49 protein-coding genes and 1 pseudogene (1 of these 50 running past the window's edge) are annotated in these 57,671 nt (G+C 38.9%); 10 read left to right on the top strand and 40 right to left on the bottom strand.

All coding sequences use genetic code 11. The features are described 5' to 3' along the window. Nucleotides 1-166: 166 nt before the first annotated feature. From CBF35_RS08045 to CBF35_RS08085, 9 genes and pseudogenes are all read right to left on the bottom strand, one after another. A pseudogene (locus tag CBF35_RS08045) lies at nt 167-3,058 on the bottom strand (DEAD/DEAH box helicase). Between the two features lie 11 nt (nt 3,059-3,069). After that, complete coding sequence (locus CBF35_RS08050; RefSeq protein WP_126779918.1) at nt 3,070-3,459, bottom strand: (deoxy)nucleoside triphosphate pyrophosphohydrolase; 390 nt, start codon at nt 3,457-3,459, stop codon at nt 3,070-3,072. Between the two features lie 179 nt (nt 3,460-3,638). Beyond that, complete coding sequence (locus CBF35_RS08055; RefSeq protein ID WP_126779920.1) at nt 3,639-4,517, bottom strand: class II fructose-bisphosphate aldolase; 879 nt, start codon at nt 4,515-4,517, stop codon at nt 3,639-3,641. Nucleotides 4,518-4,611: 94 nt separating this feature from the next. Next, nucleotides 4,612-4,950 carry a Lin0368 family putative glycerol transporter subunit gene (locus tag CBF35_RS08060; RefSeq protein ID WP_126779922.1) on the bottom strand — a complete coding sequence of 113 codons (339 nt, stop codon included), beginning with the start codon at nt 4,948-4,950 and terminating at the stop codon, nt 4,612-4,614. Beyond that, nucleotides 4,940-5,308, bottom strand: a complete 369-nt coding sequence (locus CBF35_RS08065; RefSeq protein WP_126779924.1) for a Lin0368 family putative glycerol transporter subunit — start codon at nt 5,306-5,308, stop codon at nt 4,940-4,942. The genes CBF35_RS08060 and CBF35_RS08065 overlap by 11 nt, the downstream gene beginning before the upstream one ends. 69 nt (nt 5,309-5,377) lie before the next feature. Further along, on the bottom strand, nt 5,378-6,388 hold the full coding sequence (locus CBF35_RS08070) for a 2-hydroxyacid dehydrogenase (protein WP_126779926.1): 1,011 nt from the start codon (nt 6,386-6,388) through the stop codon (nt 5,378-5,380). Between the two features lie 14 nt (nt 6,389-6,402). After that, nucleotides 6,403-7,950 (bottom strand): FGGY-family carbohydrate kinase, encoded by a 1,548-nt coding sequence (locus CBF35_RS08075; protein WP_126779928.1) that lies wholly within the window; start codon nt 7,948-7,950, stop codon nt 6,403-6,405. A gap of 7 nt (nt 7,951-7,957) precedes the next feature. Further along, a complete protein-coding gene (locus CBF35_RS08080; RefSeq protein ID WP_126779930.1) occupies nt 7,958-8,740 on the bottom strand; it encodes a triose-phosphate isomerase family protein in 783 nt (260 codons plus the stop codon). Nucleotides 8,741-8,760: 20 nt separating this feature from the next. Next, nucleotides 8,761-9,213 carry an RpiB/LacA/LacB family sugar-phosphate isomerase gene (locus CBF35_RS08085; protein WP_126779932.1) on the bottom strand — a complete coding sequence of 151 codons (453 nt, stop codon included), beginning with the start codon at nt 9,211-9,213 and terminating at the stop codon, nt 8,761-8,763. 889 nt (nt 9,214-10,102) lie between these two features. On the opposite strand from CBF35_RS08085, the gene CBF35_RS08090 reads away from it, so the two are divergent. After that, entirely contained in the window at nt 10,103-10,630 is a 528-nt protein-coding gene (locus tag CBF35_RS08090) for a type 1 glutamine amidotransferase domain-containing protein (protein WP_126779934.1), read from the top strand. A gap of 92 nt (nt 10,631-10,722) precedes the next feature. On the opposite strand, the gene CBF35_RS08095 is transcribed toward CBF35_RS08090, so the two are convergent. From CBF35_RS08095 to CBF35_RS08105, 3 genes are read right to left on the bottom strand one after another with little or no spacing between them, the layout of a single operon-like run. Beyond that, on the bottom strand, nt 10,723-11,376 hold the full coding sequence (locus tag CBF35_RS08095) for an HAD family hydrolase (RefSeq protein WP_126779936.1): 654 nt from the start codon (nt 11,374-11,376) through the stop codon (nt 10,723-10,725). Between the two features lie 26 nt (nt 11,377-11,402). Continuing rightward, a complete protein-coding gene (locus CBF35_RS08100) occupies nt 11,403-11,942 on the bottom strand; it encodes a DUF924 family protein (protein WP_126779938.1) in 540 nt (179 codons plus the stop codon). Between the two features lie 47 nt (nt 11,943-11,989). After that, nucleotides 11,990-13,204 (bottom strand): AraC family transcriptional regulator, encoded by a 1,215-nt coding sequence (locus CBF35_RS08105; protein ID WP_126779940.1) that lies wholly within the window; start codon nt 13,202-13,204, stop codon nt 11,990-11,992. 135 nt (nt 13,205-13,339) lie between these two features. Between CBF35_RS08105 and CBF35_RS08110 the strand changes: the two genes are divergently transcribed. Next, nucleotides 13,340-14,308 (top strand): NAD-dependent epimerase/dehydratase family protein, encoded by a 969-nt coding sequence (locus CBF35_RS08110; RefSeq protein WP_126779942.1) that lies wholly within the window; start codon nt 13,340-13,342, stop codon nt 14,306-14,308. Nucleotides 14,309-14,352: 44 nt separating this feature from the next. Here CBF35_RS08110 and CBF35_RS08115 read toward each other — a convergent pair whose 3' ends face one another. The 18 genes from CBF35_RS08115 to CBF35_RS08200 all read right to left on the bottom strand — a co-directional run bounded on the left by CBF35_RS08115 (nt 14,353) and on the right by CBF35_RS08200 (nt 34,759). Next, a complete protein-coding gene (locus CBF35_RS08115) occupies nt 14,353-14,745 on the bottom strand; it encodes an OsmC family protein (protein ID WP_126779944.1) in 393 nt (130 codons plus the stop codon). A 1-nt stretch (nt 14,746) separates the two neighbouring features. Beyond that, nucleotides 14,747-15,652, bottom strand: a complete 906-nt coding sequence (locus CBF35_RS08120) for an ABC transporter ATP-binding protein (RefSeq protein WP_126779946.1) — start codon at nt 15,650-15,652, stop codon at nt 14,747-14,749. Then, nucleotides 15,649-16,548, bottom strand: a complete 900-nt coding sequence (locus tag CBF35_RS08125) for an ABC transporter ATP-binding protein (RefSeq protein ID WP_126779948.1) — start codon at nt 16,546-16,548, stop codon at nt 15,649-15,651. Before CBF35_RS08125 ends, CBF35_RS08120 begins: the two co-directional genes overlap by 4 nt. Before the next feature lie 3 nt (nt 16,549-16,551). Further along, complete coding sequence (locus CBF35_RS08130; RefSeq protein WP_126779950.1) at nt 16,552-17,382, bottom strand: ABC transporter permease; 831 nt, start codon at nt 17,380-17,382, stop codon at nt 16,552-16,554. Next, entirely contained in the window at nt 17,379-18,338 is a 960-nt protein-coding gene (locus CBF35_RS08135) for an ABC transporter permease (RefSeq protein WP_126779952.1), read from the bottom strand. The genes CBF35_RS08130 and CBF35_RS08135 overlap by 4 nt, the downstream gene beginning before the upstream one ends. A gap of 100 nt (nt 18,339-18,438) precedes the next feature. Beyond that, nucleotides 18,439-19,998: an ABC transporter substrate-binding protein gene (locus CBF35_RS08140; RefSeq protein WP_407290309.1), complete on the bottom strand. Its 1,560-nt coding sequence runs from the start codon at nt 19,996-19,998 to the stop codon at nt 18,439-18,441. A gap of 252 nt (nt 19,999-20,250) precedes the next feature. Then, nucleotides 20,251-21,084 (bottom strand): DUF975 family protein, encoded by an 834-nt coding sequence (locus CBF35_RS08145; protein ID WP_126779956.1) that lies wholly within the window; start codon nt 21,082-21,084, stop codon nt 20,251-20,253. Between the two features lie 470 nt (nt 21,085-21,554). Next, complete coding sequence (locus CBF35_RS08150; protein ID WP_126779960.1) at nt 21,555-22,856, bottom strand: hemolysin family protein; 1,302 nt, start codon at nt 22,854-22,856, stop codon at nt 21,555-21,557. Between the two features lie 149 nt (nt 22,857-23,005). Then, nucleotides 23,006-24,208, bottom strand: a complete 1,203-nt coding sequence (locus CBF35_RS08155; protein WP_126779962.1) for a dihydrolipoamide acetyltransferase family protein — start codon at nt 24,206-24,208, stop codon at nt 23,006-23,008. An 18-nt stretch (nt 24,209-24,226) separates the two neighbouring features. Further along, the gene (locus CBF35_RS08160) at nt 24,227-25,249 is read right to left on the bottom strand and encodes an alpha-ketoacid dehydrogenase subunit beta (protein ID WP_126779964.1); all 1,023 of its coding nucleotides are present in this window, start codon (nt 25,247-25,249) and stop codon (nt 24,227-24,229) included. A 14-nt stretch (nt 25,250-25,263) separates the two neighbouring features. After that, nucleotides 25,264-26,229 carry a thiamine pyrophosphate-dependent dehydrogenase E1 component subunit alpha gene (locus tag CBF35_RS08165; RefSeq protein WP_126779966.1) on the bottom strand — a complete coding sequence of 322 codons (966 nt, stop codon included), beginning with the start codon at nt 26,227-26,229 and terminating at the stop codon, nt 25,264-25,266. A gap of 95 nt (nt 26,230-26,324) precedes the next feature. Further along, the gene (gene lpdA / locus CBF35_RS08170) at nt 26,325-27,671 is read right to left on the bottom strand and encodes a dihydrolipoyl dehydrogenase (protein WP_126779968.1); all 1,347 of its coding nucleotides are present in this window, start codon (nt 27,669-27,671) and stop codon (nt 26,325-26,327) included. Between the two features lie 196 nt (nt 27,672-27,867). Further along, on the bottom strand, nt 27,868-29,661 hold the full coding sequence (locus CBF35_RS08175) for a sigma-54-dependent Fis family transcriptional regulator (protein ID WP_170174753.1): 1,794 nt from the start codon (nt 29,659-29,661) through the stop codon (nt 27,868-27,870). Nucleotides 29,662-29,823: 162 nt separating this feature from the next. After that, nucleotides 29,824-30,606, bottom strand: a complete 783-nt coding sequence (locus tag CBF35_RS08180; protein WP_126779972.1) for an ABC transporter ATP-binding protein — start codon at nt 30,604-30,606, stop codon at nt 29,824-29,826. Nucleotides 30,607-30,621: 15 nt separating this feature from the next. After that, complete coding sequence (locus tag CBF35_RS08185) at nt 30,622-31,635, bottom strand: FecCD family ABC transporter permease (protein WP_126779974.1); 1,014 nt, start codon at nt 31,633-31,635, stop codon at nt 30,622-30,624. Then, nucleotides 31,632-32,654, bottom strand: coding sequence for a FecCD family ABC transporter permease (locus tag CBF35_RS08190; RefSeq protein WP_126779976.1), 1,023 nt, complete (start codon nt 32,652-32,654; stop codon nt 31,632-31,634). The genes CBF35_RS08185 and CBF35_RS08190 overlap by 4 nt, the downstream gene beginning before the upstream one ends. A 112-nt stretch (nt 32,655-32,766) precedes the next feature. After that, on the bottom strand, nt 32,767-33,690 hold the full coding sequence (locus CBF35_RS08195) for an ABC transporter substrate-binding protein (protein ID WP_126779978.1): 924 nt from the start codon (nt 33,688-33,690) through the stop codon (nt 32,767-32,769). 13 nt (nt 33,691-33,703) lie between these two features. Further along, the gene (locus tag CBF35_RS08200; RefSeq protein ID WP_126779980.1) at nt 33,704-34,759 is read right to left on the bottom strand and encodes an NAD(P)/FAD-dependent oxidoreductase; all 1,056 of its coding nucleotides are present in this window, start codon (nt 34,757-34,759) and stop codon (nt 33,704-33,706) included. A 241-nt stretch (nt 34,760-35,000) separates the two neighbouring features. On the opposite strand from CBF35_RS08200, the gene CBF35_RS08205 reads away from it, so the two are divergent. From CBF35_RS08205 to CBF35_RS08215, 3 genes are all read left to right on the top strand, one after another. Next, a complete protein-coding gene (locus CBF35_RS08205; RefSeq protein ID WP_126779982.1) occupies nt 35,001-36,422 on the top strand; it encodes a glycoside hydrolase family 1 protein in 1,422 nt (473 codons plus the stop codon). 1 nt (nt 36,423) lies between these two features. Beyond that, nucleotides 36,424-37,725, top strand: a complete 1,302-nt coding sequence (locus tag CBF35_RS08210; protein WP_126779984.1) for a PTS sugar transporter subunit IIC — start codon at nt 36,424-36,426, stop codon at nt 37,723-37,725. A 63-nt stretch (nt 37,726-37,788) separates the two neighbouring features. Further along, nucleotides 37,789-38,487, top strand: a complete 699-nt coding sequence (locus CBF35_RS08215) for a GntR family transcriptional regulator (RefSeq protein WP_126779986.1) — start codon at nt 37,789-37,791, stop codon at nt 38,485-38,487. 282 nt (nt 38,488-38,769) lie between these two features. Here the strand turns inward: CBF35_RS08215 and CBF35_RS15120 are convergent, their stop codons facing one another. Beyond that, nucleotides 38,770-38,853 carry a putative holin-like toxin gene (locus CBF35_RS15120; RefSeq protein ID WP_228026043.1) on the bottom strand — a complete coding sequence of 28 codons (84 nt, stop codon included), beginning with the start codon at nt 38,851-38,853 and terminating at the stop codon, nt 38,770-38,772. Nucleotides 38,854-39,158: 305 nt separating this feature from the next. Between CBF35_RS15120 and CBF35_RS08220 the strand changes: the two genes are divergently transcribed. Both CBF35_RS08220 and CBF35_RS08225 read left to right on the top strand, forming a co-directional pair. Continuing rightward, the gene (locus CBF35_RS08220; RefSeq protein WP_126779988.1) at nt 39,159-40,061 is read left to right on the top strand and encodes an ABC transporter ATP-binding protein; all 903 of its coding nucleotides are present in this window, start codon (nt 39,159-39,161) and stop codon (nt 40,059-40,061) included. A 29-nt stretch (nt 40,062-40,090) separates the two neighbouring features. Next, on the top strand, nt 40,091-40,846 hold the full coding sequence (locus CBF35_RS08225) for an ABC transporter permease subunit (protein WP_483409791.1): 756 nt from the start codon (nt 40,091-40,093) through the stop codon (nt 40,844-40,846). Between the two features lie 40 nt (nt 40,847-40,886). On the opposite strand, the gene CBF35_RS08230 is transcribed toward CBF35_RS08225, so the two are convergent. The 8 genes from CBF35_RS08230 to CBF35_RS08265 all read right to left on the bottom strand — a co-directional run bounded on the left by CBF35_RS08230 (nt 40,887) and on the right by CBF35_RS08265 (nt 51,583). Then, nucleotides 40,887-42,350: a response regulator transcription factor gene (locus CBF35_RS08230; RefSeq protein WP_126779992.1), complete on the bottom strand. Its 1,464-nt coding sequence runs from the start codon at nt 42,348-42,350 to the stop codon at nt 40,887-40,889. Further along, nucleotides 42,340-44,052, bottom strand: coding sequence for a sensor histidine kinase (locus CBF35_RS08235; RefSeq protein ID WP_126779995.1), 1,713 nt, complete (start codon nt 44,050-44,052; stop codon nt 42,340-42,342). Before CBF35_RS08235 ends, CBF35_RS08230 begins: the two co-directional genes overlap by 11 nt. Continuing rightward, nucleotides 44,027-44,674 (bottom strand): YesL family protein, encoded by a 648-nt coding sequence (locus tag CBF35_RS08240; protein ID WP_170174754.1) that lies wholly within the window; start codon nt 44,672-44,674, stop codon nt 44,027-44,029. The genes CBF35_RS08235 and CBF35_RS08240 overlap by 26 nt, the downstream gene beginning before the upstream one ends. A gap of 101 nt (nt 44,675-44,775) precedes the next feature. Further along, entirely contained in the window at nt 44,776-46,221 is a 1,446-nt protein-coding gene (locus tag CBF35_RS08245; protein ID WP_126779999.1) for an ABC transporter substrate-binding protein, read from the bottom strand. 31 nt (nt 46,222-46,252) lie between these two features. Continuing rightward, complete coding sequence (locus CBF35_RS08250; RefSeq protein ID WP_126780002.1) at nt 46,253-47,173, bottom strand: carbohydrate ABC transporter permease; 921 nt, start codon at nt 47,171-47,173, stop codon at nt 46,253-46,255. Nucleotides 47,174-47,187: 14 nt separating this feature from the next. After that, entirely contained in the window at nt 47,188-48,069 is an 882-nt protein-coding gene (locus CBF35_RS08255) for an ABC transporter permease (RefSeq protein ID WP_126780113.1), read from the bottom strand. A 228-nt stretch (nt 48,070-48,297) separates the two neighbouring features. Then, the gene (locus CBF35_RS08260; protein ID WP_126780004.1) at nt 48,298-50,499 is read right to left on the bottom strand and encodes a GH92 family glycosyl hydrolase; all 2,202 of its coding nucleotides are present in this window, start codon (nt 50,497-50,499) and stop codon (nt 48,298-48,300) included. A gap of 31 nt (nt 50,500-50,530) precedes the next feature. Continuing rightward, entirely contained in the window at nt 50,531-51,583 is a 1,053-nt protein-coding gene (locus tag CBF35_RS08265; RefSeq protein WP_170174755.1) for a GntR family transcriptional regulator, read from the bottom strand. Nucleotides 51,584-51,761: 178 nt separating this feature from the next. Here CBF35_RS08265 and CBF35_RS08270 point away from each other — a divergent pair, with 178 nt between their 5' ends. The 3 genes from CBF35_RS08270 to CBF35_RS08280 are packed head-to-tail and all read left to right on the top strand — an operon-like array spanning nt 51,762 to nt 56,659. Continuing rightward, nucleotides 51,762-53,051, top strand: coding sequence for a glycoside hydrolase family 125 protein (locus tag CBF35_RS08270; protein ID WP_126780008.1), 1,290 nt, complete (start codon nt 51,762-51,764; stop codon nt 53,049-53,051). 32 nt (nt 53,052-53,083) lie between these two features. After that, nucleotides 53,084-55,777: an alpha-mannosidase gene (locus CBF35_RS08275; RefSeq protein ID WP_126780010.1), complete on the top strand. Its 2,694-nt coding sequence runs from the start codon at nt 53,084-53,086 to the stop codon at nt 55,775-55,777. Nucleotides 55,778-55,798: 21 nt separating this feature from the next. Then, the gene (locus CBF35_RS08280) at nt 55,799-56,659 is read left to right on the top strand and encodes an ROK family protein (protein WP_126780012.1); all 861 of its coding nucleotides are present in this window, start codon (nt 55,799-55,801) and stop codon (nt 56,657-56,659) included. A gap of 48 nt (nt 56,660-56,707) precedes the next feature. Here the strand turns inward: CBF35_RS08280 and CBF35_RS08285 are convergent, their stop codons facing one another. Beyond that, nucleotides 56,708-57,671 carry the 3' end of a bifunctional metallophosphatase/5'-nucleotidase gene (locus CBF35_RS08285; RefSeq protein WP_126780014.1) on the bottom strand. 968 nt of this gene lie beyond the right edge of the window, so the window shows 964 of its 1,932 coding nt (coding positions 969-1,932); its start codon lies beyond the right edge, outside the window — the gene reads right to left on this strand; its stop codon occupies nt 56,708-56,710.

Below are 57,671 nucleotides of genomic sequence, written 5' to 3' on the forward strand. Positions count from 1 at the left end.
TTTAAACACCGCATTCTAATCAGTTTTAAAGTGACACAAAAAAGCAACTTCACCATTTCTGATGAAGCTGCCTAAGTAACTATTTATTCGACTAAATTTTAGCCATCCACACAATTTGACGTAGAGCCTTGATTAGTAGGGGCTAAAACAATATTATATATATTAATTACGAATTTAAATATTTATATAAATTTAAGTCAATTTCCTGTTTTAAATTCAAGTCAACTTCGACTACTTTCTTAGTCCCGCCATCTTGCACTTTTTTTTCTAATTCTTTAATTGATGATTCTATCGGAGTTACTTCACCTAAATAATAAAAATCAGTTCCTTCATCGTCTGATTTTTTTACAAATAAATGAATGTTCCACTCTTCTGCTGATTTCAATATTTTCACTTCTGGTGAGTTCAAAGTTCGTGGCGCTTTCGTAAACCAAGTCATGGTTCTTGTATCTAAGAATTCATCTTCATATGCCATCTGCGCACCTTTAAAATCTTCACCTTTGTCTAAAGTCACAAAAATAACGAAATGAGCATCTTTATAAGTATATCCACCAATATTTTGATCAACCATTTGTTCCTGCCAGTTTAATAGTCGTAAAGCATCTTTACGTTTATATTTTTTATATAACGTCAATGCTGTGTCTTTTTTAAATTCTTGATTTTTTTTAAGACCAGTCTCGATGATATCAATAAATAATCTTTCAAAAAAATCATTTGCTAGCGCTTTTCTTAAGCCATCTGATAGTTCTATTATGCCTTCAGTTCTTTCTTCAATAAATGTATTGCTCGCATAAGATTTAGCTATTTGACCACTATAGAAAGATAAATTTAATGTATTTAAAGCTGACTTCAACGTTTTTTCCGTACTTATTATTCCCTCTTTTTCAAATAAACCTATAATGTCTTTCTCGGTTATCCCCTTTTGATTACTAATCAAAGCTTTTAGAATAATTAGTTCATGTCGTCTAAATCCAGATAATAATTCTCGGGAAGCAATCATTAAAAATTGATTTTCCTCATCATTAATGATTCCTTCAGCCTTTTTCATTTTTTGTAAAAATTCATAATAGTTAGCACGCTTATTCGCTATGATTAAAGGTTCTAATGCCTTCTGCTCATAAAAATCCACCAAATAAGGGACACGTCCTAATCGATTTTCCAACTGCTCAAAAACTCTTTTTAACTCTTTCATTGAGTTCATTGAAACTTTATCGATTGATTGATAAATTTTTTCTTTAGCAATCTTCTCAAAATTAACTGCTGAAACGCCAGATATATAAGAAACATCAAAAGTATCACGTCTCAAATTGTCTTTATTTCTCGATAAATCGCCAGACAAAGCCATTGGAATCATATAGTTATTTGAATAATTACCAATAAAATCGATAATTGTAACAAACTTTTTAGATGAATGCTTTCGTAATCCTCTACCTAATTGTTGAACAAAAATAATGCTAGATTTCGTATTCCTTAACATAATAACTTGATTTAGCATTGGAATATCAATACCTTCGTTAAAAATATCAACTGTAAAAATATAATTTATCTCGCCATTTTCTAAACGGTTAATTTCATATTCTCTTTCGCTAGCTAGATGATCACCTGTCAAATAAGTACTAGGAATTCCTTTTTCATTAAATAGCCTTGATAATAAGGCTACTTCTTCTTTTCTACTACAAAAAACGAGGCCTCTTGGTTTAGTTCCCGAACAGCCATAGTAATTAATTTTTCCGAGTAAATATTTTACTCTTTCTTCCGCTACTAAAAATTGTAATTCTGATGCCTCGTCGATAGTCTCACCATTGCGTTCATAATCCGTTACTCCAAAATAATGAAACGGTGCCAACATATCTTCTTCTAAAGCTTCTTGTAATCTAATCTCATAAGCAACGTTATAATCAAATAACTCAAAGATATCAAAACTATCTGTTCGCTCTGGTGTTGCAGTCATTCCTAATAAAAATTCTGGCTCAAAATAATCAATAATTTTTTGATAGGTTTGACCACCCGCTTTATGAACTTCATCAATTAAGATGTAGTCAAAATAATCTTTTGGAAAATTTTCTAAATATTTATCTTTAGAAACCGTTTGAATTGTAGCGAATACATATTTTGCTTCGATCTCTTTTTTATTACCCGATAGAATACCATAGTCAGAGTCATTTCCTCCGATAATTTTTTGGAAATCAGCTTTGGCTTTATTTAATATTTATTCTCGATGAACTACAAAAAGCATTTTTTTAGGCCTGAACTGATTGACATCAAAAGCAGACAAGTAAGTTTTCCCAGTCCCAGTAGCTGAAATTATCAAGCCTTTATTAGCACCTGTCAATCTAAGTTCCCGTAAATTTTTCAATGCTATTGTTTGCATTTTATTAGGAATGATAAAGTTTCCATAATCTTCATCAATAGTTTCCGAATTTTTTCCAACTATTTCTTCTTCAATAAGCACTTCGAGTTTCGCTGAATAGATTTCTCGATAATCAGCAACCCACTCTTTCGTAAGCTCTCTTGATTTATCCCATTCGTTTTCCATAAAGCTCTTTGTCTCTTCAACAATTTGACCATTTTCCAAAGAAGTCAAACGAATGTTCCACTCATAATTAACTTTTAAAGCATTCATTGTTAAATTTGAACTACCTACAATTAATGAATAATAATTTTCTTGCTCAAATAAATAACCTTTTGAATGAAAACCTGCTTTACTTGAAATCCTGACGTCTAAATTATCAATTTTTAATAAATCCTCATAAACGTCTGGCGAATTGAAGGTTAAGTAATTTGAAGTTAACAAGCGCCCTCTAATTCCTTTATCGGATAAGTCAGCTAGTTGAACCTTGATAGCATTTAAACCACTCTGCGTTACAAATGCTACTGAAAAGAAAAATGTTTTACAGATTTCTAATTCATCTGTTAAATCGTTAACGACGTATTGCTTAGTTTCTTTGTCATTAATTACTAGTTTAGGGTCAAAAACAGATCCCTGCTCTTTTTTATTAATAAATGCTTTTCGTAAAGATCCTTGGAAAGCCTCTGAATGCTTAGTTGATCCGATCATCTTTTCCTACCTCACTTGTCTCTGATTTTTTCCACAGCAGGTATATCTGCTGGTGCCCATTTTAATTGCTCTAATTTTTCTGGTTCTAGCCATTTTATAGCTTGGTGTTCCATCAATACAGGTTCACCTTCAATTAATTCACAATAAAAAGTAGTTAATAAGATAATTGCAAAATCGTATTCATACACCGTAGTCATTAGTTTATCATTTATTTGGATGTCGCATTTTAGCTCTTCTTGTATTTCACGCTCCAGAGCTTCACGTTCAGTTTCGCCAGGTTCAATTTTACCTCCCGGAAATTCCCAATAGTTCGCTAACGCTTTGTCTTTTGGCCGTTTGGCACAAAGTATTTTATTATCCTTGTAGATAACAGCTCCTACAACTTGAATTGTTTTCTTCATAGTTAACCTACTTTCAACCATTATTACTCTAATTGTACTATATCCAACCCTAGCTTCAAAGTAATTCTCGACTTAATTATAAACACAAACACCCCTCCAACTACCATCACCTAGTAGTTGGAGGGGTTCACTTATTTGATTCTACTTAAATATCTCTCACATATAAAAAAGTCAAACTCTTACTTCCCATCATTCCTAAATATCTTCAGCGCCTTCATCAAATCAGCTTTAATAGCCGTCCTTCCCTCCATTACAATGTCTTCAAAAAATTGTTCGGCTTCTGGTTGTTGTCTTAAATAATCAGCAACAGCTCGGCCACCGGCTCTGTTAGCGTAGGTATAATAATTTATTTTACAGATACCATTGTTAATTGCTGTGCGATAATCTGTTTCCGAAACACCTGAGCCACCATGCATGACTAAAGGAATCTCAGTGGCATCACGAATGGCTTTAACTCGTGGCAAATCTAGCTGAGGTTCTTTGAGATAGACGCCATGCACGGTGCCAAAAGCTATAGCTAGGCAATCTACGACTGTTTCTTGGACAAATTCACGGGCAAGTTTTGGCTCTGTATAAAGAGTCTCTACGCTAGCGTAATTCTTTTCTTTAATTTCTCGACCTTCACCACCCCCAATATCCGAAGTGATAATCTGACCTAGTTCCGCTTCGACTGAGACCCCAATGCTGTGAGCTATCCGTACAATTTCTTTCGTCTCCTTAACGTTGGCTTCGTAAGGTTTACTAGAAGCATCGTACATAATCGACGTAAACCCCAATCGAATGGCTTCCATACAGACTGCAAATGATTCCCCATGGTCCAAATGAACGGCGACTGGAACAGTGGCTCCTTTGGCGTAATCTAACATGATCGGTCCGATTTCAGCTAAGGGAATCAGATTATTATGAGCCTCAGCGTGTTGCAAAATCACAGGTGAATTTAATTCTTCGGCGGCGGCGATCGTCGCTCTTATCATTTCTAAGTTAGGGACATTAAAGGATCCAATAGCGCTATTATTCATTTGGGCTTCTTGTAATAGTCCGTTCATTGTAACCAACATCTATTTTTATCCCTCTTTCATTTTTGTGCTGTCTATGGTTTGTACACGTTAAAGCACTGCCGTGACTTCCACGCCAGTGCTCTTACGATGACTACTAGAGAAACAAACTCAAGACCCAACCGGCAATAATACCACCTATGATAGCTGAAGCGACCACTGGGAGAGAGGCTTTGACTTTATCACCCGAAAGAAGGCCGGCGAACCAAAGACCAATTCCAGCAGCAACTCCTTGATCAACCCACGCCCCTGTTTGCGTAATCATCGGTGTGCTAATACCGTGATTTAGTAGCCAAATAGTTCCGACAATAAAAGCTGCTGCCATCCAACCGCCAAATGCATCCCATTCCTCGACCATCTTCCCCCACCCCATATGAATAACTAAGGGAAAAATAGCACTGCCGATAACTGTTGCAATTGCTAAATTAAAGGTCATTAGCTTTTGCCTCCCTTTTTTGATGCTTAGCAAACAAGGCAGCTAGACTGCCACCAATTAATGCGCCGATCACAACAAGCAGAAAAGTCGGCCAAGCCGCAAATAAATTTTGCTGGTCAGTTAAAAAGGCATCGCGAGCTAAGCCAGAAACACCTATGGCTAACCCCATATCGACAAATGAGACGCCTTCATGATTACCTGATGTATTTAAATAATGATTGAGAAACCACATTGGACCGATAATAACCAACGCCGCGACATAACCACCATAAACTCCAACACTCCCTAATTCACCCCAAACTGACATCACCAATAGCCCTGCTAAGGCGTAGCCAAACACTCGTTTAATATGTTGCATGTTATTGCTTCAACTCCTTCTGTAAGTCTTTATAAACTTGATTATTGAGCCTTACTCTTTTCTCAATGACTACACCTCTCCTTTTGACAACCACCCTTGGATTTTTGGTAACATTAATCGTGGACTACCGCCAAAGGCATCGAGGGTCGTGCCAGCAAGATGGGCCGTTAGAGTGACATTATCTAAGGCCAATAACGGGTGCGACTCTGGCAACGGTTCTTGCTCAAAAACATCTAAGGCGGCTCCCATGAGATGACCACTTTTTAGAACCTGAATCAAGGCTTGTTCGTCTACCAAATGAGCCCGAGCTGAGTTAATGAAATAGGCTCCTTGTTTCATCATTTCAAATTCTGATTGACCGATCAGATGATAGGTTTCTGGTGTCGCCCGGGCATGGATTGAGACAATATCACTTTGGCTCAATAATTCATCCAATGACACTAACTTAGCATTTGGCGCCTTAATGGTCGTTAAATATGGGTCATAAATCAGAAACTGACAGCCAAATGGGGTGAGCAATTCTGTTATCAGCTGGCCAATTTTACCAAAACCGACTAACCCAATCTGACGATGATTAAATTCAATGACTTGACCTTCGCTAACAAAGTCTTTACGCCAGTCGCCTGCCTTTAATGATTGGTGGCTGCGAGCGATGTTTTTCGTCTCGGCAAGCATTAAGCCAACGGTGAATTCAGCGACGGCACGCGCATTACGTCCGGTTAAATTGAAGACCTCAATCCCTTTTTCGGCCGCTGTGACTAAGTCGACATTCTCAAGACCTGCTCGTAAGACAAAAATCGCTTTTAGCTTAGAAGCACGGATTAACAGCTCGCGATCGATTGGTGTAAAATGGACAACGAGAACTGTCGCCTCAGCCATCTTCTTTTGGAGTTCTGGTGACAATCTGACTTGAGCTGGGCCTCCTTGTTCGACACGGATATTATCCGCTTGTAAATCAGCCACTGTTTCATGTTCCCAATGAGTAACCTCAACGTCTGATAACTTTTTAAGTGGGAAAAGACTTTCGGCCATTGCATTTTGGGGAATTAACTCATCTGATACCGCGATTATTTTTTCCATAATAATTCCTTTCTTTATAAGACAACGCTTTCACTTTCGTCTGTTTTTTGCGCAATACTGACAGTGTCAAAGGCTTTCCAGATGGGTTGTAATTTGCCAATAAGGTTGCGATAAAGGTGGTATTTAGTATCATAAATGCGTTTTTTGTTAATATCCGGTTGATAGATTTCGACGACATTAACCATTTGATCTGTTGCTTCTTGGATCGAAGAAAAGAGCTCGACACTAACTCCTGCCACAATCGCCGCGCCCATTGCACCAAGTTCTTTGGTTTTGGTTACTTCGATTGGGACTTGCAAAATATCTGCAAATAGTTGAATCCAAATCGGTGAGTTAACTACGCCACCTGCAATTCGTGCCCGTTTGAAGCCAGCGCCTTGACTCAACAATTTGTCAATATGATGACGGTGACTAAAGACAACGCCCTCGTATATCGCTCGTAGTAAGTGTTTGCGTGTGTGCCAAGCACTGATACCCACAAAGGCACTTTTAGCATTCGCATCAACATTGGTGCCAAATAAGAAGGGTAAGAAAATTAAGTTAGAGGCGTCATAAGGGGCTGATTCGACTAATTGGTTAGCCAAATCATAGAGATTTTGACCCTTGGTATCAATATCTTTAAGGACTTCACTTAGAAACCATTCCAAATTACTGGCAGATGTTGGGCTTCCTTCGGCTATTAAGTAATTATTTTCTGGGGCAATCGCGCACATGAAGAGATCATCAGACACAACTGGTTTAGTATCAAAGAACTCGTTAATCGACCAGGTACCGGCTGTGATACAGAGTTGATCTTTTTGAACGCTACCAGTGGCAATTGCCGAGGCATGCATATCCATCGTGCCACCAGCAACTGGCGTGCCTATTTTTAAGCCAGTTAACTTTGCGACCTTGGCAGTAATATAGCCATTCACAGTTAACGGATCAGTTAGCGGTGGTAATTTGTCATAAATGGCTTCAATGCCGAATTCCGCTAACAACTCACGGTCAATCCGTTTTTCAGCAATATTTAACATCCCACCCCCTGAAAAGTCACTGATTTCAGTACAAGGGGAACCGGTTAAACGATATTTGATGTAATCTTTGCACATAAAGACATAGTCTGTCTTGGCAATAACTTCTGGCTCATTGTTGACTAGCCACCTTAAGATTGGCGCCGGTTGACCGGCCCAAATTGAGTTATAGGTCTTAGGCAAGGTCCGCTTAAACGTGCCATCTTGAAGCCACTGCGCCACATAGTCTTTGCCCCGAGTATCAGTTGAAATAACCCCGTTATACGTTGGCTTACCGGTTTTATCGGCTAAGTAAACCCCATTGCCATGACCCGTAATCGAGAGGGCTGCGATATCTTCACCGGAAACCCCAGTTTGGCTTAATAACTCACGAATAACCGTTAAATTGGCTTGCCACAGTTCCTCACTGTCACGCTCCGTATGTCCTGGAAAAGGCGTTAGCATCGGTAGTTTTTGACTGACAACAGCCACTTCACTGCCGTCTAGTTGGTACAGCGCTCCTTTTGTGACTGTTCCGCCATTATCTATTCCTAATAAATATGTCTTCATACTTAACTCACTTTCTCAAGGTTTTATCCTTGTTAGCTACTGTCGTAACGATCGCTTGCAAGCGCTCAATCTGTTGACCAAAACGGCCGACAAAGACACCATCAACATCGGGATGAGCGGTAATAAATTCAGCGTTTTCTTGGCTAACAGAACCACCATAAATAATTCTGACAACTTGGCTGACGGGGAACCCAAAATGCTTAGCAAGTAATTGCCGGATCAGTTGGTGACTCTCGTGAACATAGGGAGCGGCCGCCGCAACTGATTGGCCAATTGCCCAAACTGGTTCGTAAGCAATAATCACCTGACTTATCTGCTCTGATTTCAAGCCTTGGAGTGCCAGAAAAAGTTGTCGTTCTAAGACTTCCCTACGCGCCAGAGGGTCCACTAGTTTTTGTTCCTCCCCCAGACAAAGCAGCGGAATCAGACCTTCTGCTAGGGTTAAACGGACTTTTTGCCGAATCATCTCGTCATCTTCTTTAAACCGACGGCGACGTTCAGAGTGACCGATTTCCACGTATTTGCCACCGGCTTCTTTCAAGGACAAAATCGAGTACTCACCAGTAAAAGCACCACTGGCAACTGGGGCGATATTTTGTGAGCCTAGACCAATTGGCGTTCCGCTGAGAGCTTCAGCAACTTGAGAAATCGCCCCGACGTGAGGGAAGTAAATCAACTCGACTGGGCTATTGGAAAGGGCCTTAGCTAGCTCTTGGCCACGTTGGATGTTAGCTTCCATTTGATAGTGATACAGTTTTAAGCTTAAGCCGACAACTGGTTGACGTTTCATCTGATCGCTTCCTTTCTGTATTAGCTTTGGTGAAATTCTGCTTCTTTTTCAGTTATTTGAGCGATTTTACGGGAGGATGGACTAGGGACAAAGTGATGGCTTACGTATTCTTTGACGATCTTTTTGGCAACTTCTAGGCCGATGGTTTTACTGCCTAAGGTGATAATCTGGGCATTGTTACTGAGTTGCGCTCGCTCTGCTGAATAGGGGTCTGGCACTTGAGCGGCACGGATACCAGGAACTTTATTGGCGGCTATTGCCATGCCAATCCCCGTTCCACAAATTAAAATACCACGCTCAATTTCTTTAGCAATAATCGCTTGCCCGACTGTAAAAGCAACTTCTGGATAATCAATTTCAGTAACTGACGTAGGCCCATACTCAACAACCTCGTGTCCTAGCCCAACCAACTCTTGACGAATGTCCTCTTTCAATACAAAACCGTGGTGATCAACGCCTAAACCGAGCTTCATCTTCTTACCTCGACTTTCTTTTTTGACTAAAATCAGTGGCTGAAAAACAACAAAGAACGCAAGCACAGGTTCGGCCCATAAAAAGCAAAAAAACAGTAGTAAATACGTCAACACGTATCCAATACTGTTTTTACAATAGAATCATACACTCAAAAAAGTCCCTTCCGACAGATTGCACCCTTATCACACCTAAAACAAATCAAATAAACTGGTATTTTAGAGGGAAATTAGGTACAATAAACCTGTCAGTACACTTGTGTACTTGTACTATTGGTAACTTGTTTTGGTCACTTTGATGACTCAAGCAAGGCTTCTCAGTGGTGGTTGCAGCCACCCTTTGAAGTACCAATAACTATATATTCAATTAGACAGAACCTATTACTTACAGGCCCATTGTAAAATAATCTCAAGGAACAGTCAACTATTTTGTTGCGAAAAACTGACGTTAATTAAAAAATAACAAACACCAAGGCCTTCCCTTATATACTATAAGGAGAGGCCTTTAAAATAACAACGAATCGGCTGAAGAAACTAACCATCAGCAAGACGTCGGGCATTACAATGTGCACCCTCGATATGCCGTAATGATAGCTCGCTTATTCATATGCCTAACAAATCGTCAAAATTAAAGATTGCTTTAACAATTCGAGCGACCATTCCTAGTTCGGCGCCAGTTAATAATACCTCGGGATAGTTTAATGCTGGCTTTATTGGTTCGATACTTCGCGAAAGACTTTTAGCGTAACCTATCAACAAGGAGAATAAAATTGAGGTTCAATTGCTTTCTTATGAAAACAGTAAACCAACTTTTCACTAAGCATTTCCGTAGTCAACTAGTTACTGCTCTGTTACACTAAGGCTATTATTTAGAATAAATGGAGGGATTAATTTGCGCTTAGAAAATAAAAAAATTATTGCACTTGTTGACAATGATTTTGAAGATTTAGAATTATGGTATCCTGTTTATCGTTTACGTGAGGAAGGTGCCCAAGTTGATTTAGTCGGACAAAAGGCTCATCAGACTTATATAGGAAAATACGGTGTACCTGCAGAATCGGATTATGCCTTTTCAGATGTTAATCCTGCCGATTATGATGGAATCTTAGTTCCAGGAGGCTGGGCGCCAGATAAACTACGTCGTTTCCCAGAAGTCATCGAAATGGTGCAATCCCTAGATAAACAAGAAAAAATAATTGGACAAATTTGCCATGCTGGCTGGGTATTAATTTCTGCAAACATCTTGGAAGGTCGGACTGTTACAAGTACTCCGGGAATTAAAGATGATATGACAAATGCTGGTGCAACATGGGTCGACATACCAGCAATTTCAGATGGCCATATTGTTTCAAGCCGCCGTCCGCCAGACTTACCAGATTATATGCGTGAATTCATTAAAGTAATGAGCGAAAAAGCTTAAGCATCATCGAATAGATAAGCCGGAGCGCTTTTAAAATAAAAAAAGATAATGATTCCAGATTTTTTTCTGTAATCATTATCTTTTTCAGTTTTCTACTTAAAATACTCCCGACACTCACTAACTGTCAACTCACCTAAATCAGTGACTATCCCATCAGCTAAGCTTAAATCCTGCTTCGTAAAGGCGGGGTTTTCAAAGCCTAGGCAGATCATACCTGCGGTTTTAGCCGCTTTGACACCGTTCGTGGCATCTTCAATCACTAAACAGTTTTTCGGATTAACACCTAATTTTTCAGCTGCTTTTAAAAAGACATCTGGAAAAGGTTTCGAGTGTTCGCAGTCTTCCCCAGAAACTAAGACTGTAAAGTATTCGCGAATTTTTAATCCGTCAACGGCTTTAGCAATCCCTTCATTCGATGAAGAGGAGGCAATCGCTAAAGGGATTCCTGCTTGATGGAGATTTTTTATTAACTCAATCGTGCCAGGAATACTTTTAACTGTTTCCTTTGCTAGCATCTCATTACGAATTTCTTCTCCGCGGGTAATACATTCGGCTACTGTTAAAGGTAAATTAAATTCTTTTTGCATGTGAGTCCACATAAACTCGAGAGTCGTTCCAAATAACTGATGATGGTAAGTATCAGGAACTTCCACTCCTTGTTCTCTTAACATTTGTTGTTTTGACGCAATCCAAATGGGTTCTGAATCAACAATTACGCCATCCATATCAAAGATTAAAGCTTCCAAATTTTGGCACATCCTTTTTTCTTATTTTAAAAACTCGAATTTTCTTCTTGTAAAAAGGCAATTTCTGCTGCAGTTGAAGGTCGTCCTAAGATTTTATTGCGATGCGGGTAACGACCGAAGCGCTCGATAATTACTAGGTGTTGCTTTTCAAAGTCGTAATTGGTTTCTAACCCTGGTTGATTAAATAACTCTAAGGCTTTTTGATGAATGACTAAAGACTCCGAATGCATAAAAGGCATGTAGAGAAAAGCTTTTTCTGACATCGTTAATTCGTCTAAATCTGGCGCCTTTAACGCTTCTTGAGCTAAAATCAAACTCATTCCATCATAAGCGAAGGCTTCTGCCTCATCTCTAAATAAGTTGCGGGAAAACTGATCTAAGACAATAATTTCTGCCAAACGGCCTTTGATTGTTTCACGCCAACTAGCGGTTTCCCCTAGGCTACTTTGACGGTGAATCTCACCGAAGCGTTTAGCTAACATTAAATCAAAGGCCTCATCTTTTTTAAACCAGGCACTAGAATCAATCTCTTCAAACCAAAAATTTAATATTTCTTCGTATCTCATCTGAACTTCCTCCTTCTATTTTCAACATAGCTGTTTGAATTTGCCCCTCAGCTTTTTTGCCGATTTCTTCGGTACGCCATAGGGGGACAGCCATAGGTTTCTTTAAACTCTTTGCGAAAGACTTTCACGTCTTGATAACCTAAAAACTCGGAAATCTGAGCAATGCCAAGGTCTTGATAGTCAAGTAGGCCTTTGCCATTTAACATTCGTAACCCTTTGACTAACTCACCTAAACTCATCTGAAAATCATCTGCTAAAAGGGAACGAATTTTTTTGGTGGCAATATTCAAGGCTTGACTAACTTTTAATAAACTCAAGTCCTTTCGATAATTCTCATACAAATAAATAAAGATTGCCGTTGTTTCATCACAGTAGCCCTCTTCCACAGTTAGCCCCTGCCCTTGTTGATAACTTTTAGGGGAGCAGTTTTTAGCCTGTTTAAATTCTTTGTAAAAGTGAGCATCATTTTTATAACCAACAATCCGGCCAATTTGGTTAATCGATAAGCCATCAAAGGCTAATAAGGCGCTAGCATTAATAATCCGAACGCGATTTAAATTTTGGGCAAAAGTTAAGCCAGTTAGTGCCATCAGCTTGTCACGAATTTCTGCCTGACTTAACTGAAATTCACTTTCTAACTCCTTAAGTGTTAAGTCTTTTTGATGGTGAAAATGAATGTATTGCAATAACTGCCAGTTTTGATTAACTGGTCGTTTTTTTATTAGTTCTTCTCGTCGTTTAATGCCTTTTAAAAATAAGTAAATCAAACCAGTCGTACTATGGAGAACTAAAATATCTTGGCCCCATGTCTCGGCACTCACAAACTCTTGCCTTAATTTCTCTAACAGACTTAAACATTCTTTTTGTTCAGTCACAGTTAGGCTGACAATTGGCAGACCTTTATCTAGTTCTTGCAAACTATTCAAGTAAGCTGATTTACTCGTTTTAGCTAAAAGCAGTAAGCCAATTGAAAACTGACAATCGTAATAAGAACAATCTTGATCAGGGATTTTCTCAAAAGCGTAGACATGGTATGACATCAACATCATTAACTGCCCTGCTTTAACAACGGTCTTTTCACCATTAATTCTGAGTTCAGCCTCGCCTTCGACAATGTAAATCACAGTCACGTTATCTTTTAATTGCCTTGGTTGCTTTTTGAGGACTTTTCTTAAACTAATTCGGAGATCATTTGTCCGTAAGTTCCCATCGTAGTAATCAACACTTGTGTAAGGGATTAACTCTTTTTGATAATCGGTCACCTGTTCCCCTCCTCTGTCTGTTTATTATAAGCCATTCTCAAGAAATAAGTTAGTGATTAGGCTTTTATTCGCCTTATGCTTTCTTTGGAAATTCGTTATCATGTGATTACAATCACAATTAAGGAGTGAAGAAAAATGAAAAAAATCTTTATTTTAGGTGGCACAGGCTTCTTAGGTTACTATACGATGAAAGAATGTTTAGCGAAAGGTTATGAGGTTAAAACAATGTCTTTACCTCCCATGCCTGAAGCAGGCTTAATTCCTGAAGAAGTTGACTGTTCCATTGGTAACTTTTTTGAGATGTCCGATGAGGAAATTATTGCTTATCTAGCTGATTGCCAAGGCTTTATTTATGCCGCTGGCGCTGACGAACGGGTTGTTCCTAAGAAACCGGCTTTCAAGTTTTTCTACGAAGCGAATGTTTTACCGACCCAACGGATTGCCCGTTTAGCGAAAGCGGCTGGGGTTAAAAAGTTTGTCGTTTTCGGTTCTTATTTTGCAGAATTTGCGGAACGTCTGCCTGAGTATCATTTACGAAATCAAGCCTACCCGAGCACCCGATTACTGCAAGAACAAGTTGCTTTTTGCGAAGGTGAAGGAGCAATGACGGTGACTAGTCTCCGCTTACCTTATATCTTTGGGACGATGCCTGGCAAAACCCCTCTTTGGAAAATGTTTACTGACCAAATTAAAGGCCAAGAAACTTTCCCTGCTTTAAAAGGTGGGACAGCCATGGTCACGGCGACCCAAGTGGCTCAAGCTGCTTTAGGTGCTTTAGAAAATGGGCAACATCGTGGCACTTACGCGATTGGTGGCATTAATATGAGCTATGCTGATTTTTATCAAATGATGGTTGAGGCTCTTGGTCAAACTGAAACAACAACGATTCCCGTTGTTCCTTATGAAAGTCTGGCTGCAGTCTATGCCGGTATTGATGCTGCTGCCGAAGCAGAAGGCTTAGAACACGGCATGCATATGACTGTCAGCTCAAAACTTCAAACAGAAGACCTCCATATTGATCCCCAAGAAACGATGGCAATTTTAGGCTACCAAGCTGACGACGTCCTAGGATCAATTGTCGAAACATTAAAAGAATGTGTTTAAAAAAATACCGAATGACTGAGTTTTCACTTAGTCATTCGGTATTTTTATTGAAAAACAACGTGCTCTACAACTTCGATTTCTGGATTTAAAGATTGAATCACTGGACAGTTTTTGCTAACTAATTTTAATGCCCGTTCTGCCCGTTCTTGTAATTCCGGTGCCACTGAAACATAAAAAGTCAGGCTGATACTTTTAACTGGTTCGGTAGCTTTTTCGGCATCACGGCTATAATCCGCTGTTGCTCGTTCAAAAGTAAAAGGAATTCGTGACTTTTCTAAAACTGATTGATAGACATAAGCCCCACATGCGCCCACAGCGGCCACTAAACTTTGCACAGGAGAATAGCCTTCTTCTCTCAACATCACCCAGTTACCGGCTGCTAGCGGCAATTCAATGCCTGTTTGACCTTGGACTAATTCAATACGATCTTGACTCATATTAGTTTCGCTCCTTTGCGACAAAATGATCTGGTTCGATTTCGACCCAGTCAGTTAAACTATCTGCTTCTATTTTAACTTGCTCTTCTTGAGTTGTCTCATCATAAGCCGCTCGTGCTAGCTTAGGATCAGCAATGGGAATCGCTGATAAAAGTTTTTTCGTATACGGGTGTTGGGGATTATCAAAAATTCGTTGCGTCGGTCCCACTTCGACTAGCTTCCCTAAATACATGACGGCAATTCGATCAGAAATATACCGAACCATGGATAAATCATGGGAAATAAACAAGTAAGTTAATTTTAATTGTTTTTGTAAATCAACTAAGAGATTAATAATTTGGGCTTGAATCGAGACATCTAAAGCCGAAATCGGCTCATCACATAAGATAAATTCCGGTTCCACGGCGACTGCCCGGGCAATGCCAATCCGTTGACGTTGACCGCCACTAAACTCTCTTGGGTATTTATAAATGTCTTGCCCAGTTAAGCCGACTTTTTCTAACATGTCAATGGCTTTTGCCTGAGCCTCACTTTTTGAAAAAAGTAAGCTTAAAGGTTCCATCACTTGCTCTAAAGCCGTAAGCTGCGGATTTAAAGAAGAATAGGGGTCTTGAAAAATAATTTGCATCCGTTTATGGAAGGCACGGCGGTCTTTTTTTGACAGACTCCGTAACTCCTGACCAGCGAAAAAGATTTCCCCTTCATTTAATTCTTCTAATTGTAAAATACTGCGACCTAGCGTTGTTTTACCACTACCAGATTCGCCGACTAAGCCTAGCGTTTCCCCTTTACGAATCGTTAAAGAAACATCATCCACAGCCTTAACGACGGTTTTAACTTGGCCAAAACTATTTTTTACTGGAAAATACTTTTTAGCCCCAGTAACTTTAATTAATTCTTCAGTCATTTGCCTGCAGCCTCCTCTTTTAAGACTCGATGTGTCGGGCTTAAATTAACTAGTTTGCCTTGATTGCCTTTAACTGATTCCGAAGAATGATTGCCAACAGAATAAAGACGCTGACCTTTTTCTCCAGAAGGAATGGCTTTCAGTAATTCTTGCGTGTAAGGATGAGCCGCTTCGTAAAAGATTTCATCGGTACTGCCTTCTTCAACAATCTGACCTTGGTACATGACTTTAATGCTTTGACACATGCCAGCCACAATCCCAAAGTCATGGGTCACTAAAATCACAGATAAGTCTTCTTCACGTTGTAAACGGCGAATTAAATTTAAAATTTGCGCCTGAATCGTCACATCTAAGGCCGTCGTTGGTTCGTCAGCGATTAGTAATTTCGGTTTTGCTAGTAGAGCCATGGCAATCATAATTCGCTGACGCATGCCGCCTGACAGTTCATGAGGGTATTGGTTCATTCGTTTTTCTGGTAAACCGATGCCGACTTTTTCTAGTTCTTTAATCGCTAAAGCTGTCGCATTTTTTTTACTTGTTTTACTAAAACGTTGTATGACTTCGATGAGATGATAACCGATTGTCCGTAAAGGATTTAAGGCGGTCATCGGATCTTGGAAGATCATCGCCGCTGGAATCGCTTCACGATTCCGTTGGTTACTTTGGATTTGTTGACCATCAAACTCAAAGCTATCATAAGCTAACTGGCTATTTTCAGGTAAAATATTCATGATGCCTTTCATAGAAATACTTTTCCCACTACCAGATTCGCCGACGATGCCGACGATTTGGCCTCTCGGAATATCCAAATCAATGCCATGAATGATTTTTTGGATATTTTCGCCTTTTTTTTGAAAGGCAATTTCTAAATTTTTAATTTCAATAATATTTGTCATCTGTTAGCCCTCCATCCGAACAACGTCTCGTAATAAATTACCTAAGCTATTAAAGGAATAGACTGTTAAAATCACGAATAAACCTGGTAAAACCGCCATGTACGGCGCATTTTGTAAACTACTTTGGGCATTTTGTAAGAGACTACCCCAAGAAGCCATCGGTGGTTGAATCCCAACTCCGAGGAAACTTAAAGCCGATTCCGTCATAATCGCTCCGGAAATACTGCCAGTTGCAGCGACAATCAAGGTTGGCACCACTGCTGGTAAGACGTGGCGACGAATGACTTGGCTGTGCTTTTCGCCAATAAAATTAGCGTAAGTCACATAGTCTCGTTCCTTAACTGATAAGGTTTCTGCTCGGACGAGACGGGCAATGTTCATCCATGAAAAACAACCGATGACAAAGATAATCGTCACTAAGCCTGGTTTCAACAAGACACTTAAAACGATGACTAAGACCATCCAAGGAATTGACGATAAAATATCGACAAAACGCATTAAGACACTATCAATCCAACCTCCAAAGTAGCCTGAAATCAAGCCAACTAAGGTCCCAATTAAAGTCGAAGCTAACATCGCTAAAATCCCCACGAGTAAGGAAACGCGGCCACCGTAGACGACGCGGATAAAGTAATCTCGACCAATTTCATCCGTTCCAAAAATATGTTGAAAACTTGGACTAGCAGACATATTACCAACATCCGTTGCATTTGGGTCAATCGGGATTAATGGCGCGAACAAAGCTAAGAGGATTAAGAAACTTAAAAAGATAATCGGAATCCAATAACTTGGGGTTTGGCGTAAGACCCGCCGCCAGTGATTTTTCTTAATCATTTCGTCCCCTCCTGTCCGATACGTGGATCAACAATTGTGTATAAAACATCTGATAATAAATTCCCAAGAATAACTAAGGTGGCTGATAATAACATCACTGCCATAATGACGGGATAGTCTAGTCCTTTAGTTGCTGTCATTAAGAAAGGGCCAATTCCCGGCCAACCAAAAATACTTTCAGTAATAATCGCCCCAGTTACTAACATCGGTAAAGCTAAACCAATTTGGGTAACAATTGGCAATAAGACATTTTTACTAATATGATTAGCAAAAATTTCCCGTTTCGTTGCCCCAAAAGAGCGTTGGACCATGACGTAGTCTTCTGACAACTGTAACATGGTCGAAGAGCGGACGTAACGAGTTAAGTCTGGGAAAAAGGCAACGACTAAAACAAGATAAGGCATGATGAAATGTTGCAAGAAGTCTGAGAATGAGTCTTCCATGCCAACTGTGTGCATGCCAATAATCGGTAACAGATCGAAGCGGTACCCTAGAAAATAAATCATAATCATCGCAAACCAAAATGTTGGCATTGAAATACCAACTGAACAAATACCGTCAATTAATCGGTCAACAAAGCGACCTTTATAGGCACCAGCTACTAATCCTAAGATAATTGCTAAGAGTAAGGCAGTAATATAGGCTGGTAAAATTAATTTAATCGTATTCGGTATCCGGATTGCTAATTCACTACTAATACTTTGTTGACTGACTAGAGAGTAGCCTAAGTCACCAGTTAAAATATTTTTTAACCACAAGACGTATTGCACTAAAAAGGGTTGATCTAAGCCGTAACGGGCCCGTAATAAATCAATCGCTTCTTGGGACATATTCGGTGTGGTAATGGCATCAATGGCGTCATAAGGCGCTAATTGGATTAATGAAAACACAATAAATGAAACCACAAGTAACATCGGAATCACTTGTAAGATTCGCTTGGCTATGTATTTAGCCATACTAACACATCCTTCTTAAAAGATAGAAAAGCTTCACAAATTGCACAAAGGCAGACTTGTGAAGCTTCGTTTGTTTGTCTTTACCAGTTCATTTGTCGACTTATTTGATTGTAATTTTTGCTAAATCTTCAAAAGTATAGATTGGTACTAACCCAGCATCAGTTATGTTTTGAACTTGGTTATTCACTGCTAAGACTTTACGACTATCAACAATCGGATAAAAAGCGGCATCTTCAGCAATTTGTGCTTGTAAATCGGCATAAATGTCTTTACGTTTGGCTTCGTCTAGTTCAACAGCTCCATCAGCAAAGAGTTTATCCGTTGCCTCGCTCTTATATTGGAAGTAATTAGCTGAACCTTCTGATTGGAATAAGGCTGAATATAAATCTGGATCGTTCCCCATAATATAGCCACCCATAAATAAATCGTATTTCGTTGAACCTGGTTTACGTAACTCAGTAAACATGGCAGAGCCGTCACCACCAGCTAACTCAACTGTAATTCCAGCAGCTTGTAATTGTTGTTGAATCAAGGTTGCTTGGACTGTTTGAGCCGGATCGTCGGAACTAAACCCTAAATTAATTTTCAAGTCTGTTACCCCAGCTTCACTTAGCAACGCTTTTGATTTCTCAACATCAGTCGTATATTTTTCTACCTTGTCAGAATAAAAAGGATTCGCTGGCGGTAAAATTGAGTAAGCATTGTCGTAATACTTATCTGATAAGTAAGCTGCTTTGTTTAGATCTTCTTTGTTTAAAGCAAAAAGAATTGCTTGTCGAACTTTGACATCTTTTAATTTATCAGAAGCACTGTTTAAACCTAAGTAACCTACCCGGTTTTCACTGTACTCGTAAGTATCAATTTTAGTCTCGTCTAAGTCTTTAATATTATTTGGTAAAACAAATGAGGCATCAATTTCACCTTTTTGTAAGGCGACTTTTGTTGTATCGGCACTCGTAATAATTCTTAAAGTAACTTTAGGAACACTAGGTTTGCCACCATAATACGTCTCATTTGCTGAGAATTGTAAATATTCTCCTCGTTTGTAATTATCTAATTTGTAAGGGCCAGTTCCAACTGGATCAGCTTTTAATTCACTGCCTGAAAAATCAGCTTCGTCTTTATAAATATGCTCAGGTAAAATATACGTTTCTGTGGCAATGTTGTTAATTGCTGCGGCACTGACTGAAGGTAACACAAATTTCACCGTTTGGTCATCGACTTTTTCAGCTTTAATCGGTTGGTCATTGACCCACAGACTATCTGCCCCACCATTTTCTTTTTTCGCTTTTTGTTCATAAGTGAAAACAACGTCGTCCGCAGTAAAGGCTTCCCCATCGGACCAAGTAATATTATCTTTTAAATTAACTGTTAATGATAAGCCATCTGCAGCAGGTTCTAAACTTTCGGCTAACTCAAACTTCTGGTTACCGTCGCCTTCGATTCTAATTAATGGTGAGTAGATCATATTGGCAACTGTTAAGCCCCAACGATCTCCAACATTTAGCGGATTAAGGGACGTTGGATCCCCACTAATACCATAGGTAAAGGTGTCCTTGTCAGTTTTTTCTGAGGGTGTCGCCTCTTTTTCTGCGCCACAAGCAGCTAACACTAGCCCCGACAACGCAATTAAACTAATAAACCATTTCTTCTCCATCAAATCTTCCTTCTTTCTTAGATGATTAATTGATTTAAAGGATCTTTCAATCATTTTTTTAATAGGCTTAAGTATAGCGAAATCAACGGTTATCCGTCAATCAAATGGTCCTAGATTTACTAACAAAATACTAGTAAATTTTTATATGCTTAAAAAACCTAGATATAATAGACGTTTCACCTCCCATGTAAGCCTTTTTTATATTCATAAATAAAAAAACTAACTGATTAAATAAATCAGTTAGTTTACTAAAGGTTAAGGGTTATTAGTTATGTAGTTGTCGTAACATTTATCTAAAAACATGATTGTTGTCATGCCTTGATAAGGCATTGTATACAAACCGAACATTCCTAAGGAATAAACCGTCAATAAATTCCAAATAGTAAATGAATAAAGTAGAATTAAATACTCTAATTTATAACCTTTCATCATTTTTTGACTAAGTTCAATGGCTTCACCAATCATTAAGTCCTCATTTTTTGCTAATAAGTAGTTCGTCATGGCATAACCGGCACCTTTGACTACCCCTGGAATGACTAATAACAGGGACCAAAAGAAGGTATATAAAGCAATTAAGACGTTAGCTCTAATGACTCGGCCTTTTTTCTGATTGATTAAACGATTAAGTAACTTAAGACCACTTAGTTTACGGCCCTCTAAACTTAAAATCGCTGTCCATTGAATCAAACTTTGGCTAACACAGACCCCTAATAATAAAACTAAATAAAGAATAATGGCAAAAAACACCCAACCACCTACTGAATCAGCACTATAACCTAAGCTATTATAAAAATTAATTTCGCCAACTTTTAAGGTGACACGCCAAAATATCACGAAGGGGATAATAATCATTGCGCCACAGACTAACATGGTCTGTAACCAATTGCCGTAAGTTCCTGACAATTGTCTTTGGGCGGCTTCTTTGAGTTCCCTACGGCTCATATTTACCCCAGTAACAACTTCTCTAGTCACCACTTCTTCAACTTCTTTAAAACTGTGATCCGACTGACTGCCGACTTTTAACCCACAAGTCTCACATCGTTCCATTTCTTTGTTAACTTCTGATCCACAACTCTGACACTTACTCATTTTTTCTCTCCAATACTATTTTGTATTTAAATGTTTTTAAACCATCTTTATTTGAACTTCACAGAACAAAAAAAGACCCTTTTATAGTTTAAGTTAAATTCAATCTTTTTACAACAGCAACTAATAAATAATCATTATAAACTAATTTAAGTGTCAGTTTTTACATTAACCCCTTAGCTTTGTATAAAAAATAGACTAGCACGCCCCAAAATAAGAGCCTAGTGCTAGTCTAACTATTTTTTCTTAGCTACAGCAATGATAAAATAATCGACAATAAATTATAAAAAATGTTTCTTTTCTGGTTTTTCTTAGCAAACCTCTGTAATTTCTTTTCCATATTGAACACTCCTAACTGTTAAACGGAGCGAACTAGTTAAGTGGTTAAGGAGCTCAAGTGCTCAAGTACTGCTAGTCCTTACAGGATAAACTAGCTCTTGGGTGTTAGTCAAGTTAATTGGTTAAAAATCCTATTACTCAATAGGCTCCGCAACTACTTTCTTAATTTTCAAACGATTAATCATGACTTTATTCATTGAAATAACCTCAATTTTAAGGTCTTGATACTGACACGTAAAGCCAGCAGCGACTTCTTGTTGGTACAAGTCAGTCAAAAAGCCACCAATCGTAATATTTTCATTATCCTCTGGGAAATCCACGTCAAACAAGTCTTCGATGTCAGATAAATCCGTTGTTCCTGAAACTAAATACTCATCAGGTCCAATTTCTTCCACACTAGCAACTTCCCGATCTCGTTCGTCTTGAATGTCACCAACAATTTCTTCTAAAATATCTTCAATCGTCACAAGTCCACTAGTGCCACCGTATTCATCAACTAAAATCGCAAAATGTTTGTGTTCTTTTTGCATCTCTGTCAATAAATGTTTGACTGGAATGGTTTCTAAAAAGCTAATCGGTTCTTTAATTAGATGATTTAAACTAGCTTTTGGTTTGCTCATGTAAGTTTTAATTAAATCTTGCATCGTCACGTAACCAATGACATCATCTTTCGTTTTTTGAATAACTGGAAAACGGCTATGACCAGTTGAAATCGCAAAGTTTAGCGCTTCTTCAACGGTACTTGTGGCTGGAATGACTTCCATATCGACTCGGGTCACCATAATTTCTTTACCAATTAATTCATCAAAGTCAAAAACATTGTTTAAAAATTCAAATTCGTCTTGGTTAATTTCTCCATGGCGCAAGCTTTCATTAGCGATTAATAATAATTCTTCTTGGGAATGGGTTTCTTCCCCTTCACCGAGATAATTCAACCCAAATAATTTACTAATACCATTAGCAGATGAGTTTAACAACCAAATAAAGGGATAAGTAATTTTATAAAAATAATGTAAGGGAGTGACTACCCCTAAAACAACTTTTTCTGTCATGTTAATACTAAAAGACTTCGGAATTAGTTCGCCAATCACGACATGAACAAAGGTAATTAATGAAAAGGCGAGAATTAACGAGATAATACCGACAGATTTTTGTGGTAAGGGAAGTGAATCCATTACTGGGGTAATTAACTGTCTAACCGTGCCTTCCCCTAACCAACCGATTGCTAGTGAGGTTAAAGTGATACCTAGTTGGCAGGCGCTCAAGTATTCGTCTAGTTGACTAACAATTTCTAAGGCTAACGTGGCTTTTTTATTGCCATTTTGGGATAAGTTTTCTAATTGACTTCGTCTGATTTTAACTAAACCAAACTCGGCTGCCACAAAAAAGGCCGTCAGCAAAATCATTAAAGTTAAAATCAAGAGATTTATAATCATGGTGTTGCTCCTTCTATTTTCTAATTTCTTCCTATATTATCCCATAAATTCAGCAACTCACAAGCTTTTTTTGTTTTAGAAGCTTTTTCCAAGACAAAAGAAGCTTTTCCTCAGTGGTTAGTCTGAGGAAAAGCTAAAGTAGATTTTAGTTAGACAACTAATAAATAAGGATTTTCTAAGTAGAAACAAATTTGCTGCAAGAACTCCCCAGCTGGTGCCCCATCAATCACTTGATGATCAAAGGTTAAGCTTAATGGCAGTTCTAAACGCTCTTCAATTTCTTTGTCACTGTTGAAGGCTAAACGAGATTGACCGGTACCAACACCTAAAATACCAACTTCTGGCGTGTTTAAGATTGGCGTAAAGTATTCTATCCCACTTTGGCCTAAATTAGAAATAGTAAAGGTTGAGCCACTTAATAAGTCACTAGCTAAAGTCCCATTTTTAGCTCCACTAGTGATTTCACTAAAGCCTTGGGCTAAGCTAGTTAAACTTTGTTGATTCGTATTTTTTAAGACTGGTACCATTAACCCCTCAGGGACTGCTACGGCAACTCCCATATTAACTTCTGACAATTGTTGGTGTTCGCCCTCACCATACCAAGCATTTAACTCTGGGTAATCAACTAAGGCTAAAGTCACAGCTTTAATCACTAACGTATTCAAGCTAATAGCCCCTTTATCCAGATGTTGACCAGCATTCTTTTTCAAGTCTTTTCTAAAAGTCATTAAAGCAGTAATATCAGCTTTTTTATGTAAGGTTAGTTGAGCTGCTTGTTGCAGACTGTTGTGCATCCGTTGGGCAATGACCTTCCGCATACCTGTCAGACCGGCACCAGCTTGACTTGTCTTAGCCACAGTTTCGACAACTTGTGGGACATGATTGTCAACGTCTCGGCGAGTAATTCGCTGATTGCCACCAGTCCCTTTGATTTCAGACAGTTCATAACCTTTTTCATGAGCGATTTTCCGCGCTAAAGGAGTTGCAAAAAGTCGTCCCCCAGCCTTTCTAGTCACTGGTCTGACTGCCTCTATTGCTATAGTTGGCTCTTGAACTAGTTCTTCTACTTCTGGTTTTTCCGCCACTGTGCCAGTAGTTTCTGGGACTTCTTCCCCAGCTTCACCAATCACGCCAATCGCTGCCTGACATAAAGCTGTCCCACCAGCCTCGGTAATAATTGCTAATAACGTCCCACTAATTGGCGCCTCCACATCATTTGTTAATTTTTCTGAACTAATTGAGCAAACAGCTTCCCCTTTTTCAATTGAGTCGCCAATGTTTTTATACCATTGATCAACAGTTCCTTCGGTCATCGTTAAGCCTAAAGTCGGCATAATTAAATTTTCTGCCATGAGTTGTCACCGCCTTTCCTATTTTAAGTCCTCAATCAATTCTGCTGCTTTGGCTAATACTTTTTCTTTATTTGGTAAGTATAAAGCTTCTAAGTTTGTCGCAAAGGGAACTGGCGTATTTGGCGAACAAACACATTTGATTGGTCCATCTAAGTAGTCAAAGGCCAGATCTGCCATAACTGAAGAAATATCAGTGGCAGTATTATTATGAGGATTGGCTTCATCAATAATGATTAAGCGACCAGTTTTTTTAACTGATGCTAAAATTGTTTCCTGATCCCAAGGGGCAACAGTTATTAAATCAATCACTTCAACTGACACATTAGCTTTACTTAACTCTTCAGCGACTTCTAAAGCGACATAAAGCATTTTCCCAATCGTCACAATTGTTAAATCAGTGCCTTCTCGTTTAACTTTAGCTTTGCCAATTTCAACGGTGTAATAGTCTTCTGGGACCTCACCTTTCAAGCCGTATAAAGTTTTGTCTTCGGAAAAAATCACAATGTTATCGTCTTCAATGGCTGATAGCAGTAAGCCTTTGGCATCATAAGGATTCGAAGGTACAACGACTTTAATTGCTGGCACTGAACCGAAGATGCCGTAATAAGAGCCCGAGTGTTGCGCTGCCGCTGATGCACCAGCCCCATGACAAGTTCGAACAGTCATTGGAATCGAGGCTTTGCCACCAAACATGTAGCGCATTTTTGAGCCTTGAGCTAGTAAGGTATCAAAACAGAAACCAATAAAATCATTAAACATTAATTCTGGTACTGGTCTTAACCCTGTAGCTGCAGCTCCAACTGCGGCTCCCATATAACCCATTTCGGAAATCGGCGTATCAATGACTCGGTCTGTACCATGTTTTTCAACTAAACCTTTAGTCACTCCGAAAACGCCGCCCCAGGCCCCTTCCCCTTCTAGGTGATCGACGCCTGTTCCACCAGCAATATCTTCACCGATTAAGAAAACCCGGTCGTCTTTTTCCATTGCCATATCTAGTGCTTCATTAATTGATTGCATAAATGTAATTTTTCTAGTCATTTTTCTTCACTCTCCTATTTATAGACATCTTCGTATAATGCTTCAGGACTTGGAACTGGACTATCTTGGGCAAACTTAACAGCTGTTTCAGTATCCGCTACTGAAGTTGCTTCTATCTCATCGGCTTGTTTAGCTGTTAACCATTTATTTTTAATCGCAACAGCTCTAAATTCTGGCAAACAATCACGATTGGCTAAGTCTTTTTCCGAACCTTCTTTCGCTTTGTATTTTTGTTCGTCGCCTTCAAAGTGGCCATAATCACGATAAGTCACACATTCAACGATACTTGGCCCTTCACCATTCCGGGCCCGGTCAATGGCTTCACCAGCGGCCTCATAGACAGCTAATAAATCTTTGCCATCGACTCGCACACCAGGGATACCGTAAGCCACACTCCGCTCAGCAATCGTCTCGGAACCTGATGAGTATGATTGGGGAGTTGCTTCAGCAAAGAAGTTGTTCTCACAGACAAAGACGACCGGCAATTTCCAAATAGCCGCCATGTTAATCCCTTCGTGGAAAGTCCCTTCGTTAGCTGCTCCGTCACCGAAGAAGCAAATTGCAACGTCTTTCGTTTTTAAATATTTATTCCGTAAGCCTGCGCCAACAGCGATTGGGAAACCGCCACCAACCATGCCGTTTGCCCCTAACATGCCTTTGTCGATATCCGCAATATGCATTGATCCGCCCTTACCTTTACAAAGACCAGTAGCTTTACCAAAAATCTCAGCCATCATGCCGTTTAAATCACAGCCTTTTGCAATACAGTGACCGTGACCACGATGGGTACTCGTAATGTAATCTTTATCCGTTAAATGAGCACAGACACCTGTAGCGATTGCTTCTTCACCAGCGTATAAATGGACAAAACCAGGGATTTGCCCTGTTGTAAAAATCCGGTGAACCTCATCCTCAAAGTTACGAATGTCTTGCATTGTTTGATAAGCCCATGCGGCTTTTTCTTTAGTCATTTTTTCCATGTTAAGTCCTCCTTGTTTATCTTGCTGTTAATCTATTGATTTTGTTAACCGGTAGCCTAAATTTCTAAACGCTAAAGCGTTAAGGTCCTCCTCGTTTATTTTGTTGTTTTTAATAATTCGCCAGCCAGTTCACCAATCGTTTCGGCTAAGGTTGGATGAGCGAAAATCATTGTCGCTAATTCTTCTAGTCGACCTTCAGCTTCTTTAACCCCTAAAATCGTGTGGATTAATTCAGTGGCGTGACTACCAACAATGACTGCCCCTAAGATTTCATGATATTTTTTGTCAGCGATGATTTTAACGAAGCCGAGGGTTTCATTGGCTGAAATTGCTTTACCACTATTACTGAAGGGTGCTGAAGCTACTAAAACTTCATATCCTTGGGCTTCAGCCGCTGCTTCTGTTAGGCCAAAACTAGCGATTTCTGGTGTCGTATAAACGCACTTAGGAACTAAGTGTTCTTTAACACTCTTTTCTGGTTGCCCAGTAATGTGTCGAACCGCTTTAAGCCCTTCTTTGCTCGCCACATGAGCCAACATGTAACTATCGAGAAGGTCGCCAATGCCATAAATATTTGGGTCACTCGTTTGATAGTAGTCATTAACTTTTAATTTTTTTCCATCTGGAGTTTTAACTAAGCCTAGTTGATCCACAAGTTCTAAATTGCTAACACGACCAGTGGCAACTAATAACTGATCGAAAGTTAAGGTTTTATTACTTAGTACTAAGCTTTGGGCTTTAACTTCAGTAATCTGAGCTTGAGGATAAACCGTCACTCCTAACTTAATTAACTCTTTTTTGATAATCTCCCGCGCTTCTAAGTCTTCTGTTAATAAAATGTCAGTTGCTACTTCCACAACGCTGACAGCTACCCCTAAAGGCGCCATAGCAAAGGCTAATTCAATCGCAATGACCCCACCGCCAATAATCACTAGTTCTTTTGGTAACGTTCTCATTTCAAAAAATGTATCTGTCGTTAAGTAATTAGCTGTTTCGATGCCCGGAATCGGCGGAACAAAAGGTCGACTACCAGTAGCTAAAATAAGTTTATCCCATTGGTAACGTTCCTCCTTAACTTCAATCTCTGCCTCTGTATTTAAACGGGCTTCGCCTTCAACTAAAGTGATTTTCCCTTGTTGAAAGAGATAATTAATCCCTTGCTGTAAGCCACTAACCACTTGATCTTTACGGTCGACTAATTTTGAAAAATCAAGCTCTTCAATAGTACTTTTAATACCGAATTTCTTAGCCTCGCTAATTTGCTTTAACCAATCGGCATGTTTCAAATAACTTTTTGAAGGAATACAGCCGACGTTTAAGCAAGTTCCTCCCAGTGCTTGTTTTTCAAAAACGACAACTGATTTCCCTAAATTAGCGGCTTCGATAGCTGCTACATACCCGCCTGGGCCAGCGCCGATAATCGCTATGTCAAATCTTTTCATCTCTTCACCATGCTTTCTAACTTTTGAATTATGAAAGAATCCTTTGGACTTGCTTTAGTAACCTTCCTCCCTTCCTAGGCTCTTGTCTTAATAAAAGCAAGTTTCATGCCAATCATAAAAGAGCTTAATATCAAGGTTTGTGAAATCAGCACAAAAAAACCGCTACAAAATTGTAGCGGTTTTGTCCGGTCTTGTCCTATTCAGGTAATTCAATTTGATACTTAGTTAGCCAACGATACAAGGTGCTTCTAGCTATCCCTAGTTCTTTTGCCGTCTTGGATAAATGAAAATGATGTTTGGCTAAGGCAGCTTCTAACTTCAGTTGTTCCCTTGATTTATGCTCATCTGAAGGGGCCTTGTCTTTTAAATTAACCGCCCCTACTTGAATGACTTCTCGAAGTTCTTCGAGACTAGGGGCTTCAACTGGATAATACAAATACAGACGCTCTAAAAAATTACGTAGTTCGCGAATATTCCCTTCCCAACGGTAATCATTTGTCACGGCAATCACTTGCTCTAACCATGTGATTTGCCAGTTTTTTTCTTTGGCGAATGCTTGAATCAGAACTTTCATATCTTCTTGGCGCTCTCGTAATGGCGGAATCGTCAAAGGGGCGACATACAAACGATAAAATAAATCTAAACGAAATTCATTTGTTTTAACTAGCTCACGTAAATCCCGGTTGCTAGCAGTAATCAGCCTAAACTCTGATTTAACAGCTACTTCCCCGCCTAAAGGTGTGACTTCCTGATCTTCTAAGACCCGTAACAGAGCTGCTTGCATCGGTTTTGACATGCTATCAACTTCATCTAAAAAGAGCGTCCCCCCATGGGCTTGTAAGATTTTTCCTTTATAGCCTTTCCCTTGAGCACCAGTGAAGGCGCCACTGACATAGCCAAAAAGTTCACTTTCTAAAAGATTCTCACTTAATGCCCCGCAGTTAACAGCTACTAGCGGCCCCTCTTTACCAAGACTATTATGGTGAATCGTTTTAGCAGCTAATTCTTTACCACTTCCTGATTCCCCATAAAGGTGAACTGGTAACGAGCTTTGAGCCACTTTTTGCAGTTGAAATAAAAATTGCCGGTAAGCTTGATTTTTTGAATCAATGCCAAAAATTTTAAAAGAAGCAGGCGGTCGCTCCCCTTGCCGCTGATAGAAATAGCCAACAATTGACCCTTCATAGTAAATTTTCTCCCCTGCTGTCTTTAACTTATGGCTTTTTTTTAATTCCTGTAAGTCCCTTCCTAACCACTGACTATCATCAAGCTCTAACTCTTCAGAGATTTTGATAATCTGATCTTTATCATCACAGAGGACGCCAATTTTATCTGTTTTAAATAAATACTCTAACAAATGTTCCTTACGTGCCAAGTTGGCTTTGATAAAATTTCTTTGAACCGTTTTACTGATCATTTGCAAGGCTAATAACGTGTATTGATCAAATTCTCGCTGGTCAAATGACGAGATATCCAAGCAACCGATGAGCTGATTTTGCTCATCATGAATCGGCACAGAGGAACAAGTAAATGGATGAGAAGCTACCGAGTAATGTTCATAGCCATGGACTGTCACACTTTGGTTCGTTCGTAACGTAATCCCAATGGCATTTGTTCCGACAGCTTTTTCCGTCCAAATGCTGCCTTCAACAAAAGTAATGTCATTGGCATAATCTTTAGTTTCGTGATTACCTTCACGCCAAATAATACAACCCTCTTTATCGGTTAAGATGAAAATTGGTCGTGTCACTTTAAATAATTTTTGGTATTTAGTAATCTCCTGTTTGATTAAATCAATCAGCCCTCGGTTTTCTTGGGTTTTTCGTTTTAACGTTAGTAGCTCAATCTTACTCTTACCTTTAGTGATATAAGGATTCACTTCTGCTAGACGACAGTATTCCCATGATTCAGCAATTACTTCTGGTAACATTAAGGCTTTCATTGAAGGTTCTTGGATTAACTCATTCCATAATGATTCTTGCATGTTCATCTGATCACTCCTAGTTTGTTCAGCGTTGTAATGTAAGGGCTTCATTTCATCTAAAGAATACCATGTTTTTGGCTATTTTACTAGAATTCATCTATTAAAATAGAAATAAAGCCTAGCTAATTCACAAACTTATCTCGTTGTGAAAAACTAAGCTTTTTATTTTTACACTAAATCATAAGTCAAACAGATTGGCCGCTGGGTCTTTGGTTCAATCATAATATCCGCTTCAATCTGAAAGGCTGCTCGTAACACTTCAGGTGTCATAACTTCAATTGGGGTCCCTTGACTGATAATTTTTCCTTGGCTAATACCGATCATATAATCTGAAAAGCGGGCAGCTAAATTTAAGTCATGGAGAACCATCACAATTGTACAGTGTTGACTCTGGTTTAATTCTTTCAGTAGTTCTAAGATTTCTAATTGATGGGCTAAATCTAAGTAAGTTGTCGGTTCATCGAGTAAAATCAGTTCCGTCTGTTGGGCTAAGGCCATGGCAATCCAAACCCGTTGCCGTTGGCCACCTGATAAACTATCGACTTCTCGTTGGCTAAAATTAGTGAGTTTCGTTACTTTTAAGGCCCACTCAATTATCTCCCGGTCTTCAGTTCGTAAGCGCCCGAAACCTTTTTGGTGGGGAAAGCGGCCGTAGGCAATTAACTCTGCCACTGTTAGGCCACTAGGAGCCGTCGGTGTTTGAGGTAAAATCGCCATTTTTTTAGCTAATTCTTTCGTGGGTAATTGACTAATGTCGCTACCGTCAAGATAAACTACCCCTTTGTTACTTTTTAAGACCCGACCGATGGCTTTTAAAATAGTTGATTTGCCACAGCCATTAGGCCCAATAATAGAAGTGATTTTACTCGCTGTTAAAGTTAAGTCCAAGCCTTCCACAACTAAGTGATCCTCATAACTAATTGATAATGCTTCCGTTTTAATTCTTTCCATGGCCAATTGACCTCCTTAATCCGCCTTTGCCAATAAATATAAGAAATAGGGGGTACTTAAAACAGTAATGACAATCCCGGTTGGCATATCCGTGCCAAAACTAATCGTTCTAGTAATCGTATCTGCTAATAAAATAATAATCGCACCGGTTAAGGCTGCCACTGGTAAGTAATACTGATGATTCGGTCCGACAAGCTTCCGGGCCATATGGGGAGCAATCATCCCGACAAAAAAGAAATTCCCTCCTAAAGCGACACTCGCTGAAGATAGAGCCACCGCAGTTAAGGCTAGTCCAATAAACTCTGCTTTTACTCTGACACCTAAACCGGTAGCTGTCTCTTCCCCTAAATTTAAAGTATTCAAGACTGGTGATTTATACAGGCTGTATAAAAATAAGATAATGACCCATGGGGCTAAAATTTTAATAAAAACCCATTCATCTCCCCAGAGATTGCCGGCTTGCCATTTTTGCATAAAATCCATTTGTCGTTGATCTAGCTTTAAACTCACTAACGTCGTTAAGGCGCTATAGCCACTACCAACAGCGACTCCCGTTAAAATTAAACCAGTCGGAGAAACTTGCCGACCTGGTCGATACGCTAAGAAGAAGATTAAAAGGGCAGCAATTAAACCGCCAATAAAAGCTAGAATCGGTAAAGCCAGTGGTGAAGAAATACCTGATGGTGAATAAATGGCGATATATAATAAGACGAATAACCCCGAGCCTGAACTAATCCCTAAAGTGCCGGGACTTGCCATATCATTTCGTAATAAACTTTGCATAATGCTGCCTGAGACACCCATACCGACACCAACTAAAAGGGCTAATAAGATTCGTGGCAACCGAAACTCGTAGACGATTAATTCTTGTTGTGGCGCCCCTTGACCTTTGATGACTTGCCAAACTTCTAGAGGGTTGAGACTCATCTTGCCGACGTTCATGCCAATAATGCTAATTAAGACTAACAACAGGCTTAAACTAAGAATTAAGCTAATTTTTTTCGTGACACTTTGCTTCGTTTCCCTCATTGAAATTCCCTCCGTTGCGTTTTAACTAAATATAAAAAGAAAGGCACGCCGATGACTGAAAAAATGATTCCCATCGGTGTTTCAAAAGGGGGATTGATGACTCGGCCAATTAAATCAGCGATTAAGGTTAACACCCCGCCGTATAAGGCACTTGCTGGAATGATGTAACGGTAATCAACTCCGACAAAGTAACGCATCATGTGAGGAACAATTAAGCCCACAAAGCCAACTGGGCCAACGACTACTACCGAAAGGCCTGTTAAGACTAGGACAATTATTGTTCCAAGGCCCTTAACTCGTTTTGTGTTTAAGCCTAAACCAATTGCCACATCTTCACCTAAACTCAACATGGTCACCCCAGGGGAAAGAGCAATTGCCCCTAAAATGCCACCAATGAAGAATGGTAAAATTAATAATAATTCCGACCACTTCGCCCCAGCTGTTCCACCGGCTGACCAGTAAGTCAAGGCTTGACCTAGATGAAAGCGAATCGCCACATAAGAACTTAAAGAGCCAAACAACATCGAAATCGAAATTCCGGCTAAGACTAACCGTTGAGGGGTCATGCCTCGTTTGCCGACTGAAGCTACAAAATAAGTCAGACCCGTTGTGACAGCCGCCCCAACAAAGGCAAAAGCCATCATTTGGCCGTATGTTCGGTGAGGTAAAAAAGCTAAACATAAGGCAATCGCAAAGGTTGCCCCAGAGCTAATTCCCATCAAACCAGAATCAGCTAAGGGATTACGAGTCGTCCCTTGCATAATTGCCCCACAAACTGCTAAACTTGCCCCAACAATAATATCTGCTAAGGTTCGTGGCAGACGTAAAGTTCGAACGATTTGATGTTCCGTTAAACTAGGCTCAAACTTAAACAAGGCTCCCCAAGCTGTTTTCAAGTCCATCTCTGCGGCTCCAAAAGAAATGGATGCGAAACTAGCCACTACAAGTAAAAGACCGCCAATTAAGAGAATCATCCCAAAATTAACTGAACCTTGTTTATTTTTAGCTTCTGCCTTCATTAAAAACACCTCTCTTCTATTTCATAATAAAAACCACCTAAAACTCTTTTCCAGAGTTAACTAGGTGGTCGATTTGCACATTTCTTTAACTTAGCTTTCGCAACCTATTTAGTTACTTTAAATTTTTAACAAAATAATCTAATTGGCCCGTTAAGCTCAAAACATCTGAGTAGAAGAATAAGCCAGTGTATTCACCAGGAATCGACGTCACATGATCGGCTTTAACAGCGGGAATGCTTTTCCAAATAGCCGTTTCGGCAAATTCTGAGGGCTTGTCTTCTTGTAAGAACCACATGACGTAGTCACCGAAGTAATCTGCTGCTACTTCGTAAGAAAGAGCGCCACGGCCCTCTCCTGAACTTTCAATCAGCTCTTCTAATTTAGCCGGTTTTTTTAAGTTTAAGTAGTCGTACAAAATTGTCCCACCACGGGAGCCAGTTTCAAAGTATACTCCGTAGGAATCACTGCCCCAGTCTTGAAAGACACTAAAGGTTTTATCTTGATACTCTGGTTTAGCAAATAAATCTTTGGCTTGAGCCAAACTAGTCTCAAAGTTAGTCACCGCCTTTTTAGCTGCCTCTTCTTTACCTAAGGCTTCCCCTAAAAATTCCACCCGTTCAATCGGTGTCATCCCACCTTCTGGAATTACTAAAACTGGGGCAACTTTGGCGAATTTGTCAAAGTCGGCTTTGTCATAAGTAATAATTAAATCTGGTTCATAAGATAGCAATTCTTCTTTTTCCCATTTTTCAATTGCTGGAATATCTTTTAATGTGTCGTAAAAAGTCATCGTTTCTTGGGCCCAGCCAGCATACCCGACTGGTGTAATATCTAAAGCTAACAGATCGCCAACGTACCAATTAACTAGTACTCGTTGAGGATTAACGGGAATTTCAATCTCACCCATTTCTGTTTTTACCATCTTTGTCTCTTTTTTACCCGTTGTTGCACTGCCTGATTGACTACTACAGGCGACTAGTAACACGCTTAATCCGATAACACTTAATAACCCCACTAATTTTTTGACCTTCTTCATTATAATGCTCCTTCTATTTGCCTTCAACAAAAAATTGTTGAATCAAGTCTTGATTTTTTTCTGTGAATTTATCATTGTGGGAAGATACCCGTCCCCGATTAAAAGCCGTGGGATCAACATAGCTTTTCGCTTGATTGACAGCATTCACAGCATCTTGAAAAGCCCCAGCAATCAGATGCAACTTAGCATCATGCATCACCACGTCTCCTGCAGCAAAAACTCCCGGAACTGCTGAGGCTGACTGGCTATTAGTTAAAACGTAATACTCATCATGTAATTCCAAACCAACTGTATTATTTTCAAATAACGTGTTCTCACTTTCAAAGCCGTGATTGATCACCATCTCGTCAACTGGGATGTTTAGACTGCCCCCTTGACTATTAGTTAAGACCACTTCTTTAATCCGAGTTTGACTTTCATCAGCTACGAGTTTTTCGATAGTCGTATTTAAATGGCAAGTCACAGAACTATTCATCAGCTTCGTGATTTCCGCTTCGTGACTTTTTAACTCCCCTTGGCGATAGACTAAGTAAACTTTTTTTGCAATTGGTTCTAAAATATTTGCCCAATCTACAGCTGAATCACCACCGCCGGAAATCATCACTACTTTATCTTTCATGCTCTGAGGTTTTTGCACCGTGTACTGTAAATTAGTTAATTCGTATGTCTCCGCCCCTTGGATAGTTAATTTATTCGGTTTTAAAACTCCGTAACCAGTAGCTAAAATAATGGCTTTAGAAAAATGGGTTTGACCAGTATCTGTTGTTAAAACAAATACATTTTCTGCGTTCCGGTCTATTTTGATCACCTTTTCACCAGTGATAATCGTCGGCTCAAAGACTTTTGCTTGGGCAACTAAATCATCAATAATTTTGCCAGCAGGACTTGGCGGCACCCCACCGATATCCCAGACCATCTTTTCCGTATAAACATTTAGTTTGCCACCTAGTTGTTGACTGCTTTCGATTACCTTAGTCTTCATTTCTCGAAGACCGCTATAAAAAGTGCTAAAAAGACCAGCTGGCCCAGCACCAATAATTGTTACATCAAATACGTTACTTTCAGTCATGCTTTCCTCCTCTAAACTTTTTGAGAATGAGAATCATTATCAATTGAAATTATAACGAAGTTTTCCTTAAATTACAATCCTTTTAGTGAAACTTTCCACAAGTCTTCATTTGGCGATTATTCGTTCCGGGAAAACCTTTCAATCGATTAAAAGCTAACGGATGATTTACTTCTAACCGAGAGTCATGTATACTAATAATATTCATAGGTATGAATTTAAATCATTAAGAAGGAGTGTGTTCATGTTTAATCAGAATTTTTTATTTGGTGCCGCCACAGCTTCCTACCAAGTGGAAGGCGCTTGGGACCAAGATGGCAAAGGTGAAACTAACTGGGATCACTTTTCAAAGATTCCGGGTAAAACCTTTGAAGGGACAAATGGTGATGTGGCTGTTGATCATTACCACCGCTACAAAGAAGACATCGCTTTAATGGCTGAACAAGGCCTAGAGTCTTACCGCTTCTCAATTTCTTGGGCGCGAATTTTACCAAATGGTGACGGGACAGTGAATCAAAAAGGACTAGATTTTTATAATGCTATTATTGATGAGTGTTTAGCTCATGGAATTGTCCCCTTTGTTACTTTATATCACTGGGATCTACCACTGACTTTAGAAAATGCCGGTGGCTGGTTAGCTCAGCGAACGTTAAAAGCTTTTGAGCAATACGCTGAAGTTTGCTTTAAAGCATTTGGTGACCGAGTCAAACACTGGATTACTTTTAACGAAACCGTGATTTTTGTACGCCACGGCTATGTGCTAGGAGCTCACCCACCAGGTAAGGTCAATCATTTTAAAGAGTATTACCAAGCTTTACACAATGTTTTCTTAACTCATGCACGGGTCGTAAATATTTATAAAAATGAGTTAAAAGAATATGGTGACATTGGGATTACTCATGTCTTCAGTCCAGCTTTTTCGATTGATGAGTCCCCTGAAAACATCGCTGCTGCAGCTCACGCAAACTTAACAGATACGCACTTATTTTATGATCCAATTCTAAAAGGAACTTACCCAGCTAAAATGTTAGCAATTTTAGAAGAGGAAGATCTGATGTTTGAGTACACGGCTGAAGAGCAAGCTTTAATGGAAGCTGTCGCACCATTAAATGACTTCATTGGTATTAACTACTATGCCCCTCAACGGATTAAAGCCGTTGCAGAAACAAAATTAGGGGAACGCTCACGGGCAGCGAGCACAGGTGAAGCTGGTGGTCGTTCTTATGACGGCAAAGTTCAAACCGTGAAAATGACCGATAAAGAGTACACTAAATGGGGCTGGGAAATTTCCCCATCCGCTTTAATTGATGGTCTTCACAGCTTAAAAGAGCGTTATGGCAAAATCCCCTTCTACATTACGGAAAATGGTTTAGGCGACTTAGACCCAATCGTTGATGGCAAAGTTCTCGATACCCCAAGAATTGATTACATCGCTGCTCATTTACGTGGTTTGGAAGCTGGGATTCAAGCAGGTCTCGATATTCGTGGTTACTTCGCTTGGTCATTTATTGATTTATTAAGTTGGTTAAATGGTTACCAGAAACAATACGGGTTTGTTTACGTTGATCATCAAAATAACTTAGCGCGTCAGAAAAAAGCGTCATTTTATTGGTATCAAGAAGTCATTGCCTCTCGTGGTCAAAGTTTAACTATAAAGGAGAATTAAGATGGAAAAAATCAAAGGTTTTTTTGAAAAAGTTTTAAATGGCTTTATGAAAGTTGTTAATACTAAATCAATGGTTGCTGTTAAAGACGGCTTCTTATTGATTATGCCTGTCACTTTAGTAGGTTCGATTTTCTTACTGATCGCTAACTTCCCCCTACCCCAATGGGGAACATGGATGACTAACTTATTCGGTGCCAACTGGCAAGTGCCTTTAGATCAAGTCTCTGGTGCGACTTTTGATATTTTAGCCTTAGTCGCTGTTATCGGAATTGCTTATGTTTACGCTAAAAATGAAGGTGTCGATGCGATTTCTTCATCTGTGTTAGCCCTTGTTTCTTTTATTATTTTAACTGATTCTTTTGTCACTTCTGAAGCTGGCGAAGTGATTGGCGGGGTGATTCCAAAAGGTTGGACTGGCGGTAACGGTGTCATCACTGCGATTCTAGTCGGAGTCTTTGTTGCTAAAATCTTCACCTTCTTCATTAAACGCAACATTACAATTAAAATGCCAGATACTGTGCCACCAGGTGTGTCTCGGGCTTTCTCAGCTTTGATTCCTGGTTTTGTGATTATGGCTGGTTCTATGATTATTTTCGTTTTAACTAACCGTTTTGCTGATGTTTCATTAACTGAATTAATTTTTAAAGTCTTACAAATCCCATTACAAAACGTTTCTGATACTTTAGCTGGTGGATTATTCATTACTTTCTTAATGTCGATTCTTTTCTGGGCGGGGATTCACGGACCAAACATCGTTATGGGTATTATGGGACCAATCTTAACCGCAAATGCCTTAGCAAATACTGATGTTTTAAAAGCTGGTCAAGAACTAGTTGTCGGTGAAAATGCGAAAGTCATGACGATTCAATTAATTGATATTTACGTTAAATTCGGTGGTCAAGGAATTACTTTAGGTCTGCTTTTAGCTGCACTGCTAGTGGCTAAGTCTTCACGAATTAAAGAAATTTCAAAACTTTCCTTAACATCAAGTTTATTCAATATTAACGAACCAATTATTTACGGTTTACCAATCGTCTTTAACCCATTAATGTTAGTACCTTTCGTAGCTGTGCCAATGGTAGGTGTCTTAATTACTTACTTTGCTGTGGTTTCAGGTTTCTTAGCACCTTTCACAGCAGTTAACGTGCCATGGACTACACCACCCTTGATTTCAGGCTTTATTCTATCTGGTTGGCAAGGAATGGTCATCCAATTATTAATCTTAGCTGCTTCAACAGCGATTTACTTACCATTCTTGAAAAAATTAGATTCTCAATACGTCATCGACGAAAGTGCTTCTTAATTCAATTTTTGACTGGTTTATTTCTGAATAACTCGTTATACTATTATCTGGGAGGCGATACGTATGGCTAAGTACAAACAAATAGCTGAAGTTTTAAAACAACAAATCATCGCTGGCTCTTATCCAGACATGAAGCTACCAATTGAAGATGCCTTAATGAATGAGTTTGAAGTCAGTCGGAACACGATTCGCAAAGCCATTGATTTATTAGCTGAACTTGGAATTTTGTATCGCATTCAAGGTAGTGGCGTGTATATTCGAGAAATGGAACACGATAATACGATTAATGCTAGTAAAATTCGGGGAATCTCTGCTGAATTTGCTGATCACAAGATTAAAACGAAAGTCATCTCTTTAGACTTAATCGAAGCTACTACGGAAATTGCCGCTGCTTTAAAAATTGACGTTGGCAGCTTAGTCTACGATATTAAACGCATTCGTTACGTCGATGATCAGCCTTATACGATTGAGTATAGTTACTTTAACAAGGAAGTCATTCCTTATATTGGTAAAGAAATCGCTGAAAGCTCCATTTATAATTACATTGAAGATGATTTAAAATTGAAAATTGGCTTTGCTGATAAGTACATTTCGGCAACTAAACTGACTTCCTCAGAAGCCCTGATTTTTCAGCAAGCTGTGGGAGATCCTAGTCTGATGATTAGAGAGAAAGTTTACTTATCTAATGGGGAACTTTTTAACAGTTCCACGGTTTTCCATAATTATCAGTTAGCCGAACTCTTCACAACAGCGACAAAATAACAGTTGAGACAACTCAAAAACACCCTCGTTGAATTCATGGGAAATGAATTTAACGGAGGTGTTTTTTCTGTGGCGCCGACATCCATATCTTTTTTAAGGATACTTTGATAAAGGCAATAACCCCCATTACAAGTATACTTGCAATGAGGATTGTGATATAATAAAAAATGAGAAGAGAGATATGCACAATCATATCTCCCTTATGTAGAACCGTTAAAAAGACGGTAGCTTTTGTTTAAATAGTTTTAACCATCTAATTACTCGCCAAAGTGGATTAGATGGTTATTTTTTTTGATTAAATTTCAATATAACAATCACCAACATGGCAAAACTAACTGCCAACGTCAGTGCTTCGTATACTGACATGTTATTCCTTTCTAGGAGTCACATCTATAATCATAGGCATCACCCCTTTTTCAAGAGATTAGCCACCATCTTTTCACTTTTCTACGCTACTAGTATAACATAAGCTCCTCCCTTCAAAAAATAGTTGAACGGCTTTTTTAGTATTTAAATACTGACCGATTCGCTAGATAAAAAGACGATAAAACATGTTACATTCTACTTCAAAATATGAAAAAAATGACAGTTTTTATCTTAACTAGCTTTAATCAGTCCCTTGGAGTAAGATAAAGTCTATAAACAGAAAGACATATTTAAGGAGGTTACTGATGGCCATTATTACTGTGAAAGACTTAACTGTCGACTATGGGCAACAACAAGGAGTCTTTAATTTATCCTTCAATGTGGAAAAAGGCCAAGTCATGGGCTTTTTAGGACCTAATGGGGCTGGTAAAACAACTACGATTCGGCAATTACTCGGTTTTGCTAAACCAGACTCTGGCGAATGCCAAGTCTTTGGCTTAGATCCTTTTACTGATACAGCTAAGATTCAACAGCGAGTCGGTTACTTGCCTGGTGAGCCGGCTTTTATTCCTAATTTGACCGGTTATGATTTTATTAAATTAGTCAGCGAACTTAACGGTTTGCCTGATATGACACGAGCCCACGAACTATTAGCGTATTTCGAATTATCAGCTAAAACTAAAATCAGCAAAATGTCGAAAGGGATGAAACAAAAAGTCGGTCTAGTTTGTGCTTTTATGGGGGACTACGAATTAATCATTTTAGATGAACCGACTAGTGGGTTAGACCCTTTAATGCAAAATAAGTTCCTACAATTAATTGCTGAAGAAAAAGCCAAAGGTCGGACGATTTTAATGTCTTCCCATCTTTTTGAAGAAATCGAGCGAACTTGTGATCAAGCGATTATTTTACGAAAAGGTCACTTAGTAGCGGTTGAAGATATTCAAGCCCTTAAAGCCCAAAAACAACAACAGTTTACGATTACTTTTCAAGAATCCCAAGAAGCCAACAGCTTCCTAGCCAATCACGAAGGGAGCCAACAGCTTTCGCCAACTCAAGTTAGTCTGACTCTCCAAGGGGCTGTTGATCCTTTAATTAAAGAGCTTAGTCACTTTAAAATCAATCAATTAGCTATTCAAGAACAACATTTAGAAGACTTATTTATGCACTTTTACGGAGGTGAAAATAAATTATTAGTTGGCCTTTAATTAAACATGAACTCTCACGAACTTGGCTACTGCTGATCGTCTTTTTACTAATTTTAACAATGTATACGACGATTATTTTATCAATGTTTGATCCTAACTTAGGCAGTGTCTTAGCCGACCTTGAAAAAGCCATGCCAGAAGTTATGGCAGCCTTTAATCTCAAAGGAGCTGGCACAGCTGATTTAATTCATTACATTAGCTCATACCTTTTTGGCTATATTTTAGTGATTTTTCCATTGATTTTTTCTTTAGTCTTAGCAAATCGCTTAATTGCTAAATATGTCTCAGATGGTTCGATGGCTTATTTGCTAGCTAGCCCTAATTCACGCTGGAAAATCATTCGCAGCCAAATCTTAGTCGCTGTGACAGCTTTATTTCTCCTAATTGCTAGCATTGGTTTAGTAACCTTGATTTATTGCCACTGGACCTTTCCCGGGCAATTAAAGGGTCAAAAATTCGCCTACTTGATAATTGGGCTGTTAGGTTTACACCTCTTTATCAATGGCTTTAGCTTCTTAATTTCTTGTTGTTTCAACGACACCAAATACTCTTATAGCTGGAGTATCGGCCTTGTTGTTTGGGCCTTCTTAATGCAAATGATTGCTAATCAAGGAGAGAAGTTTGCTAACTTAAAATACTTAAGCTTTTTGAGCCTTTTTTCTCCTGATGAGCTTTTAAATGGGCAAGCCCTAGCTTTCTGGTTAGTTGGTCTCTTGTATTTACTCGCTTTTAGCAGTTATACCCTTGGCGGTTTTATCTTTGCTAAACGAAATTTACCTTTATAAAAAAATCTGTGACATCTGTCACAGATTTTTTGCTTTCTACTTAAATTTGTCGATATTCCTTAGGCGATTGGCCGGTCATTTTTTTAAAGTTTTTATAAAAATAACCAGAGCTAGTATAGCCTACTTGGGCGCTAATCTCGTTAATGTTTAACTCGCTATGAGTTAATAATTCTTTGGCTTTCGTGATGCGGTATTCATTCAAGTATTTTGAAAAACTGACACCCATCTCTTTTTTGAATAATTGACCTAAATACATAGCATTCAAGTGTAGTCGTTCACTGACTTCTTTAAGACTTAAATCCTTTTGAACTTCTTGGTGAATAATTTCTAAGACTTTTTGGACATTACTACTAACGGCTACTCGCTGTTGCTCATTTTCCAGGCTACTAAGCTTTTGATGAACCAATTTTTTCAAACTATGAAAATCAATTTCTTCAGCAATTTCTGCTAATAAGCCTTGATGGTCTAAAGTCTCTTCTTGCTTAAAACGTCGAAGAACGTCCGTCAAAATAAAGAAAATAATCGGTGTGACATTTTGGGGCGCTAAGCCTACTTGAGACATTTCCTTGAATAAATGATTGATTTCTTTTTTGATATCAATTAGCTGTCCTAAAGCTAACACTTCTTGAAATTCAGTAAAAGAATAAGCAAAGCCTTGACTGACTAGTTGGGAGTTATCAGCTTTGATTTGGCTAGCAAGTTCTTCATCATTTTGATAAAAATTTATTAAGGCCAAAAAGTCTTGAGCGTGTTCATAACTACTCGGAACTTGGCTACTCCCTTGGACAATTTCACCTAAAGCTAAATCGTGACTCGATCCGTTAAGTTCTTCCCGAATTTTCCGTAACATTAATTGGCTTTGTTGCAGAGAGCCATTAAAAATCAAAATCAATTCCTCGTCTTTAACTAGCAGCAGTGGTTGCTGATACTCTTTAAAGATTGTTTTCAAGCTCTCTTTAACTTGGCTTTCACCAGTAACGATCAAGACTTGATAGTAGTTCCCTTGCTTTTGATAGCCCCACTCTTCTAACCAACGAGCTAATTCCACCTGCTCTAGCTCACCAGTTAGCCATTTTTCCAAGACACTCATAAAAAACAACTGCTCTTTTTCAACTTTGACTACTTCTGCTGCTAATTTTTCTGTGATACATTTTAAGTTGTGGCTCAATTCCTCTTTATTAATCGGTTTTAACAAATAATTTTCTGCTCCTAAAACGAGACTTTCTCTGACATAATCAAACTCTTCATAGCCTGATAAGACAATAAAATGAAAGTCATACTTCCGCTTTTTGGCTTCTTTAACAAATTCAATGCCTGACATAATTGGCATTGTCACATCTGTAATCACAATATCAACAGGCTGATTTTCCAGAAATTCTAAGGCAGCTTGGCCATTAGCAGCTGTCCCAACAATTTCAATGTGATACTCGGACCAATCGATAATTTTTTGTAGACCACTTAGAATCATATATTCATCATCTACTAACAATGCGTTATAAACCATCTTGCCCCTCCTCAAAACTTAATCTAACGACTAACCCTTTAGCTTCAGAATGAAAGACCCTCATTTGGCTACTTTCCCCAAAAACTAATTTTAAGCGTTGCTGAACATTAGCTAAACCAACTGAGTGACCAAGCTCTTTGCCCAGTTCTTGCTTTGCTAATTCTTGATTCAAAGTTATTAACTGCTGATCTGTCAGCCCCCGGCCATTGTCAATCACATCAATCACTACCCGCTCTTGTTCTTGATAGACTTTAACGCTTAAGGCATTATCGAGACGGGTAAAATCAATTCCATGAACGAAGTAATTTTCTACTACTGGCTGAATTAAGAATTTGGGAATCATCACATCAAGGAGTTCCTCAGCAATTGTAAAATGATAAGCCACTCGATCAGGGTAACGCATTTGATAGAGATAAACGTATTTTTCACAAAATTCTAGTTCTTTATTTAAACTCACAACTTTTTCTTGAGTGGTGTTATTACGTAGCAAACTAGCAAAGGCATAAACCACATCTGCTAATTCGTTGACTCCTTCACTCACCGCGTACATCCGAATATATTCTAGTGTATTATATAAAAAGTGCGGGTTAATTTGGGATTGTAAGGCTTTCATATGGGCGTCTTGTTGTTTAATTTCTAATAAATAAATGTCTTTAACGTATTGGTTAATACTGTCTAACATTTGATTAACACCTGTGGCGATTTCTTTAATTTCCCGCCGTTTGTTTTCCTCGGTAATTCGCACGTCTAAATCCCCTTCAGCAACTAAGTGCATGGACTCTAGCACATCTTCGACTTGCTTACTGTAACCGCCAAAGGTTCTGAATAAAATAACTAATAAAATTCCATCTAGCAACAAGCTACCAATTAAAATCCAAGCATAATTACTAAAAGCTTCTTGATAAACGGCTTTTTTTGACGTTAAGGTCACAATCGATAGTTCACCACTCGTTTTTACTTCCGTTGTGTAATACTTTTTAAAGATTTTTTCGTCTTTTAATTTTTGCGCTTTTTGTAAATCTTGGTTAACTAGTAAGCCACCTTCAGAATTAGTTTTACCACTGCCGCGATAATGATAGATTGGCTGATTTGTAGCTGAAAAAATCATCACTTCTTGATTGCGAGTACTATTATTATCTTCTAGTAAGCTAGCAATTTTATCTTGATCGATAAAGAAATAAAAGACCCCTGAATGTTGGAGGCTTTCAGCTTCAATGATTGGTCGAGAAATCATCAATTGATTCGTATTTTTAGGAAACTTTTTTAGCTTCATGCCACCTTTTTTTACTTTGTCAGAATAAAAGACTTGGTCGTAACTATTCAGACTAGCACCAATCCCACCGATGTCCTTTTGTTGCTGGTAGAGTTGACTAATCATTTGGGGCCAGTAACGTTGGTCGCCCTGCCTTTTTAACGTTGTTTCTAAATAACTTTGATGGTCTTGATCAAAGTATTCTTGAAGGTTGCTAATGTCTTCTTTTTTACTAGCTAATTCATGAACAATTTGACTGGCTTGATTTTCAGCATTTGTTAAAGTTTCTGTTAGTAAACGGGCTGTTTGTTCGTTTTCACGGTTGGCATCCCGGGCAAATTGTTGAAAGGTCGAGTAACCGACTAAAAACGTAAAAAGAGTGATGATTAAAATCATCACTACCGCGTAAGTTCTTAATAAAGTATCAATTAAATTCAGTTGTTTCTTCACTAAAATCACCTTCCGTTATCGCTAAGTTCTCATTAATTTTACTGAACCAGCCTTTTAAGAAAAAACTGATTGTCACTTGAGTCAAGGCAATCGTTGCAAATAAAATTAAGCCTGGGAATCGGTAAGTTAACAGACCAATTACTAATAGACCACCAAGAACTTTTAAGACTAAAAAGAAGTTAGTAAAAAAAGTAATTGTTGCTAATTTTAAGAGTTCTCGGAAACTTGTGTCAAAGTGACTATTTAGCTGTAAGAAAAAATTAAAACTAATCGTTAAAAAGAGTAAGGCAAAACCTAAAATAAAGACGAGTCCGAAGAAAAATGGCCCTTTCAGTTGGACAGCAATAAATAAATTATAGCCGACAATACTAAAAGCTACTAGAAATAAATAAAAGATGGCATTGCCTCTTTTGAAATTTTCTTTGTAAATTTGCCAAGCGGCTTTGACTGTTAACTGATCATAAGCCCATTCGTAAGTGGCAAAAAGTTGATTAATTGTTAATAAGGCTGGGCCAATGCCGGCAAGAACCCCACCAATTAATGTTAAACCCCAAAAATAGAGATTTAATTTTACTAAGACATAACAGCGTATAAAAAACGTTTCAAACATTTGTCCAACCATTTCCGTCATTCTCCTTATCTCTGCCTTTATAGTTTAACACAGTCTCTGCGCTAAGCTTAAAAAATATGGGGCCGTGACAGTGTCAGCGGGCCCCTTTGTTTTTATTTTTGTGCTGCTCTAAAAGCATCGTATTGTTTTTGCATCTCTGTTAAGACTTTTTCGTAACCTGCTGTTTTTAATTTAGCGTTCATTTCTGGAATTGCTTGATCAGGATCTAGAGTACCAGTATTTAAACCATCTAAGTATTGGCTCATGACGTTGTTTAAGTTACTAATTTCCGCTTTTACAGTGTCTGTTTCGAAGATAAAGCCTAAGATTGGTGAAGCTGTCGCTTCGGCAATTGAGCGGTCACGTTCCGCAATCATCTCATCAGTAATGGATTCTTGGACATAAATAATGGCATTGTTAGCTGTATTCCAAGCTGCCATATGTTTGTTCGGTCCGTAACCATCTAATAATTTCACTCGATTGTCACCGACTTTTTCCCAAGCTTCTCCTTCAATACCGTAAATTAAACCATTTAACAATTCAGGATCAGAGTTTAATAAACCTAATAGTTCAACTGATTTTTCAACATTTTTTGAGCTACTTGAAACGACAAAGCTAGCCATTTGAGTATTAGCTGTCGCTTTTAAAGGTTCAGTAATCGCTTTAGAGACTAACTCTTGGTTAGCAGCCATTGTTAAAATAGTGTCGCCATAATCGTATGGTCCTTGAGTTTCTTGACGAGCAAACCAAGTAGCACTATCTAAGGGGTATTCCGTATTACTTGTTGACGCATCTTTAGCAACATAGCCTGCTTCGTAATATTTGTGCATCGTTCTTAAACCAGCTTTATGAGACTCCACATCAAACTGATTGACAATTTTTTCTGGGTCGCCTTTCAAATCAACGGCGAAGGGTAGGCCATTTTCTAAGACGTAATCAAAATCACGTTCAACTCTGAAGCCTTTGCCAGCTGACAAGGGCATCACAGTTGGTTCTTTTTCTTTAATGACACTTAATAAAGGCTCTAAGTCTTCATAATTTTCAACTTTACTAATGTCTAAGTCATATTTATCTAAGAACTGTTTATTAAAAGTAATCATTTGTTGAGCGAAAATATTCGCATTGACTGGGAAGGCATATAATTTATCATTAATTGTGTTCCCTTGAATATAAGCTTCGTCTAACATGTCATAAGCGGCTTTGGCATGTTTCGGCATTAATTCTGTTAAATCCGCATAGGCTCCTTTTTGAGCATTAGTGACATAGTTTTTCGCTAAAGCAATGTCGTAGTTTTCCCCAGAAGAGACGATGACTGACATTTTTTGATCGTAGTCACCCCAACCAATGTATTGCATGTTTAATTTAACGCCAACTTTTTCTTCAATTTGTTTATTAGCAATTTCCATTAATTGATCGTAGTTCTCTGGTTTGTCACCAATTTGGTACATTAATAAAGTTGGTACCTCATCTGTGGCTTTTTCTTTCTTGCCACAGGCTGCTAAACCGACTGTTAATAATAAAGCTGTTGAAACCATTAAGACTTTTTTCCAATTTTTCATGATAAAACTCCTTTTTTAGTTTAATCAGTTTTTATTCTTTCACGCCACCAATAGTCAAACCACTAACAAAATGTTTTTGGAAGAAAGGATAGCTTAAGGCAATCGGTAACGTGGAAATAACGACTAAAGCCATCCGCGTTGCCTCCTTCGGTATGGCTGAGGCCCCTTCACTAAGCATGCTTCCCATATTAGCATTTTGCGACATATAGTCGATGTTTGATTGGATCTTCATTAATAAATATTGTAACGGGACTAACCGTTCATTTTGAATATAAAGTAAGGCATTGAACCAGTCATTCCAGAAACCTAAGGCAGCAAATAAACTAATTGTTGCAATCCCAGGCACTGCTAAGGGTAAGACGATTTGCCTGAAAATCCGCATTTCACTGGCACCGTCAATCCGGGCTGATTCTATAATAGCATCTGGCACCGTCCGTTTAAAGAACGTTCGCATGACAATAATATTGAAAGGACTAATTGCCATCGGTAAGATCAAAGCCCAAATCGTGTCTTTTAACCCTAGTAAGGAAGTCATAACAATATAGTTTGCCACCATTCCGGGACTAAATAACATTGTAATCAGACAAGCAATCGTAAAAAATTTACGTAAGACAAAGTCTGGTCGAGAAATAGCATAAGCGTAAGTTGAAGTGAAGGTCGTGTTAATTAAGGTTCCAAAAACCGTTACTGTCACTGTCACTAAGAGTGATTGCAAGAGCTGGCCTTTTAATTCAGCTAAATAGCGATAACCATCTAAACTCCACTCCGTCGGCCATAATGAGTAGCCATTAATTAACAAAGAGTTTTCACTTGTCAATGAAATGATAATAACAAAAATAAAGGGAAATATACACGATATGGCAAACAGTCCGACAATCAAATTGAAAAAGAAATCGGCTTTTTTACCAAAGGAGCGAATATTTACTTGTTTGATTTTTTTCTTTTGTTTCAAATTCTCTCCTCCTTTTAGAATAATGCCGATGAATCATCAAATTTACGGACAATTGCATTCGTTGAAACTAATAAGACACAACCGACGACTGATTGGTAAAGTCCTGCGGCTGAAGCCATCCCGATGTCACCAGTATTAGCTAGCCCGTTATAAATGTATGTATCAAGAACTGAAGTCACTTCATATAAAGCGCCTGAGTCTCGAGTAACATTATAAAAGAGTCCAAAATCGGCTTTAAAAATATTACCGACAGCTAAAATTGATAAAATCGTAATTAAGGGAATTAACTGTGGCAGTGTGACATTTTTAATTTGTTGCCACTTACTAGCCCCATCAACCATGGCTGCTTCGTAGTAGGAAGGATCAATTCCCATAATTGCAGCGAAATAAATGATACTGTTGTAGCCGACACCTTTCCAAACACCTAAGATGATTAAGATTAACGGCCAAAACTTCGGTTCATTGTACCAATTAATTTCCGTACCACCAAAACTTGTGATAATAATATTCATTAGGCCTTTATCTGGGCTTAAGAAGGCATAAACGAAATAGCCAATAATGACCCATGATAAGAAATACGGTAATAACATCGCTGTTTGATAAATCTTGATCATTTTTTTCGATCGAATTTCACTTAACACGACGGCAATAAACAAGGCACAGACTAAGCCAATTGTAATAAAACCGATGTTATAAAGTACGGTGTTACGAGTAATTAAGTAGGCATTTGATGATGAAAATAAGAATTTAAAATTATCAAAGCCGACCCATGGGCTATTGATTAAACTAGCCATAAAGCCATCTGGTGAATATTTAAAATCTTTAAATGCCACAACATTTCCAAATACTGGAATGTAAAAAAAGAAAATCATCCATACTAAACCTGGTAAAGCCATAAAAATTAGCGCTCGATGCCGGTAATATTTTTGAAGTTTTTTCTTCACACACACTCCCCCCTTTTTTATAAATCAATAAAACGCTTTCTACTTCTTTAGTTTAACGAATTTAAGTTCTGTAAGTAATGAACAAATCATAGATAATTCATGACAAAGTATAGGTTTACAAAAAAACACTTAAAGTCAGAAGTTGTCTGAACTTTAAGTGTTTCGATAATTACCTCTACTTTAATAACTACTAAGTGAGGCAGGTTTTTGCTGATTCGTATACTCTCGTTCGGTTGGGGCTAAGCCTAATTGGAAGTCAAGCTTGCCACCTGTCATCAAGTCGTCATGAGTGAAAAATAGTGGCTGATAATCTTCACTGTTACGTTGAATGTTAGTCACAAAGTTAGCATGGCGATGGTTCCCCTGAGTCTTAATAGTCAACTGTTGGCCATTGCCTAAATGAATAACGGCTTCATCAAATAAGGGGATACCAGTGACGTACTCGCCACTGCCAGGACAGACTGGATAAAAGCCTAAGGTTGAAAAGATATACCACGCCGACATACTGCCATTGTCTTCATCGCCAGGATAACCATCCCAACTTGAATTAAACAGTTCCGTCATCAATTGTTTAACTACCACTTGAGTAGTGCTTGGCTTGCCAATGTAGTTAAAGAGATAAGGCAAATGGAAACTTGGTTGATTAGATAAAGCCACTTGCCCAAAATCAACAGCCGCCATTTCACTCATTTCGTGAATTTCATAGCCGTAACCCGTCACTCCGTAAGTTGGTGGCGTGTTACACAATTCTGTTAATTTCTGGTTAAACTGCTCTGTCCCACCATAGGCTTTAATTAAAGCAGCAAAATCATGGTAAGTGGCAAAGCCATTTTGCCACGAAGAGCCTTCGGCGTAGTCCAGACCCCAGCGATCTAATTCAAAGCTTTCACGGAAGTTGCCCTCGATGTCTTTGGCACGCATGGCACCAGTTTGAGGGTCGAATAAATTCAAGAAATTCCGGGATTGTTTGTCATATTGACTCCTTAGTTCCTTTTGGTTAAGAGTCTCTGCTACCCGGGCAATACAGTAATCACTATAAGCGTAATCTAAGGTATGATTGACACTTTCATGATGGCTTAAAGGCACGTAACCGTATTTAAGGTAGTCTAACGTTCCCCGACGGCCGTAATTGCCATTGGGACTTTGGGTAGTGGCTGCTACTAACATGGCCTCTAGTAGTTCTGGCATTAACTCACTGGCAATCCCTTTGACTGCAGCATCAGCAATCACGGCATCAATCAAGGTGCCAGGCATTAGCCCCCGTTCATCTGGGGATAACCATTTTGGTAAAAAGCCAGCATTGCGATAGCTATTTAAAAAACCTGTTAACATCTCTGCGTATTCAGTCGGGGCAATTAAAGAATACAATGGATAGACGGTTTTATACGTATCCCAAAAACCATTGTTCGTATAGAGCACACCTGGTTTAATTGTCCGGCTTAAAGTGTCATAATGCTCTGCTTGACCGGCTTGGTTAATTTCATAAAACTTTTGCGGAAATAAGCAGGTTCGATACAAACAGCCGTAAAAGGTTTTGACTTGCTCTTCATTCCGCGAGCTAACTTCAATCCGATTCAAATACTCTAGCCAAGTTTCGCCAGCAGCTTGTTGCAATTCTTGAAAAGAGGCTGCTTTAATTTGAGCTAGGTTTAAGTCGGCTTGCTCAGCTGACAAAAAGCTACTAGCAAAATGAGTAGTCATGACTTTTGTCTCTTGAAAACGAACAACAATCGCCCCATCTGTTCCGTTAAACTTTAAGCCTTTAACAAAGTCTCCTTCTTGATAGAAGCCACTCGTCCTTGAATCAATGGCTTGATCAAAAGTGAAACTGACGTACATTTTAAATTCCGGATCTTCACAACCTGAAAAATTACTTAAATAACCTTTAAGAGTTCCCGTTTGAGGGTCAATTTGCCACTGACAAGGCCCTTCTGAGCGTAAGACAAAACCAGATTGACCTTTGCCTGCATAATGATTAAGTAAACAGCCACCATAAGTTGTTGGTGTAAATTCACTCGTAATTTGATAACGTTCTTGTTTAACTTTTAAGTAATGAGGGGCAAAGACTGCTTCTTCTGTCCGGTAACTACTTTGTTGATGGAACAAACTGGAACCATATAAGTCACCAGCAATCGGACTAAATAGTAAGTGAGAAAAATCACCCATCCACGGACTTGGTTGATGGGTTAAGCGAATCCCTTGAAAGGTCCGATCATGAGGATTAAAAAACCAGCTGCCTTTTTGATCTGTCGTTTGAACAACGTAATGATTCATTCCAAAAGGGGTAGTTGTATAAGGTAAGCAATTGCCATTTGAGTAGCTATGCTGGTTATTCGTGCCTTGGCGAGTATCGATTTTCAGTAAATTCTCGAGATGTAACATCTTAATTCCTCCTAGATTAAGTGAGGCCAGCTTAACTGCTGCTGCGTTTAATAAATTTCACTGGCACAACGACTTTTTCAATTGTTTTATTTTTTTCTGTAAGTTGATTCAGTAAGTGACGGGCGGCAAGTTCTCCCATTTGATTAAAATCTTGAGCAATCGTCGTTAGACTCGGTTCTAGTAAACTCGCTGCTTGGATATTGTCAAAGCCGACGACTGCAAAATCTTTTGGTACTTCGTAGCCTTGTTGCTTCATAGCATTAATTAACTTAATGGCTAAAATATCATTTTCCGCCACAATTCCAGTAATATTGTTAGCTTTGAAGTCAGTGATTGCCCGGGCTAAAAAGGCTGAAGTGTCTTCGTCGCTCTGACTTTGAACATGACAGGGACTTTGTTTCGTCCCTTCATGGAGACCTTTTAAGTAACCAAAATACCGTTCCCGGACTGAGGATATTTCAGCAATTGACTCAGTACTAATAAAAGCTACTTTTTGACTGCCACCGTTTAATAAATGGCTTGTTGCTTCACAACCACCGGCTTGGTTATCAGAAACAATCGTTGTAAATGGTAGGGAATCAAATTCCTTATCTAATAAAACTGTGGGAATATTATTTAAATGTAAACCGAATAATAATTCTAAGTTAGAACGATTGTCCGTTGGGTAATAAATAATCCCAGCATATTCCGCTGCTAACTCGGCGATTTCAGTGTTTGATAAAAATTGATGAGGCTGGACTTTTAAACGGTAATCCGTCGTCGCTAAATAATCCATCATCCCTTGAGTGTAATCCCCGAAGCCGGCATTATGGGGAAAAGGCATAATAAACAATAAGTTTAATTGCTCACTATTAGGGATAACTGGTTGATGGGCTTTAACAAAACTCCCTTTGCCACGAATCCGGTAAATCAAGCCTTCATTTTCTAACTCCCCTAAGGCACGCTTCGAAGTAATCCGACTGACTTGGTAACTTTCTGATAATTCTAGCTCTGTTGGTAATTGATCATTCTCTTTTAACTGATTCGTTAAAATATCTTCTTTTAATTGATTATATATTTGCTGATAAAGTGGTTGCTTTGCCATTTTTATCGCCTTCCTTCCTGATTTGTTCTTGAAATGATATATCAACATTATATCATTAACTTTAAAAGATATCTTAATTACTGGTTACTTTCGAATGAAAGCGCTAGACAAAACTAATGATATACCATATAATAAAAAATGTAAATAGTTGATATATCATTTAAAAGGAGAAAATACTATGACTTATAACGAAATCCCAAGATCTGTGACACAATTTATGGCAGAACTAAGTGCCAAAGCTGAAAGTGAAAATCCTAAATGGGCGAAAATTTTTAATAACTGTTTCGCTAACACTTTATTAACAACTGTCAAAAAACAAGAAGATGGCACTACTTTCGTCTTAACTGGCGATATTCCGGCCATGTGGTTACGTGACTCGACTGCCCAAGTCCGTCCTTACTTACCGATTGCTAAAAATGATCCCGAATTAACAGCGATGATTGGTGGCTTAGTCAAACGTCAGTTTAACTATATTAATCTTGATCCTTACGCCAACGCTTTTAATGAAGCAGCCAATAATGCTGGTCATCAAACAGATGATACGGAAATGAATCCTTGGATTTGGGAACGGAAATATGAAATCGATTCTCTTTGCTACCCTGTCCAATTAGCTTACTTACTCTATAAAGAAACCAATGCTACGGAACATTTCAACCAGGCTTTTGAAACTGGTGTCATGAAGATTCTTGACTTGTGGGAAACAGAACAAGATCATGAAACGTCTCCTTATACCTTTGAGCGTGACACTACTCGTGTTGAAGACACACTCCCCCGTAATGGTCTTGGTTCCCCAGTTGGTAAGACTGGCATGACTTGGTCAGGATTTAGACCGAGTGACGATGTTTGTCAATATGGCTACCTCGTTCCTTCTAATATGTTCGCAGTCGTTGTCTTAAATTATATTAAAGAAATTTTTACTGACTTACTGCCTGACCCGGCATTAGTCGCACGAGCTGAAAAACTAAAAGCTGACATTCAAGAAGGCCTTGAGGAATTTGCGAAAGTCACTAACAAAGCGGGCGAGAGCATTTATGCTTATGAAGTAGATGGTTTAGGTAACTACTCCATTCAAGATGATTCAAATGTGCCAAGTTTAATGGCTGCCCCGTACTTAGGCTTCTGTAGCAAAGAAGATGAGACGTATCTAGCCACTCGGCAAACGTTACTAAGCTCAGAAAACCCTTATTATTACGAAGGGGAATTTGCCAAAGGGATTGGTAGTTCTCATACTCCAGAAAATTACGTCTGGCCGATTGCTTTAGCTATTCAAGGACTAACTGCCACTAATAAAGCTGAACAAAAAACCATCTTAAATATGTTAGCTGAGAACGATGGTGGCACAGGCTTAATGCACGAAGGCTTTGACGTTAATAATCCTAATAACTATACCCGGGAATGGTTTTCATGGGCGAACATGATGTTCTGTGAGCTATTAATGGCTTACTACGATATTACAATTACTGCTTAACGATTAAATTAAACTAAAAGGAGTGTTTACACATGGCAAAGAAAAAAGTTTATGTTATCTCCCATAGTCACTGGGACCGGGAATGGTACTTACCTTATGAGCAACACCACATGCGTTTAGTCGCTTTAATGGACGACTTATTAGAATTATTTAAAACAGATCCTGACTTCCATAGTTTCCATCTTGATGGCCAAACAATTTCTTTAGACGACTATTTAGAAGTCCGCCCGCATAAACGGGATGAAGTCCAAGCAGCTATTACTGCTGGCAAATTAAAAATTGGGCCCTTCTATATTTTACAAGATGACTTTTTAATTAGTAGTGAAGCTAATACTCGGAATATGTTAGTCGGTTTAGAAGAAAGCCGTAAATGGGGAGAGCCAGTAAAACTAGGTTACTTCCCAGATACTTTCGGCAATATGGGGCAAGCCCCCCAAATGATGAAAGAAGGAGGCATTGAGATTGCTGCTTTTGGCCGGGGAGTGAAACCAACTGGCTTTGACAACGCAGTAATTAATGATGAAAAGTACAGTTCCCAATATTCAGAAATGTGGTGGCAAGGCAAAGACGGCTCCAAGATTTTCAGTCTCCTTTTCGCCAATTGGTACAGTAATGGGAACGAAATCCCTACTGAGATTGAGGAAGCCAAAACTTTTTGGCAACAAAAGTTAGCTGACGTAGAACTGTATGCCTCAACTGACCACTTACTAATGATGAATGGCGTCGATCACCAACCTGTCCAAAAAGATGTCACTAGGGCAATTAAAGTTGCCAATGACTTATACGCTGATTACGAATTTATTCACAGTAGTTTTGATGAGTATTTAGCTGCTGTGATGGCTGACTTACCTGCAGATTTAAGTACCGTTGAAGGGGAATTAACAAGCCAAGAAACTGATGGCTGGTATACCTTAGCGAATACTGCTTCGGCTCGAATCTATTTGAAACAAAAAAATACTGATGTTCAACGACAGTTAGAAAGTATTACTGAACCTTTAGCAACAATGGCTTATGAAGTAACTGGAACTTACCCTCATGATGAACTGCGCTACGCTTGGAAATTGTTAATGCAAAACCACCCCCACGATAGTATTTGTGGTTGTAGTGTTGATGAGGTTCACAGGGAAATGATGACTCGTTTCGATAAAGCCCAAGAAGTTGGGAAATTTTTAGCAAATGAAGCCTTAGAACAACTAACTAATGCCATTGACACATCGACTTTCCCTAGTGAAAGCAAGCCTTTCGTCATATTCAACACTGGCGGTAATGCCAAGAGCGATGTTTTTGAAACGGAAATCGAATGGGATCGCCTACCTTTTGCCAGTGGCGTACCTGAAAAATTATATGCTGAGTTAGCCGGCAGAGACTTACCAGCTTTAATGGTCGTTGATAGCCAAAACAACGTGATTCCCGCTGAAATTGTCAAACATGAGGTTCGCTTCAACTATGACTTACCGAAAGACGCTTTCCGCGTGCCATATATGGCGATTTACGTGACAGTCAGAATTCCTGTCCAAGAGATGCCTGCCCTATCATGGCAAGCCTTAGCTTTAACTTTACAAACTAAAGCTATGACAATAACTGACCTTTCGTTAATTTCAGCTGGCGGTTCTATTTTAGAAAATGACTTTATTCATGCTGAAATTATGGCCAACGGTCAATTAACAGTCACGGACAAAGCCAATCACCAAATTTATCCAAATGTCTTAACTTTCGAAAATGTCGGTGATGTCGGTAATGAGTACATTTTTAAACAACCTAAAAACGACCAAGCAATCTTTGCTCACGACTTCCCTCATACGATCGAAGTTGTCACTGATAGTCCTTATTTAGCCGAAGTCGAATTAACCCAAACTTTAATGATTCCCGTGGCTGCTGAAGAGTTACTACAAAAAGAAATGCAGGCAGTCGTTGAAATGCGTCAACGCCAAGCTGGCCGTAGCAAAGAATTGATGCCTTTTGTTTTAAAAACAAGGATTCGTTTAGAGGCGGGCAGTCATCAATTGAAATTTGCGACTTCCTTTAACAACCAAGCTAAGGACCATCGTTTACGGGTGCTCTTCCCAACTAATATCATGGCGGAAAGTCATTTTGCCGAAAGTATTTACGAAGTTGTTGAACGACCTAATACCGTTAGCGACTCCTGGGAAAATCCGACAAATCCCCAACATCAACATGCTTTTGTTAATTTACACACAGATAATTACGGTGTAACAGTTGCTAACTATGGCTTGAATGAGTACGAAATCCTTCAAGAAAATGGTACAATTGCCTTAACTCTTCATCGTTCAGTCGGTGAGATGGGTGACTGGGGTTACTTCCCAACACCAGAAGCTCAATGTTTAGGTGAGCAAACAGTTCGTTATGCCATTGACTTCCATGGTGGGACAGATTTACACGAGACTTACCAACGGGCTCAAAATTTCCAAATTCCTTTATCAGTTAAACAAACTGACAGTCATCAAGGTCCCCTAGCACCAACAAAGACTTTCATGACAATTAATAGTTCAGCATACTTAATGACTGCTCTAAAGCGGAAAGAAAACCAAAGTGAGATTATTACTCGTGGCTATAACTTATCAAATACAACAGCGGCACCTTTAGACATTCACATTCCTGGCTATCACAAAGCCCGTTGTACTTTAATTGAAGAAATTCATGACAAACCACTGTCAACTGTCCTTGCCCCTGGTGAGATTAATAGTTTACTCTGGACTAAAATATAGTAAGTAAGAAAGGTGATTTTTATGTTAATTGGTGCAATTGAAGCTGGCGGTACAAAATTTGTTTGTGGGGTAGCCACTCCTGATTTAAAAATGATTGATAAACTAACGATTCCAACAACAACACCAACTGAAACTTTAGCTCAAGTTTTTAACTTTTTTGATCAACATCAACTAGCCTCACTAGCCATTGGCTCATTTGGTCCAATTGACGTTAATCCTAACTCAAATACTTACGGTTACATTACCTCAACGCCAAAAAAAGGCTGGCGCGACTTTGATTTTTTAGGGGCTATGAAAGACCGTTATCAGATTCCCATGGCTTTTACAACGGACGTTAACGCCGCGGCTTATGGGGAATTAAAACTAGGGGCGGCTGTCGGCAAAGACAGTTGTATCTACTTAACTGTCGGCACTGGCATCGGTGGTGGCGCAGTCATTGATTCCCAAATCATTCAAGGGTTTAGCCATCCGGAAATGGGTCACATTATGGTTAAAAAACACCCTGAAGATAGTTTTGCTGGGGTTTGTCCTTATCACGGCGACTGTTTAGAAGGTTTAGCCGCTGGTCCGGCAATTGAAGCTCGTTACCACGAAAAAGCGTTCAACTTAGCGGAAGACCATCAAGCTTGGGAATTTGAAGCTTATTATTTAGCCCAAGCTTGTGTCAATTACGCCTTGACTTTATCCCCAGAAATTATTATTTTTGGTGGTGGCGTGATGAAACAAAAACAACTCTTTAGTCGGGTTCGGAGTTACTTCGAAGAATTAATGGCAGGTTATTACGCCACGCCACCACTAAATGACTACATTGTTTATTGTGAACTTGGTGATAATGCTGGAATTACGGGGACTCTTCTGTTAGCTAAAGAAGCCTTAGACTAAAAAAAGTACCTCAATCACTAAACGTGATTGAGGTACTTTTTTATCCTTTTATTTTAAACTAGCTGCAACTTTTTGGTACAGTTCCCCTGTTGTTTTCGCTTCTGCTAACTGACTTTCTGACAGTTTCGCTTTTTCAGCTAAGCTTTTGATTTCTTCACTCGTCACTGCCTGTTGGACATTAATCGAAGCAATGTTAGTTACCGTTCCTTCAGCTGCACTTGGTAATTCTAACATGCCAGCATTAACTAAAGCCACAACCGCTTCCCGGCTCTTTTGATCGTCAGTCAGACCAACAATTTGCCAATTGTTCAATAGTTTTCCTTCATATACTCGATCAACTTCTTCATCTAAATAACGAGCTGATAACTCACGAATCCGTCCTTCAGTTTCACCGTAGCTATCACTTGCTGTTGTACTAGAGATTTCTTTAAATTCACGACCGACCAGAGGGCCACTTTCAGATTGTAAAAACTTCATTCGATAAGCATTCATCCCGATTTTAATTGGTGTTTCCGGGTTAATCGGCGTATTGTCTAAACGTCGTAAGTTCTTGATTCGCTCCTCAGCTGGCTCACGTAAGTCAATCTCATATTTAAGACCATAAAAGCGGTCATTTGTATTATATTTACTCGTCCGGCGTTCTTCATTAAAACTAACAGTCACATCACCTGGCTTGACACTGTTATAATAACCAGCTGCCCACTCCATGTAATCTTTCAAATCTTTCCCTGTTAATTCATAAACCGTCACTTCTCCACCAGCATACTGATAGTTTTTAGCAATGTCTTTTTTGTGAATGTCCCCTTGATCCAGTTTCGGCGTATCTGTATCAATTTGGAAGGCAACGACGTCAGCCCCTTGGCTATAATGTTGCATCACTTCCCCAAAGAAATTGACTAATGGCGTTTCTTCAATTTGAGCTTGAGGAATACCTTTAATTTCATCACTTGGGACTAAGTCCATTCCGACAAGTTTACCAAGAACGGTATTAGCGTCTTTGCGAGCTTTTTCA

This window comes from Vagococcus salmoninarum, assembly GCF_003987495.1.
Taxonomy (GTDB): domain Bacteria; phylum Bacillota; class Bacilli; order Lactobacillales; family Vagococcaceae; genus Vagococcus_D; species Vagococcus_D salmoninarum.

Coding starts and splice junctions, on each gene's coding strand:
- CBF35_RS08050 (WP_126779918.1), bottom strand. CDS start 3,459: ATGAAGAAAACAATTCAAGTTGTAGGAGCTGTTATCTACAAGGATAAT.
- CBF35_RS08055 (WP_126779920.1), bottom strand. CDS start 4,517: ATGTTGGTTACAATGAACGGACTATTACAAGAAGCCCAAATGAATAAT.
- CBF35_RS08060 (WP_126779922.1), bottom strand. CDS start 4,950: ATGACCTTTAATTTAGCAATTGCAACAGTTATCGGCAGTGCTATTTTT.
- CBF35_RS08065 (WP_126779924.1), bottom strand. CDS start 5,308: ATGCAACATATTAAACGAGTGTTTGGCTACGCCTTAGCAGGGCTATTG.
- CBF35_RS08070 (WP_126779926.1), bottom strand. CDS start 6,388: ATGGAAAAAATAATCGCGGTATCAGATGAGTTAATTCCCCAAAATGCA.
- CBF35_RS08075 (WP_126779928.1), bottom strand. CDS start 7,950: ATGAAGACATATTTATTAGGAATAGATAATGGCGGAACAGTCACAAAA.
- CBF35_RS08080 (WP_126779930.1), bottom strand. CDS start 8,740: ATGAAACGTCAACCAGTTGTCGGCTTAAGCTTAAAACTGTATCACTAT.
- CBF35_RS08085 (WP_126779932.1), bottom strand. CDS start 9,213: ATGAAGCTCGGTTTAGGCGTTGATCACCACGGTTTTGTATTGAAAGAG.
- CBF35_RS08100 (WP_126779938.1), bottom strand. CDS start 11,942: ATGAGATACGAAGAAATATTAAATTTTTGGTTTGAAGAGATTGATTCT.
- CBF35_RS08110 (WP_126779942.1), top strand. CDS start 13,340: ATGAAAAAAATCTTTATTTTAGGTGGCACAGGCTTCTTAGGTTACTAT.
- CBF35_RS08115 (WP_126779944.1), bottom strand. CDS start 14,745: ATGAGTCAAGATCGTATTGAATTAGTCCAAGGTCAAACAGGCATTGAA.
- CBF35_RS08120 (WP_126779946.1), bottom strand. CDS start 15,652: ATGACTGAAGAATTAATTAAAGTTACTGGGGCTAAAAAGTATTTTCCA.
- CBF35_RS08125 (WP_126779948.1), bottom strand. CDS start 16,548: ATGACAAATATTATTGAAATTAAAAATTTAGAAATTGCCTTTCAAAAA.
- CBF35_RS08130 (WP_126779950.1), bottom strand. CDS start 17,382: ATGATTAAGAAAAATCACTGGCGGCGGGTCTTACGCCAAACCCCAAGT.
- CBF35_RS08135 (WP_126779952.1), bottom strand. CDS start 18,338: ATGGCTAAATACATAGCCAAGCGAATCTTACAAGTGATTCCGATGTTA.
- CBF35_RS08145 (WP_126779956.1), bottom strand. CDS start 21,084: ATGAGTAAGTGTCAGAGTTGTGGATCAGAAGTTAACAAAGAAATGGAA.
- CBF35_RS08150 (WP_126779960.1), bottom strand. CDS start 22,856: ATGATTATAAATCTCTTGATTTTAACTTTAATGATTTTGCTGACGGCC.
- CBF35_RS08155 (WP_126779962.1), bottom strand. CDS start 24,208: ATGGCAGAAAATTTAATTATGCCGACTTTAGGCTTAACGATGACCGAA.
- CBF35_RS08160 (WP_126779964.1), bottom strand. CDS start 25,249: ATGACTAGAAAAATTACATTTATGCAATCAATTAATGAAGCACTAGAT.
- CBF35_RS08165 (WP_126779966.1), bottom strand. CDS start 26,229: ATGGAAAAAATGACTAAAGAAAAAGCCGCATGGGCTTATCAAACAATG.
- lpdA (WP_126779968.1), bottom strand. CDS start 27,671: ATGAAAAGATTTGACATAGCGATTATCGGCGCTGGCCCAGGCGGGTAT.
- CBF35_RS08175 (WP_170174753.1), bottom strand. CDS start 29,661: ATGAACATGCAAGAATCATTATGGAATGAGTTAATCCAAGAACCTTCA.
- CBF35_RS08180 (WP_126779972.1), bottom strand. CDS start 30,606: ATGGAAAGAATTAAAACGGAAGCATTATCAATTAGTTATGAGGATCAC.
- CBF35_RS08185 (WP_126779974.1), bottom strand. CDS start 31,635: ATGAGGGAAACGAAGCAAAGTGTCACGAAAAAAATTAGCTTAATTCTT.
- CBF35_RS08190 (WP_126779976.1), bottom strand. CDS start 32,654: ATGAAGGCAGAAGCTAAAAATAAACAAGGTTCAGTTAATTTTGGGATG.
- CBF35_RS08195 (WP_126779978.1), bottom strand. CDS start 33,690: ATGAAGAAGGTCAAAAAATTAGTGGGGTTATTAAGTGTTATCGGATTA.
- CBF35_RS08200 (WP_126779980.1), bottom strand. CDS start 34,759: ATGACTGAAAGTAACGTATTTGATGTAACAATTATTGGTGCTGGGCCA.
- CBF35_RS08205 (WP_126779982.1), top strand. CDS start 35,001: ATGTTTAATCAGAATTTTTTATTTGGTGCCGCCACAGCTTCCTACCAA.
- CBF35_RS08210 (WP_126779984.1), top strand. CDS start 36,424: ATGGAAAAAATCAAAGGTTTTTTTGAAAAAGTTTTAAATGGCTTTATG.
- CBF35_RS08215 (WP_126779986.1), top strand. CDS start 37,789: ATGGCTAAGTACAAACAAATAGCTGAAGTTTTAAAACAACAAATCATC.
- CBF35_RS15120 (WP_228026043.1), bottom strand. CDS start 38,853: ATGTCAGTATACGAAGCACTGACGTTGGCAGTTAGTTTTGCCATGTTG.
- CBF35_RS08220 (WP_126779988.1), top strand. CDS start 39,159: ATGGCCATTATTACTGTGAAAGACTTAACTGTCGACTATGGGCAACAA.
- CBF35_RS08230 (WP_126779992.1), bottom strand. CDS start 42,350: ATGGTTTATAACGCATTGTTAGTAGATGATGAATATATGATTCTAAGT.
- CBF35_RS08240 (WP_170174754.1), bottom strand. CDS start 44,674: ATGGTTGGACAAATGTTTGAAACGTTTTTTATACGCTGTTATGTCTTA.
- CBF35_RS08245 (WP_126779999.1), bottom strand. CDS start 46,221: ATGAAAAATTGGAAAAAAGTCTTAATGGTTTCAACAGCTTTATTATTA.
- CBF35_RS08255 (WP_126780113.1), bottom strand. CDS start 48,069: ATGGCTTTACCAGGTTTAGTATGGATGATTTTCTTTTTTTACATTCCA.
- CBF35_RS08260 (WP_126780004.1), bottom strand. CDS start 50,499: ATGTTACATCTCGAGAATTTACTGAAAATCGATACTCGCCAAGGCACG.
- CBF35_RS08265 (WP_170174755.1), bottom strand. CDS start 51,583: ATGGCAAAGCAACCACTTTATCAGCAAATATATAATCAATTAAAAGAA.
- CBF35_RS08270 (WP_126780008.1), top strand. CDS start 51,762: ATGACTTATAACGAAATCCCAAGATCTGTGACACAATTTATGGCAGAA.
- CBF35_RS08275 (WP_126780010.1), top strand. CDS start 53,084: ATGGCAAAGAAAAAAGTTTATGTTATCTCCCATAGTCACTGGGACCGG.
- CBF35_RS08280 (WP_126780012.1), top strand. CDS start 55,799: ATGTTAATTGGTGCAATTGAAGCTGGCGGTACAAAATTTGTTTGTGGG.